General features: G+C 33.5%; 52 protein-coding genes and 2 riboswitches (2 of these 54 running past the window's edge). Of the genes, 7 read left to right on the forward strand and 45 right to left on the reverse strand.

From position 1 onward, the window contains the following. The 3 genes in view from ABD939_RS06150 to ABD939_RS06160 are tightly spaced (each overlapping or abutting the next) and all read right to left on the reverse strand, a layout consistent with a single transcriptional unit that may run on beyond the window. Positions 1 to 143, reverse strand: the beginning of a protein-coding gene (locus tag ABD939_RS06150; RefSeq protein WP_345165794.1) for a prephenate dehydrogenase. It extends 709 nt beyond the left edge of the window; only the first 143 of its 852 coding nucleotides appear in the window; its start codon is at positions 141 to 143; its stop codon lies off the left edge, out of view. Next, positions 140 to 1285, reverse strand: coding sequence for a pyridoxal phosphate-dependent aminotransferase (locus ABD939_RS06155; protein WP_345165797.1), 1146 nt, complete (start codon positions 1283 to 1285; stop codon positions 140 to 142). The genes ABD939_RS06150 and ABD939_RS06155 overlap by 4 nt, the downstream gene beginning before the upstream one ends. Beyond that, the gene (locus tag ABD939_RS06160; RefSeq protein ID WP_345165799.1) at positions 1282 to 2109 is read right to left on the reverse strand and encodes a prephenate dehydratase; all 828 of its coding nucleotides are present in this window, start codon (positions 2107 to 2109) and stop codon (positions 1282 to 1284) included. Before ABD939_RS06160 ends, ABD939_RS06155 begins: the two co-directional genes overlap by 4 nt. A 337-nt stretch (positions 2110 to 2446) precedes the next feature. Between ABD939_RS06160 and gldA the strand changes: the two genes are divergently transcribed. The 4 genes from gldA to ABD939_RS06180 all read left to right on the forward strand — a co-directional run bounded on the left by gldA (position 2447) and on the right by ABD939_RS06180 (position 7247). Further along, a complete protein-coding gene (gene gldA, locus ABD939_RS06165; RefSeq protein ID WP_345165801.1) occupies positions 2447 to 3343 on the forward strand; it encodes a gliding motility-associated ABC transporter ATP-binding subunit GldA in 897 nt (298 codons plus the stop codon). Between the two features lie 14 nt (positions 3344 to 3357). Next, entirely contained in the window at positions 3358 to 3711 is a 354-nt protein-coding gene (locus ABD939_RS06170) for a hypothetical protein (RefSeq protein WP_345165803.1), read from the forward strand. Positions 3712 to 3965: 254 nt separating this feature from the next. Further along, the gene (gene pta / locus ABD939_RS06175) at positions 3966 to 6056 is read left to right on the forward strand and encodes a phosphate acetyltransferase (RefSeq protein ID WP_345165805.1); all 2091 of its coding nucleotides are present in this window, start codon (positions 3966 to 3968) and stop codon (positions 6054 to 6056) included. A 3-nt stretch (positions 6057 to 6059) separates the two neighbouring features. Beyond that, a complete protein-coding gene (locus tag ABD939_RS06180; RefSeq protein ID WP_345165808.1) occupies positions 6060 to 7247 on the forward strand; it encodes an acetate/propionate family kinase in 1188 nt (395 codons plus the stop codon). Here ABD939_RS06180 and ABD939_RS06185 read toward each other — a convergent pair. The 24 genes from ABD939_RS06185 to ABD939_RS06300 all read right to left on the reverse strand — a co-directional run bounded on the left by ABD939_RS06185 (position 7233) and on the right by ABD939_RS06300 (position 35841). Further along, a complete protein-coding gene (locus ABD939_RS06185) occupies positions 7233 to 8015 on the reverse strand; it encodes a head GIN domain-containing protein (RefSeq protein WP_345165811.1) in 783 nt (260 codons plus the stop codon). The genes ABD939_RS06180 and ABD939_RS06185 overlap by 15 nt on opposite strands. Next, on the reverse strand, positions 7993 to 8418 hold the full coding sequence (locus ABD939_RS06190; RefSeq protein ID WP_345165813.1) for a VOC family protein: 426 nt from the start codon (positions 8416 to 8418) through the stop codon (positions 7993 to 7995). Before ABD939_RS06190 ends, ABD939_RS06185 begins: the two co-directional genes overlap by 23 nt. Before the next feature lie 15 nt (positions 8419 to 8433). Continuing rightward, entirely contained in the window at positions 8434 to 9531 is a 1098-nt protein-coding gene (locus tag ABD939_RS06195; RefSeq protein ID WP_345165816.1) for an acyloxyacyl hydrolase, read from the reverse strand. A gap of 37 nt (positions 9532 to 9568) precedes the next feature. Then, complete coding sequence (gene metF, locus ABD939_RS06200) at positions 9569 to 10522, reverse strand: methylenetetrahydrofolate reductase [NAD(P)H] (RefSeq protein ID WP_345165819.1); 954 nt, start codon at positions 10520 to 10522, stop codon at positions 9569 to 9571. Positions 10523 to 10667: 145 nt separating this feature from the next. Continuing rightward, complete coding sequence (gene metH, locus ABD939_RS06205) at positions 10668 to 13340, reverse strand: methionine synthase (RefSeq protein WP_345165822.1); 2673 nt, start codon at positions 13338 to 13340, stop codon at positions 10668 to 10670. A 107-nt stretch (positions 13341 to 13447) separates the two neighbouring features. Continuing rightward, positions 13448 to 14461, reverse strand: a complete 1014-nt coding sequence (locus ABD939_RS06210; RefSeq protein ID WP_345165825.1) for a homocysteine S-methyltransferase family protein — start codon at positions 14459 to 14461, stop codon at positions 13448 to 13450. A gap of 50 nt (positions 14462 to 14511) precedes the next feature. Next, positions 14512 to 14622, reverse strand: a riboswitch (SAM riboswitch). A 68-nt stretch (positions 14623 to 14690) separates the two neighbouring features. After that, positions 14691 to 15581 (reverse strand): cysteine synthase CysM, encoded by an 891-nt coding sequence (cysM, locus tag ABD939_RS06215; protein WP_345165828.1) that lies wholly within the window; start codon positions 15579 to 15581, stop codon positions 14691 to 14693. Further along, on the reverse strand, positions 15565 to 16308 hold the full coding sequence (gene epsC, locus ABD939_RS06220; protein WP_345165831.1) for a serine O-acetyltransferase EpsC: 744 nt from the start codon (positions 16306 to 16308) through the stop codon (positions 15565 to 15567). Before epsC ends, cysM begins: the two co-directional genes overlap by 17 nt. A 124-nt stretch (positions 16309 to 16432) precedes the next feature. Beyond that, positions 16433 to 17488, reverse strand: a complete 1056-nt coding sequence (locus tag ABD939_RS06225) for an NAD(P)/FAD-dependent oxidoreductase (protein ID WP_345165834.1) — start codon at positions 17486 to 17488, stop codon at positions 16433 to 16435. A 1-nt stretch (position 17489) separates the two neighbouring features. After that, on the reverse strand, positions 17490 to 18074 hold the full coding sequence (locus ABD939_RS06230) for a precorrin-2 dehydrogenase/sirohydrochlorin ferrochelatase family protein (protein ID WP_345165837.1): 585 nt from the start codon (positions 18072 to 18074) through the stop codon (positions 17490 to 17492). A gap of 3 nt (positions 18075 to 18077) precedes the next feature. Continuing rightward, a complete protein-coding gene (gene cobA, locus ABD939_RS06235; protein WP_345165839.1) occupies positions 18078 to 18839 on the reverse strand; it encodes a uroporphyrinogen-III C-methyltransferase in 762 nt (253 codons plus the stop codon). Positions 18840 to 18848: 9 nt separating this feature from the next. Beyond that, complete coding sequence (locus ABD939_RS06240; protein WP_345165842.1) at positions 18849 to 20954, reverse strand: HEPN domain-containing protein; 2106 nt, start codon at positions 20952 to 20954, stop codon at positions 18849 to 18851. A 13-nt stretch (positions 20955 to 20967) separates the two neighbouring features. Further along, the gene (locus tag ABD939_RS06245; protein ID WP_345165844.1) at positions 20968 to 22215 is read right to left on the reverse strand and encodes a sulfate adenylyltransferase subunit 1; all 1248 of its coding nucleotides are present in this window, start codon (positions 22213 to 22215) and stop codon (positions 20968 to 20970) included. A gap of 48 nt (positions 22216 to 22263) precedes the next feature. Then, the gene (gene cysD, locus ABD939_RS06250; protein ID WP_345165847.1) at positions 22264 to 23169 is read right to left on the reverse strand and encodes a sulfate adenylyltransferase subunit CysD; all 906 of its coding nucleotides are present in this window, start codon (positions 23167 to 23169) and stop codon (positions 22264 to 22266) included. 10 nt (positions 23170 to 23179) lie between these two features. Beyond that, positions 23180 to 23800 carry a phosphoadenosine phosphosulfate reductase domain-containing protein gene (locus ABD939_RS06255; protein WP_425550283.1) on the reverse strand — a complete coding sequence of 207 codons (621 nt, stop codon included), beginning with the start codon at positions 23798 to 23800 and terminating at the stop codon, positions 23180 to 23182. A gap of 14 nt (positions 23801 to 23814) precedes the next feature. Continuing rightward, positions 23815 to 24078, reverse strand: a complete 264-nt coding sequence (locus ABD939_RS06260) for a DUF2061 domain-containing protein (RefSeq protein ID WP_345165852.1) — start codon at positions 24076 to 24078, stop codon at positions 23815 to 23817. Between the two features lie 160 nt (positions 24079 to 24238). Continuing rightward, complete coding sequence (locus ABD939_RS06265) at positions 24239 to 24652, reverse strand: RrF2 family transcriptional regulator (protein ID WP_345165855.1); 414 nt, start codon at positions 24650 to 24652, stop codon at positions 24239 to 24241. Between the two features lie 50 nt (positions 24653 to 24702). Then, a complete protein-coding gene (locus ABD939_RS06270) occupies positions 24703 to 26004 on the reverse strand; it encodes a BamA/TamA family outer membrane protein (RefSeq protein WP_345165857.1) in 1302 nt (433 codons plus the stop codon). Positions 26005 to 26109: 105 nt separating this feature from the next. Continuing rightward, positions 26110 to 27102: a polysaccharide lyase family 7 protein gene (locus tag ABD939_RS06275; RefSeq protein ID WP_345165859.1), complete on the reverse strand. Its 993-nt coding sequence runs from the start codon at positions 27100 to 27102 to the stop codon at positions 26110 to 26112. A gap of 176 nt (positions 27103 to 27278) precedes the next feature. Beyond that, positions 27279 to 28445 (reverse strand): trans-sulfuration enzyme family protein, encoded by a 1167-nt coding sequence (locus ABD939_RS06280; RefSeq protein WP_425550279.1) that lies wholly within the window; start codon positions 28443 to 28445, stop codon positions 27279 to 27281. A 282-nt stretch (positions 28446 to 28727) separates the two neighbouring features. Then, on the reverse strand, positions 28728 to 29189 hold the full coding sequence (locus ABD939_RS06285; RefSeq protein ID WP_345165861.1) for a hypothetical protein: 462 nt from the start codon (positions 29187 to 29189) through the stop codon (positions 28728 to 28730). 8 nt (positions 29190 to 29197) lie between these two features. Further along, positions 29198 to 32596, reverse strand: coding sequence for a bifunctional aspartate kinase/homoserine dehydrogenase I (gene thrA / locus ABD939_RS06290; protein WP_345165864.1), 3399 nt, complete (start codon positions 32594 to 32596; stop codon positions 29198 to 29200). Between the two features lie 100 nt (positions 32597 to 32696). After that, positions 32697 to 33971 (reverse strand): O-acetylhomoserine aminocarboxypropyltransferase/cysteine synthase family protein, encoded by a 1275-nt coding sequence (locus ABD939_RS06295; RefSeq protein ID WP_298341932.1) that lies wholly within the window; start codon positions 33969 to 33971, stop codon positions 32697 to 32699. 119 nt (positions 33972 to 34090) lie between these two features. Further along, a riboswitch (SAM riboswitch) is annotated at positions 34091 to 34215 on the reverse strand. 75 nt (positions 34216 to 34290) lie between these two features. Further along, positions 34291 to 35841 carry a hypothetical protein gene (locus ABD939_RS06300; protein ID WP_345165867.1) on the reverse strand — a complete coding sequence of 517 codons (1551 nt, stop codon included), beginning with the start codon at positions 35839 to 35841 and terminating at the stop codon, positions 34291 to 34293. 147 nt (positions 35842 to 35988) lie between these two features. Between ABD939_RS06300 and ABD939_RS06305 the strand changes: the two genes are divergently transcribed. Both ABD939_RS06305 and leuB read left to right on the forward strand, forming a co-directional pair. Continuing rightward, positions 35989 to 37164: a 2-isopropylmalate synthase gene (locus tag ABD939_RS06305; RefSeq protein WP_345165870.1), complete on the forward strand. Its 1176-nt coding sequence runs from the start codon at positions 35989 to 35991 to the stop codon at positions 37162 to 37164. A gap of 46 nt (positions 37165 to 37210) precedes the next feature. Then, positions 37211 to 38329, forward strand: coding sequence for a 3-isopropylmalate dehydrogenase (leuB, locus tag ABD939_RS06310; protein WP_345165871.1), 1119 nt, complete (start codon positions 37211 to 37213; stop codon positions 38327 to 38329). A 17-nt stretch (positions 38330 to 38346) separates the two neighbouring features. On the opposite strand, the gene ABD939_RS06315 is transcribed toward leuB, so the two are convergent. From ABD939_RS06315 to ABD939_RS06400, 18 genes are all read right to left on the reverse strand, one after another. Further along, positions 38347 to 38883 (reverse strand): hypothetical protein, encoded by a 537-nt coding sequence (locus ABD939_RS06315; RefSeq protein ID WP_345165873.1) that lies wholly within the window; start codon positions 38881 to 38883, stop codon positions 38347 to 38349. A gap of 88 nt (positions 38884 to 38971) precedes the next feature. Further along, entirely contained in the window at positions 38972 to 40246 is a 1275-nt protein-coding gene (gene argH / locus ABD939_RS06320; protein ID WP_345165874.1) for an argininosuccinate lyase, read from the reverse strand. Positions 40247 to 40340: 94 nt separating this feature from the next. Then, positions 40341 to 41405, reverse strand: a complete 1065-nt coding sequence (locus ABD939_RS06325) for a M20 family metallo-hydrolase (protein ID WP_345165876.1) — start codon at positions 41403 to 41405, stop codon at positions 40341 to 40343. Next, positions 41402 to 42184 (reverse strand): acetylglutamate kinase, encoded by a 783-nt coding sequence (argB, locus tag ABD939_RS06330; protein ID WP_345165877.1) that lies wholly within the window; start codon positions 42182 to 42184, stop codon positions 41402 to 41404. Before argB ends, ABD939_RS06325 begins: the two co-directional genes overlap by 4 nt. Beyond that, positions 42177 to 43118, reverse strand: coding sequence for an N-acetylornithine carbamoyltransferase (locus ABD939_RS06335; RefSeq protein ID WP_345165879.1), 942 nt, complete (start codon positions 43116 to 43118; stop codon positions 42177 to 42179). Before ABD939_RS06335 ends, argB begins: the two co-directional genes overlap by 8 nt. A gap of 3 nt (positions 43119 to 43121) precedes the next feature. Further along, positions 43122 to 43883, reverse strand: a complete 762-nt coding sequence (proB, locus tag ABD939_RS06340) for a glutamate 5-kinase (protein WP_345165880.1) — start codon at positions 43881 to 43883, stop codon at positions 43122 to 43124. A 38-nt stretch (positions 43884 to 43921) separates the two neighbouring features. After that, positions 43922 to 45115 (reverse strand): glutamate-5-semialdehyde dehydrogenase, encoded by a 1194-nt coding sequence (locus ABD939_RS06345; protein ID WP_345165881.1) that lies wholly within the window; start codon positions 45113 to 45115, stop codon positions 43922 to 43924. A gap of 2 nt (positions 45116 to 45117) precedes the next feature. Next, entirely contained in the window at positions 45118 to 46242 is a 1125-nt protein-coding gene (locus ABD939_RS06350; RefSeq protein WP_345165883.1) for an aspartate aminotransferase family protein, read from the reverse strand. 2 nt (positions 46243 to 46244) lie between these two features. After that, complete coding sequence (gene proC, locus ABD939_RS06355; RefSeq protein WP_345165885.1) at positions 46245 to 47039, reverse strand: pyrroline-5-carboxylate reductase; 795 nt, start codon at positions 47037 to 47039, stop codon at positions 46245 to 46247. 11 nt (positions 47040 to 47050) lie between these two features. Continuing rightward, positions 47051 to 48028, reverse strand: coding sequence for an N-acetyl-gamma-glutamyl-phosphate reductase (gene argC / locus ABD939_RS06360; RefSeq protein ID WP_345165888.1), 978 nt, complete (start codon positions 48026 to 48028; stop codon positions 47051 to 47053). A gap of 3 nt (positions 48029 to 48031) precedes the next feature. Then, positions 48032 to 49207: an argininosuccinate synthase gene (locus ABD939_RS06365; protein ID WP_345165891.1), complete on the reverse strand. Its 1176-nt coding sequence runs from the start codon at positions 49205 to 49207 to the stop codon at positions 48032 to 48034. Further along, on the reverse strand, positions 49204 to 49836 hold the full coding sequence (locus ABD939_RS06370) for a GNAT family N-acetyltransferase (protein WP_345165894.1): 633 nt from the start codon (positions 49834 to 49836) through the stop codon (positions 49204 to 49206). The genes ABD939_RS06365 and ABD939_RS06370 overlap by 4 nt, the downstream gene beginning before the upstream one ends. A gap of 465 nt (positions 49837 to 50301) precedes the next feature. Then, entirely contained in the window at positions 50302 to 51282 is a 981-nt protein-coding gene (locus ABD939_RS06375; RefSeq protein ID WP_345165897.1) for a ThuA domain-containing protein, read from the reverse strand. A 27-nt stretch (positions 51283 to 51309) separates the two neighbouring features. Continuing rightward, positions 51310 to 52365 (reverse strand): sugar phosphate isomerase/epimerase family protein, encoded by a 1056-nt coding sequence (locus ABD939_RS06380; protein WP_345165900.1) that lies wholly within the window; start codon positions 52363 to 52365, stop codon positions 51310 to 51312. A gap of 131 nt (positions 52366 to 52496) precedes the next feature. Continuing rightward, a complete protein-coding gene (locus ABD939_RS06385) occupies positions 52497 to 53645 on the reverse strand; it encodes a Gfo/Idh/MocA family protein (RefSeq protein WP_345165902.1) in 1149 nt (382 codons plus the stop codon). A 6-nt stretch (positions 53646 to 53651) separates the two neighbouring features. Next, positions 53652 to 54824, reverse strand: coding sequence for an MFS transporter (locus ABD939_RS06390; RefSeq protein ID WP_345165904.1), 1173 nt, complete (start codon positions 54822 to 54824; stop codon positions 53652 to 53654). 28 nt (positions 54825 to 54852) lie between these two features. Then, a complete protein-coding gene (locus tag ABD939_RS06395) occupies positions 54853 to 55812 on the reverse strand; it encodes a sugar phosphate isomerase/epimerase family protein (RefSeq protein ID WP_345165907.1) in 960 nt (319 codons plus the stop codon). A gap of 91 nt (positions 55813 to 55903) precedes the next feature. Next, entirely contained in the window at positions 55904 to 56935 is a 1032-nt protein-coding gene (locus ABD939_RS06400) for a helix-turn-helix transcriptional regulator (protein WP_345165909.1), read from the reverse strand. 145 nt (positions 56936 to 57080) lie between these two features. Between ABD939_RS06400 and ABD939_RS06405 the strand changes: the two genes are divergently transcribed. Next, positions 57081 to 57671 carry the start of a GMC oxidoreductase gene (locus tag ABD939_RS06405; protein ID WP_345165911.1) on the forward strand. 1122 nt of this gene lie beyond the right edge of the window, so only the first 591 of its 1713 coding nucleotides appear in the window; its start codon is at positions 57081 to 57083; the stop codon falls past the right edge of the window.

Here is a 57671-nt window from a genome sequence, read left to right on the forward strand (position 1 = left end):
ATCAAATTCAGTGCTAAAGCTTCATCAAGGGTTGCTTCTTTTCTGCTAATACCATGAATAATCATTTCTGGATTATTCTTTTTAATATCTAAAGCAAGACTTCCGCCTATTAACCCTACTCCTATGGCGTATATATTTTTCATTTTACTCTTGCTATTGCTTCTTCCAAATCTTCAGTTTGTGCACATAAAGAAAAACGAATATAACCTTCACCTTTGCTACCAAAAATAGTACCTGGTGTTATAAATAAATGGTTTTTCTTTAATATTGAATCTATAAATTCTTCAGCTTTAATAAATGCTGGTAATTTTGCCCAAACAAAAAGCCCTGTAGCATTTTCATCATATGTGCAATGTAATGCGTCGGCTAATTTCCAAACTAAATCTCTGCGTTCTCTGTAAACATTATTAAGTGTAGCAAACCACATATTGGAACATTTTAAAGCCTCTATAGCTCCTTTTTGGATACCATAAAACATACCGGAATCCATATTACTTTTAACCTTTAATATATTATTTATATGTGCGCTATTACCAACTACCATTCCAACTCGCCATCCTGCCATATTAAATGTCTTGCTCAATGAATTTAATTCTAAACAAACATCTTTAGCTCCTTTAACCTTTAAAATACTTGTAGGGTTATCATTTAAAACAAAACTATAAGGGTTATCGTTTACTATTAAAATATCATGCTTTTTGGCAAAAGCAACTAAATCTTCAAACACATTTTCATTTGGCACTGCTCCTGTTGGCATATGCGGATAATTCACCCACATAAGCTTTACTTTACTTAAATCTGATTGCGCCAAAGTCTTTAAATCCGGCAACCAATTATTTGAAGCATCTAACTCATAAAATACAGGTTTTGCTTCTAATAATTTTGTAACCGATTGATATGTTGGGTAACCTGGGTTTGGAATTAAAACTTCGTCGCCTTTATTTAAATAAGCCATAGAAATATGCATTATCCCTTCTTTGCTCCCCATTAAAGGCAATACTTCTGTATTAGAATTCAAACTAACTCCATAATGATTTTTATAAAATCCTGCTATGGCTTGCCGCAATTCTGGTAGACCTTGATAACTCTGGTATTTGTGAGCAACTGGATTTAATAAACCTTCTGTTAGTGCATCAATTACCTTTTGCGGCGGTTGCATATCTGGGCTACCTATCCCTAAATTAATAATAGGTTTTCCATCAGCAATAAGCGAGTTAACCTCTCTTAGTTTTTTTGAGAAATAGTACTCTTCAACGCTATTTAGTCTATCTGCTACATCAATCATAACTTGGCATTTTTGTATTCTCCTAGCACCTTAAATCCTTCTCCCATAATTTCTATTATAGATTTTGCCTTATTAAAATCGGCATATGTTTCAAAAGTAATATCAACAAAAAAAGCATACTTCCACGGTGTTTCTACAATTGGCAATGACTGAATTTTTGTTAAATTCAGTTTACAATCGCTCATAACATTTAAAATAGTTGCCAAACTTCCGCGCTTATGATCGCTTTCGAATTTTATTGACGCTTTATTGATCTCATTTTCAGGATACTCTGAATTTGTTCGTTTTACAATAGCAAAACGTGTTTCATTATGCTTTATGGTTTGAATACTTTTGGCTAAAATATCTAACTCAAATATTTCTGCAGCAGTTACACTTGCAATGGCTCCAATACCTTTTAGTTGTTTATTATGTATACGTTCTGCTACCTCTGCAGTATCTTTATCTTCAACTAATTTAATATGAGGATATCCTTTAAAAAACTCCTTACATTGTAATAGTGCCATTGGGTGAGAATAAACCTCTTTAATATCTTCAATAGTTTGGTTTGGCAACGCCATTAAATTATGCTGAATATCTAAATAATGCTCGCCAACAATATGCAAACCGTATTTATCTATTAAAGCATAGTTGGGAATTATTGAACCTGCGATAGAATTCTCAAGAGCCATAATTGCGGCGTCACATTCTTTTGTCGTTAAAGAATCAACCACTTTATCAAAAGTCATACACTCAATAATATCAACAGGTTTATTAAAAAACTCCTGAGACACTATATGATGGAATGACCCTCTTACACCTTGTATGGCTACTGTTTTAATCAAAATTCAATTTTTAATTCAAATTACAATGCTTATTATTTGTTTTATCAACAGTTAAACAAAAAAAAGTCTCGATTTTCATCGAGACTTGCATTAAAATATATTGTTTTCAACTATACATATAACGTCTCGATTTCTTTGCTAAAAAAGAAATAAAAAAAGTTAAAGTATGTATAATATGCTGTTGTTCTCATAATTACATCGGCTAAAGTAATTATTATTTTAAGAAATCAAAATACTTAAAAACCTTTTTTATATTTTTTTTAAAAGTTTTAAAGAATTTACAACAAACTACGCATTACGTTAGATAATCATTATTTTTGAATAAATAATTTTAAATATGTCAATAGAGGTTATTGGAGTTTCAAAGCTTTATGGAAATCAAAAAGCTTTAAACAACATATCGTTTAAAGTAAATAAACCTGAAATAGTTGGTTTTTTAGGTCCAAATGGTGCCGGAAAATCTACTATGATGAAAATTTTAACTACCTACATTAACGCTAGTGATGGAGAGGTAAAAGTTAATGGCTTCGATATTTATAAAAACCAAAAAAGTGTGCAAAAAAGTGTTGGGTATTTACCAGAGCACAATCCACTTTATTTAGATTTATATGTAAAAGAGTATTTAAAATTTAATGCAAACATTTACAAAGTTTCAAAACAACGTATTGATGAAGTTATTGAACTAACTGGATTAACTCCAGAGTCTCATAAAAAAATTGGCCAACTTTCAAAAGGGTATCGACAACGAGTTGGTTTGGCTAATGCCATGTTACACAATCCAGATGTATTGATTTTAGATGAACCAACTACAGGCCTGGACCCAAACCAGTTAGTAGATGTTAGAAATCTTATAAAAGATATTGGCAGAACAAAAACCATTTTTCTGTCCACACATATTATGCAAGAAGTAGAAGCCATGTGCGACCGGGTTATTATTATAAACAAAGGAGAAATAGTTGCTAATAAAAAATTAAAAGATTTACGCGACGAAAAAGTACAGACCGTAATTGTAGAGTTTGATTACCGCGTTGAAGAAGCTTTTTTATTAAAACTACCCAAAGTTGAGAACGTAGTAAATACTTATGATTTTGTTTACGAAATTACTTTTAAAACATCTGAAGATATGCGCTCTTACGTTTTTGATTTTGCACATGATAACGAATTAAAAATTCTTCAGCTTAACCAAAAAAATGCAAGCTTAGAAAGTTTGTTTAGGGAGTTAACTTCAAAATAGCAAAAATTTTAACTATGAATAAAAAAACATTATTGATATTAATGTTGCTCATAATAGGAATATTTATATCCATGGTTATTAAATATCATTATTATAACAAAAATATTGAACTTTTGAAGGAAGACCAAATTGACTTAGATATTTCAAAGATTAAAAAATACAAAAATGTTTTAATCTTAAATGACTCTATTTCTATATTTAAAAGGACTTACAGAGTATATCCAAAAAAGCACGAACATTTTTACCTAAATTATTATAAGTATATTGAATCAATTGACGACCCTTTCCATTTGTCTAAAAAAGCAGATAATGACACCCTAATCATTATAAAAAATAGTGACACACTATTTTATAAATTAATTCACTAGTATCCTACAACAATTAGTAAAAATTCTTCAGCTTAACCAAAAAAATGCAAGCTTAGAAAGTTTGTTTAGAGAACTTACAAGTAATTAGTATTTTAATTTTAAAGTACGTTAACTTATAAAACAAGCATGACAAATATCATCTTTAGCACAGTTTATAGTATGTAATTTTGTACTAACAAATACTAAATAAGCATAGTATTTCTACTTCAAAAAAAGTGAAACTACTATCTTTGTAACTCTACAAAAATTCATAAATGAGTAAAGGAATTTACGTGGCTACGATTGAGCCAAACAGTGGTAAGTCAGTTGTTGTCTTGGGCTTAATGCGCATGTTATTGGGTAAAACAGCAAAAGTGGGATACTTTAGACCCATAATAGAAGATACTAAAGTTGGCGAAATGGATAATCATATAAATACTGTGATTTCTTACTTCGAGATTGATATCAACTATAAAAAAACATTTGCTTACACCAGAAATGAAGTTCTTGATTTATACAATAAAGGAAAATCTGGCGATGTAATTGACGAAATAATCAAGAAATACAAATATCTAGAAGAGCGTTTTGATTTTATTCTAGTTGAAGGCACCGATTTTTCACATGAAAATTCAAGCTTAGAATTAGATATTAACCTTTTAATTTCTAAAAACTTAGGGCTTCCTGCCATAATAGTTTCTCAAGGCGATGGCAAATCATTAACTGAAGTTGTTGATAATGTTCAGTTATCTTACGATACATTTAGAGAAGAAGTTGATGTATTGTCTATAATGACAAACAAAATTAACCCCAATGATGTTTCAAAATTAAAAACACTTTTAAAGGAACGTATAAATAGCGGAACAGATATTACGGTTATTCCTAAAATTAAAAGCTTAGCAAGTCCAACAATAAAAGAGATTGTAAAAAAATTAGATGGCAATGTACTTTTTGGAAAGGATATGATTAATAATCAATCTGAAAACTTTAGTGTTGGCGCTATGCAATTGCGCAACTATTTAACTCATTTAAAAGAAAATGCTTTAGTAATTACACCTGGCGATAGAGCAGATATTATCCTAGGAGCTCTTCAGGCTAATATCTCAAAAAACTATCCTAAAATATCTGGTATTATTTTAACAGGTGGCTTAATTCCTGAAGATTCTATTTTAAAATTAATCGAGGGACTTTCTAGCGTTGTTCCAATAATTAGTGTTAAAGAAGGTACATTTTATGTAACTAATATTATAGGAAAAATTAAATCTAGAATATACGCTGAGAACACCGAAAAAATTGAAACCTCTATAGCCACTTTTGAAAAGCATGTTTCAACTGAAAAACTTTCTGAAGATTTAGTTACTTTCAAATCTGGTATTTTCACACCAAGAATGTTTCAATATAATTTATTACAACGTGCTTTAAAAAACAAAAAACATATTGTACTTCCTGAAGGTTATGATGAACGTATTTTACGCGCTGCTGCAAGATTAATTGATGCTCACGTAGTAGAATTAACTCTTATTGGAGAAAAGGAAAAAATACAACAACGCTTAATTAAATATGATATTCCTTTGAATATTGATGATATAAATATTGTATCACCCCAAAAATCTCCTCACTTCAAAGACTATGTAGAAACGTTTTATGAACTAAGAAAACATAAAAATGTAAATTTAGATATGGCAAGAGATGCGATGTCTGATGTGTCTTATTTTGCAACGATGATGATTTACAAAGGGCATGCAGATGGTATGGTTTCAGGAGCAATTCATACTACAGCGCACACACTAAGGCCTGCATTACAATTTATAAAAACTAAACCTGGTGTAAATATTGTATCGTCAGTATTTTTCATGTGTTTAGAAGATCGAGTTTCTATTTTTGGAGATTGTGCCATTAACCCAAACCCTAATTCTGAACAACTAGCAGAAATAGCTATTTCATCCGCTAAAACTGCTCAAGATTTTGGAGTAGAACCAAAAGTTGCTATGTTATCTTATTCATCTGGTGCCTCAGGTAAAGGTGAAGACGTAGAACGTGTTAGAAAAGCCACCGAAATAGTAAAACAAAAAGCACCACATATAAAAATTGAAGGGCCAATTCAATATGACGCTGCTGTGGATATGCGCATCGGACAAAGTAAATTACCAGATTCTGAAGTAGCAGGACAAGCCAGCGTTTTAATATTTCCAGACTTAAACACAGGAAACAACACTTATAAAGCTGTACAACGTGAAACTGGCGCATTAGCTATTGGACCAATGCTACAAGGGCTTAATAAACCAGTAAACGATTTAAGTAGAGGCTGTACAGCAGATGATATTTATAGCACAGTAATAATAACAGCCATTCAAGCACAAGACCTTTAATTTATGCAAGTATTAGTTTTAAACTCTGGTAGTTCTTCTCTAAAATTTCAGTTAATTTCTATGCCAGAAAAAATGGTGCTTTGTTCTGGATTAATAGAACGTATAGGGCTAAATGATGCTATATTCAAATTCAAAACCGAAAAAGACAATATTGAAGTTTTTCAGTCAATTCCAAATCATAAAGTAGGCTTGGAATTGCTATCAAAACAATTACTAAATGCAGAAACAGGTATTATAAAATCTGTTGATGCAATAGATATTGTAGGCCATCGTGTAGTACATGGTGGTAAACATTTTACCAATACTACTGAAATTACTGAGGATGTAAAAGAAAAAATTAAAAACTTGTCCTCATTAGCGCCTTTACACAACCCTGCTAATTTAGAAGGGATAGAAGTTGCTGAGGCTATTTTCTCAAAAGCAAAACAAGTGGCAGTTTTTGATACGGCATTCCATCAATCAATTCCAGAATACGCATATAAATATGCTATCCCTAACGAATTTTTAAATGAACACCATATTCGCTTGTATGGTTTTCATGGAACAAGTCATAAATATGTTTCTGAAAAAGCTATTGAATTTTTAGAAAAAAAACACTCAAAAATAATTACTATCCACCTAGGAAATGGCTGCAGCATGACAGCTATTAAAGATGGCAAAAGCATAGACCACTCTCTTGGATTTTCGCCTGTAAATGGTTTAATAATGGGTACTCGATCTGGAGATATAGACCAGTCTATAATATTTCACTTAGCTAAAAAATTTAATTACAACCTAGACGAGATTAATACGTTACTACAAAAGAAAAGTGGCATGTTAGGCTTAACTGGTTTTAGTGATTTAAGAGATATTCAAGCTGAAGCCGAAAAGGGGAACGAAGATTGTAAACTAGCTTTACAAATGAATGCATACCGAATAAAAAAATATATTGGTAGTTATGCTGCTATTTTAAATGGTTTAGATGCCATTGTATTTACAGCGGGAATTGGAGAAAATTCTATTGAAATGAGACAACGAATTTGCGAAGATTTAGATTACTTAGGCATCACCATAGATACTAAAAAGAACAAAGTAAGACCAGATAAATTAACCGTTATAAGTGAAGATACTGCTAAAATTAAAGTATTAGTTATTCCAACAAATGAAGAGTTAGAAATTGCGAAACAAGCAGTAAATTTATTCGAAAATTAAACGACCATTATATTGCTCTTCAACATCAACAATTGGTGGCTTATTAACCGAAATTACATCACCTGTTCCAGAAATCAGACCAGTTAAAGATTGTTGCGGATTTAAAATCATATCATTAGAACTCCTATTCCAAATCGTTACATTTTCCGCTATTAAATCTCGTCCTTCAAAGCGTGATGTACCAGCAGCAAACGTAATATTTAAATTATTAGTTTCACCAGAAATAAAACAATTTGATAAGTTGTTAAAGACTAACCTAAAAGAGCTGTTATCTATCTGTAAATTAAAATTACCGCTAGTAAAAGTATCTGTTTGAAAAAAATCTTCAGATAGTATTACTAAATCTGGATATGTTAAAACACCATCCGAACTTATATCGTATTGCGTTGAACTTCTTATTTCAGTAATATTAGGTGATGTCACATATACTTTTGTAACACCGTATTCGCGCACGAAATTACAGGAATTATTATCTGTTAAAATTAATTGATTATTTAAAACGCTAATCTCAACATCATTTAATAAGTTCTTACCTGTTTCAACAATAACTCTTTGTTCTAGCCCTTGTTTTATAATTAACTCTACATCTCTATTTACAAGAATTTTATCAAAAGTTTCTAAAACAATTTCTTGTTGAACGATGCTTCCTGTTTTTTGAAAACAATCTGACGTGTTTTCACTATCACAAGCAAAAAACATACTAAACAAAACGATGTATTTTAAAACTTTCATATCAAGTAAAAACTTATTCTTCAAGAGTGTTCCCATTTTCATCCATGGGTAAAAAAGGATTAAAAGCAATTTCCCAAAGGTTGTCATCCATGTCAGCAACATAACTACTGTAACCTCCCCAAAACACCTCTTCTGGTCTTTTTACAATTTTAACACCTTTATTTTCTAGTATATCAATTAACTCATCAACCTCAGTTTTTGTTTTGGTGTTATAAGCTAAAGTAAAGGATTTAAAGCCAGAACCCTCATGACTTATAGTTGCATCTTCTGCTAATTTCTCTTTTGGGTATAAGGATAAAAGGACGCCATTTAACTGAAAAAAGACAATATTCTCATTACTTGATTTTGTTTTTTTCCAACCAAATTTATACTCATAGAAATCTGAAGCCTCTTCTAGGTTATTAACACCAAGTCCTACGATGGTTAATCTTTGTTCCATATTCAAAAGATTTTTTTATAATCTAATTCCAATTCCAAATTCTACAGCTTCAGCTTTAAACCCATGTGATTTTAACGTTAAAGCTCCAAACCATTTATTATTTATATAACGTTTTAAACCAACACGAACATAAGTGCGACCTTCAAAATCAAATGGGTAATATACATAATACCCTAACTGCGTTACTAATGATGTTTTATTAATAAATAACTCATGCCCTACAAACATACCTACCCTTTTATAATCTTCATCTCCTGTTACGTTTTCGCCAAGACCTGCGACACTTTGATAAAATATTAATTCTTTTAAAAATCTAGAGAAGAAAACATCTGTTCCAAACTGCAAAGCGCTTTTTCTATTAATTCTTTTGTCTGCATAAGCTGAAAATATGTAGAAAGGAAATTGTCCGCTATCAACAACATCACTCTCATTAAGACCAAACCTGAATGCTATGTTATATTTTATAGGTTGGGTGAATGATCTATCATCGTCATCTAAATTTTCCTCAAATTGAGAATCTTCTTCATTTAAATTATAGGTTACCCCCAAATTAAAAGCAATGGTGTTTGTACTTGCGTTTGGTGCTTTAAAATTAGCATTAGAATAATGAATTAAAGAAAAACCAGCTTGAACGCCAAATCTGTTAATAATTCGTTCCTTTTTATAATTTAACATCATAAAGGTACTACTCATTAATTTAGATCCATATGCAATATTTCTGAAGTTTTCAGCTTTATCGTAAGGATTATCAGTATAAGCTAACCCTTGTCCAACACGGAACATCAAGTTCCTATTAAAGAAATAAAAGTTATAATGAGCATACAAAGATGATACATTTCCCAGAACATCATTCTTCATGTTTTGGTAAATAAATGTGGTGCCTAATTCGGGGTAATTATAGCGCTCTTGCCACGCTTCAGAGCCATTTGTTTTTTTATTCCAACTTAAAATATAACCTTCAGGATGACCTTTAATTAAATGTAGAATATCGTTATTATGAAGTGCAATATTCCCTTTATAGTAACTTAAATCGAAATACGAATTAGCCTCATTTTCTTGTGAAAAAGATAGAAAGTAACTAATAAAAAATACACAGAAAAAAAGTAACCGCATTGGTAGATTTGCTTATTCAACAAATGTAAAAGAATTATTAAAACAATGCCGAAGCAATAGCTTTTATATTATCACTTTTACCCATTGAATAATAATGCAATACGGGAACACCAGCATCTAGTAATTCTTTAGATTGCTGAATGCACCATTCAACTCCAACCTGTCTTACCTGCTTATTATCTTTACATTTGTAAACTTCTGTAATTAAAGATTCAGGCAAATCAATTTTAAAAACTTGTGGTAACAATTGTAAATGTCTATTTACAGCAATAGGTTTAATGCCCGGAATTATAGGCACATTAATCCCTTCTTTTTTTGCAGCCTCAACAAAGTCAAAATACCTCTGATTATCAAAAAACATCTGTGTTACAACATAATCTGCACCTGCTTCAACCTTTTCTTTCAAGCGCTTTAAATCAGTTTTCATTGATGGTGCCTCTAAATGCTTCTCTGGGTAACCAGCTACACCAATACAAAAATCTGCTTTATCATCAACATCTATAACATCATGTAAATACCTTCCCGAATTTAAATTCTGTATTTGACTTACAAGTTGTGTAGCATAAGAATGCCCTCCTTTTGTAGCTTTAAAATATTGTTCACCTTTCATGGCATCACCACGTAAAGCCATAACATTATTAATGCCTAAGTAATGGCAATCTACTAACAAATACTCTGTTTCTTCTTTAGTAAAACCACCACAAAGCACGTGAGGCACAGTATCTACATTATATTTATGCTTTATTGCGGCGCAAATACCTAAAGTCCCAGGTCGCATTCTTGTTATCTTTCTATCAAATAGCCCCTCTTTTTCAATATAAACAAACTCCTCTCTAGAAGTTGTTACATCAATAAAAGGTGGCTCAAATTCCATCAAAGGATCTATATTGTTATATAATTCCTGAATATTCTTTCCTTTTTTAGGTGGAATAATCTCAAACGAAAACAATGTTTTACCGTTCGCTTGTTTTATGTGCTCTGTTACTTTCATCTATTATTATTTGTCATTATCGCTATAGCGAAACCTCTTCTATATTTATTTTTTGGGCGTTACCACAAGGGTCGGGCTTTCCGTTACAAGTCCTCGCACCTCTTTCATCGGGCTGTGGGCTTTTCTCTGCAATCCCTAACGCGGGTTATTCCGCCAAATTAGGGTGTAACCATTTTCTAGCTTTACTTTTGTCAATGCCTTTTCTCTCTGCATAATCAGTTAATTGATCATCTGTAATTTTGCCTAAACCAAAATATTTCGATTCTGGATTCGCAAAATAATAACCTGATACTGCTGCCGCTGGCCACATCGCTAAACTTTCTGTTAACGTTACACCTATTAATTTCTCAACTTCCAACAGTTGCCAAATCGTTTCCTTTTCTAAATGGTCAGGGCACGCAGGATAACCAGGTGCAGGACGAATACCTTTATAACTCTCCTTAATTAAATCTTGGTTTGTTAAATCTTCATCAGCCGCATAGCCCCAATGTTTTGTTCTTATTTGTTTATGCAAATACTCTGCAAAAGCTTCAGCAAAACGGTCTGCTATAGCCTGAGCCATAATCGCATTATAATCATCATCTTTAGTTCTGTAACTATCAGCCAATTCCTGTGCTCCAAAAATCCCCACACAAAATGCACCCATGTAATCTGTTTTACCAGACGCTTTTGGGGCAACAAAATCAGCTAAAGCATGATTTGGAATTCCTTCTCGTTTTTTTAATTGCTGACGCAATGTTCTAAAAACGGCAATTTCTTCACCTTTTTTCTGAACAGAAATATCATCTTCATTAATTGAATTTGCTTCAAATAATCCAAAAACTGCTTTTGGTTTTAAAGATTGTTTGGCTATTATTTGCTGAACCATGTCCTGAGCATCTTTAAACAAATGTGTGGCTTGATCACCAACCACCTTATCCGTTAAAATATCTGGATATTTACCATGTAAATCCCAACTTCTAAAAAACGGACTCCAATCTATAAACGGTAACAACTCTTTTAAACTCAATTGTTTCAACACTTGAACTCCTAATTCATTAGGTTTTACAATTTCAGAAGAATTCCAATCAATTTTATATTTTCTTTTTCTCGCTTCTTCTATAGAGATATACGATTTCTCTTTACCACGCTTTAAAAACTTAGTACGGAATTCATCATAATCAGCTTTCATCTTCGCCACATAAGCGTTTGATGTTTTCTTATTTAACAAATCGCCAACAACCGTTACGGCTCGTGATGCATCGTTTACATGCACTACTGCATTTTTGTATTGCGTATCAATCTTTACTGCTGTATGTGCTTTTGATGTTGTAGCACCGCCAATTAATAGTGGTACTTCTAAATTTTTATTTTGCATCTCCTTTGCTAAATACACCATTTCATCAAGTGATGGTGTAATTAACCCAGACAATCCAATAGCATCTACACGCTCTTTAATAGCAGTTTCAATAATTTTTTCAGGTGGCACCATAACACCTAAATCTACGATTTCGTAGTTATTACAAGCTAGTACAACACTTACAATGTTTTTACCAATATCGTGCACATCGCCTTTTACGGTTGCCATTAGTATTTTGCCAACAGGCTCCGACTTATCTGATTTTTCAGCCTCAATAAACGGATTTAAATACCCTACTGCCTTTTTCATCACACGGGCAGATTTTACTACTTGAGGCAAAAACATTTTGCCTGCGCCAAATAAATCGCCCACCACATTCATACCTATCATTAAGTTCCCTTCAATAACTTCAATAGGTTTCTTTGCAGCTAATCTTGCCTCCTCAATATCTTCAATAATAAAGGCATCAAGTCCTTTTACTAAAGCATGTGTAATTCTATCTTGTAATGGGTTTTCGCGCCACGATAAATCAACTGTTCGTTCTTTTGCTGAACCTTTTACTGTTTCGGCAAAATCTAATAGCCGTTCGGTTGCATCGTCACGCCTATCTAAAATGACATCCTCAACATGCTCTAATAAATCTTTTGGAATATCATCGTAAACCTCCAACATGGCAGGATTTACAATACCCATATTCATACCGTTTTGTATGGCATAATACAAAAACACAGAGTGCATAGCTTCGCGAACGGTATTGTTTCCTCTAAACGAAAAGGATACGTTGCTTACACCGCCACTAACCGAAACGTTTTCTAGGTTTTCACGAACCCATCGTGTGGCTTCAATAAAATCTATAGCGTTTCTGCGGTGTTCTTCCATTCCTGTTGCTACGGGAAAAATATTTAAATCGAATATGATATCTTCTGAAGGAAAACCAACTTTATGCACTAAAATATCATACGAGCGTTTTGCTATTTCTATGCGGCGCTCGTAATTATCGGCTTGCCCAACTTCATCAAATGCCATAACGATTACTGCTGCACCGTATCGCTTAATTTGAGTAGCTTCCCAAATAAACTTTTCTTCGCCTTCTTTAAGTGAAATAGAATTTACAACGCATTTTCCTTGCACAACTTGAAGACCTGCTTCAATGATTTCCCATTTTGAGGAATCGATCATCATAGGAACACGACAAATATCTGGCTCTGCAGCAATTAAGTTTAGAAAACGTACCATGGCTTCTTTTCCATCAATCAAACCATCATCCATATTAATGTCGACAATTTGTGCGCCACCATCTACTTGATGCCTTGCGATGTCTAATGCCTCATCAAATTTTTCTTCTTTAATCAAACGCAGAAACTTTCGAGATCCCGCAACATTAGTACGCTCTCCTACATTTATAAAATTGCTGTTTTCGTTTAGGATTAGTGGTTCTAACCCCGACAATTTCATGTATTTGGTTTGTTTTACTTTCATTATTAAAAGCCGCTAGCCCAAAGAAGGGATATATTTTCTAAAATTATTCTTTTCTATATAACTAATACCTGTTTGGATTTTTGAAACCCCACAGGTCTCATTTTTATTTAATGCGATGTTGAAACAACTTCAGCATAACGACGCGGTTTATACTTAGCCGCAATATCTGCAATTACCTTAATATGTTCGGGACTCGTACCACAACAACCTCCAATAATATTTATTAAATTTTTCTTTAAATATTCTTCAATTTGTGCACCCATTTCTTCTGGCGTTTCATCGTATTCTCCAAAAGCATTAGGTAAACCAGCGTTTGGATGTGCAGAAATAGCAAAGTCTGTTTTATTAGCAATCGCCTCTAAATGCGGTTGTAATAAATTTGCACCTAAAGCACAATTAAACCCAACAGACAACAATGGTACATGCGATACCGAAATTAAAAAAGCCTCGGCTGTTTGTCCGGATAAGGTTCTTCCAGAAGCATCTGTAATCGTACCACTTAACATGATTGGAATATCAATATTACGTTCTGCCTTCACCTCTTCAATAGCAAACAAAGCGGCTTTAGCATTTAACGTATCAAACACGGTTTCAACTAGTAATAAATCTACACCACCATCTACTAATGCTTCAATTTGCTGCTTGTATGCAATACGTAATTCATCAAAAGTTACGGCACGATATCCAGGATCGTTTACATCTGGCGACATGCTTGCTGTACGGTTTGTTGGCCCAATAGAACCTGCAACAAAACGCGGTTTGTGTGGTTCTTTAGCTGTAAATTCATCAGCTACTTCTCTAGCTATTTTAGCCGACTCGTAATTTAACTCATATACCAAATCTTCCATTTGGTAATCGGCCATAGCAATGGTAGTTCCCGAAAAGGTATTGGTTTCCACAATATCTGCGCCAACCTCAAAATACTTACCATGAATGGTTTTAATAGCTTCTGGCTGGGTGAGCGACAACAAATCGTTATTACCCTGTAGTGGTGTTGGATAATCTTTAAAGCGTTCGCCTCTAAAATCTTCCTCAGTAAATTTATACGCTTGTAGCATGGTACCCATGGCACCGTCTAAAACTAAAATTCGCTCTTGTAAAGCTTTATGTATGTTTGACATTTTTTATTTGTTATCTAAAATGTCATCAAGAAAAGTATGGAATTCACTTTTCGTTATCTTTCCAATACAAATTGTATTAGTAGAATTTAGCACCTTCTTTAAAAGATAAAGGGTTGCCAAGGTTTCATCGGGTCTAATCCCTCTACCTTTCTTGATAACTTTTAGTACGTTTATGAACTGAGGACAAAAATAACAACTATATTTTTCTTATCCTTAAAAATTTATCTTTTTATTCAAACAATGACGATGACAAATAACGATCACCTCTATCACAAATAATTGCAACGATTACACCTTCGTTAATTGATTCTGCGGTTTTTAAAGCACAATACATCGATCCGCCACTACTCATGCCTGCAAAAACACCCTCTTCTTTGGCTAATTTTATAGTAGTTGATTTCGCATCTTCTTCTGACACATCTATTACTGTATCTACTCTTGAGCGATCGAAAAACTTAGGCACATAATCTGGTGACCATTTTCTAATACCTGGAATTCTGGCTCCATCAGCAGGTTGTGCACCCACAATTTGAATATCTGGATTTTGCTCCTTTAAAAATCGAGATGTCCCCATAATAGTTCCTGTGGTACCCATTGTGGCTACAAAATGTGTAATCTTACCTTCGGTATCTCTCCAAATTTCAGGTCCCGTGGTTTTATAATGGGCTTTCCAGTTATCATCGTTTTCAAACTGATTTAAAAGTGTGTAACCTTTTTCATCTCTTAACTTAAACGCTAAATCTCTAGACCCCTCAATACCAACATCCGCAGGTGTTAAGATAACTTCAGCACCATAGGCACGCATCGTTTTTACACGCTCTTCGGTGGAATTCTCAGGCATTATAAGCACCATATTCAAACCTAAAAGCTTCGAAATAAAAGCCAAAGCAATCCCTGTATTTCCGCTAGTAGCTTCTACTAAAGTGCCTCCTTTTTTAATATCGCCGCGTTTTAGGGCTTCACTAATCATATTAAACGCAGGCCTGTCTTTTACACTTCCACCAGGGTTATTGCCTTCTAATTTTAAAAACAAACGCACGCCTTTTTTATTTAAAAGATGTGTTGCCTCAACTAATGGCGTATTTCCAATCTGGCCAATTATACTATTCTCGTATGCCATTCTTTTTCGGTCTTATTTTTATTTCTGTTTGATACGTTACTAACGAGTTTTCTGGAACAGATTCTGTAATCCAAACATTAGCTCCAATTGTACTTCCTGCACCAATTACAATATCGCCCCCTAAAATAGTTGCGTTGGCATAAATACATACATTATCTTCAATGGTTGGATGTCTTTTTGTGGATGCCATACTTTTAGATATCGAAATTCCTCCTAAAGTTACACCTTGATAAATTTTTACATTTTTTCCAATAATAGATGTCTCGCCAATTACAATTCCCGTTCCGTGGTCAATATAAAATGACTCTCCAATATTAGCTCCCGGATGAATGTCAACTCCTGTTACCCCGTGCACATATTCACTCATCATTCTAGGTAAAATATAAACACCCAATTTGTGTAGCGCATGACTTAATCTGTAAATAGAAATAGCATAAAAACCAGGATATGCCATATAAATTTCCGCTAAGGAGTGTGACGCTGGGTCGTTCCTTTCAAAAGCAATAGCATCCAAGTCCAACTTTTTTCTAATATCTGGAAGTTGTTTTTTAAAAACACTCCAAATTTCACTACCATTTTCTATATCTAATTTCGAAACTATTTTAAGAAATGTTTTCTCCAAATAATCCTCATGTACCTCTTCTTGTTCACAATCGAACAAAGAATAAAACAATCTTTTTGTGAATGTTTTAGCAGTATCTTTTAAGCAAACATTATAACTTTTCATCCTTCAAAATTTCAATTGATAAAAATAAAACTAATCCCTGAATAATCGAGTTTTACTAAATAATAAATCCCGCAGTTTTTAAAGAAACACACGGGATTGTTTAATTATTTATATAAATTAAATTTTAATTTATAGCTTGTACAACCGCTTTTGGTGCTTCTTTTCTCGTACCATCAAAACCATTAACGCCACTTACCGTTGTGTATTTTAATACAAATTTCTTACCTGGATTAATAATTTTATATGCTGCTTGACACATTATCGTTGCCTCATGAAAACCACACAATATCAATTTTAATTTTCCTGGATAGTAATTACCATCTCCAATAGCAAAAATACCAGGAATATTAGTTTGATAATCCAGAGCATTATTAACCTTAATGGCATTTTTCTCAATATCTAATCCCCAATTAGCAATAGGTCCTAATTTTGGAGACAACCCAAATAAAGGAATAAAATGATCGGTTTCAAACCTAATTGGTTCTTCATCTTTTTTGGTAATCTCTAAAGCTTCAACCTTACCATCTCCTAAAATATCAGTAACCTCAGCAGGTGTAATCAATTTAATTTTGCCCTCATTCTTTAGTTCCTGAACCTTTTCTACAGAATCTAAATGCCCTCTAAATTCGTTACGTCTGTGTATTAATGTTACACTTTTTGCTACATCAGCTAAAAAGATACTCCAATCTAAAGCAGAATCACCACCACCAGCAATAACTACGTTTTTATCACGGTACATTTCTGGTTCCTTAATCATGTATTCCACACCTTTATCCTCGTACTTAGCAAGGTTTTCAAGTTGAGGTTTTCTAGGTTCAAAACTTCCTAAACCACTTGCAATTGCCACAACTGGTGCTTGATGTTTAGTACCTTTATTTGTAGTTACAATAAAAGTACCGTCATCTTGCTTTTCAACAGTCTCAGCGCGCTCACCTAAAGTAAACCCAGGCTCAAACTGTTTTCCTTGCTCTAACAAATTATCAGTTAAATCTCCGGCTAAAATTTCTGGAAAGCCAGGAATATCATAAATAGGTTTTTTTGGATACAATTCTGAACATTGTCCACCAGGTTGTGGTAATGCGTCAATTAAATGACATTTTAATTTTAATAATCCTGCTTCGAATACAGTAAATAACCCTGTAGGCCCCGCGCCAATTATAATTATATCTGTCTTAATCATTTTAAGATTCTTTTTTTTCTATTAATCCTTTTGTGAATTCGTTTAGTGTTTCTACTTTTTCTTCAAAATCACCTTTTATTGTTTTTCTGTACTCGTTTAAATTTTTCACTAAATCGTCTACATTTTCAGGAATGACATCTTCAAAAAACTGTCGCAAACGTTTGGCCGTTGTTGGCGATTTTCCGTTCGTACTTATAGCTACTTTAACATTGCCTTTTGTAACTATACCTCCCATATAAAAATCGCAATATGGAGGGTTATCAGCTACGTTTACCAATTTAGCCTCAGCACGACAATCTTTCCAAACCTGAACATTTACTTCAGGAATATCTGTCGTAGCTACAACCATATGCTTGCCAATTAAATACTTTTTTTTGTAAACATCATCAACTAATGTTACACAGCCTTTTTGAGCAAGCTTTCTAGTACCTTCTCGAAACATAGGCGATACCATAGTTACGTGGGCATCTGGACTAGATTTTAATAAGAATGTTAGTTTTTCTTCAGCTACATTTCCACCTCCAACAATCAACACATTCAAGCTTTTAACTTTCAAAAAAATAGGATACAAATTATTTCTTTCCATAATTTATTCCTTATAAACTTTACTATAAATTGAACTTAGTATTGCTCTTTCTTTCACTACATCACCAATAATTATAATTGCTGGGTTTGCTAGTTGCTGCTCTTCTACTATCTTTTCAATTGTGTCGATGGTTCCAATGCCTACGTTTTCATTAGCTCTTGTACCATTTTGAATGATAGCTATTGCAGTATCTTGTCTATTTTCTTTTGAAAAAATAGCAACGATTTTAGAAAGCTTACCCATGCCCATTAAAATCACAACCGTAGCTGTAGATTTTGCTGCAAGAGCAACATCTCCTGATAGTTGATGCTTTTTAGTTGTACCTGTAATTACCCAAAAACTTTCGGATGCACCACGTTTTGTTAACGGAATACCTTGATATGCAGGCACTGCCATTGGCGACGAAATACCAGGAACCATATATGTTTCTAAACCAAACTGACGTACATAATCAATTTCCTCAGCACCACGACCAAAAATAAAGGGATCGCCTCCTTTTAATCGCACTACATGTCCTTTTTCTTTGGCTTTTGAAACAATTAAATCATTAATCTGTTCTTGCTGAAATGCATAACAACCCCTACGTTTCCCTACAAAAATAAGTTCTGCATCTTTGGAAGCATACTTTAATAAAGACTCGTTGATTAACGCATCGTAAAGAATAACATCAGCAGATTCAATAGCCTTAATTGCTTTTAAGGTTATTAAATCTTCGTCTCCCGGACCCGCACCTACAACCGTTAATTTAGGGATTATTAAACTCATTTATATATTTTAAACAGCTTCCTTTTCTAGTTGAGTTTCCAGAGCTCTGTAAGCTCTAACTTTACCTAAAAACTGATTTGCATTGTCAATATACTTTGTTGCAAATTCTGCTGTTGGTGCAAATTTATTAATTTGATATATCATTTCAGAGAAAGATGTCCCTAAATCTATTCTTCCACTAGTAATAAATAACTCGTCAAAGTCTTTTATAATTCCTGCATGGGTATTGGTCTTCATGTTTTCTGCTAGCAATAATGCTTTTGCAGAATTAACTAAAGATTGGTATGCTAAATAAATAGCTCCGGAATACACACCGTTTTGAAAAGATTCTTTTGCATTATCAATTTTCTCTTCACTTTCAAAAAACAACGTTGCAATTAAATCGATAACTACCCCTGCACATTCTCCAATTCCAATCTCCTTAACGTATTTTTCATCTTCGCCCCAATCGATAAAATCGGCTTGGGTTAAATTTGTAGCATCTTGTAAATCATTTAAGAAATCGTAGAAATATTTTTCGCCTTTTTCTTGGTAGTATTCAACAAACTGTTTTCCGTTAGCATTCGCTTCAAAATCATTTAAGATTCTACGTAATGCTTCTGGCCCTCTTTTACTTGGCACTTTTACTACTTTATCTGCAAACGTTGCATTTCCATCGCCTTTATTTCCTCCTCCAAGTAAAACTTGTAATGCAGGTGCAACCAACTTATCTGGTGTACGAACCGTCATGCCTTGAAAACCAATATTTGCCATATTGTGCTGTCCACAAGCATTCATACAACCACTAATCTTAATAACAAGATCTTCGTTTTTTAAATATTGTGGGTATTCCGCTTTAATAACACGCTCTAATTCCACAGCAATTCCTGTACTACTTGCAATACCTAAATTACAGGTATCTGTACCTGGACAAGCTGTAATATCAACAGCTTTATTATAACCTGCCTCAACGAAACCTAATTTTTCTAATTCTGTATAGAAAAATGGCACTAATTCTCTTTTTACAAAAGGAATTACTATGTTTTGGCGTAATGTTAAACGTACTTCTCCAGCTCCGTATTTATCAACTAAATCAGCCAATAAACGTGCTTTATCTGTATAAAAATCACCTAATAAAACCTTTATACCTATGGCTACATAACCTTCCTGTTTTTGAGGAATTAGGTTAGTCGACTTCCAAGTTTCAAAGGCTTTTTGATCTTTAATTGTTACTTCAGGAATATCAGCAATCTCAACTGGTGTAGAAGCAACGTAAGCATCCGCATCAATAGCTACACTTTTAAATTCAATCGCTTTTTGCTCTTCAGCTATCAAATCTCTAAACGCTTCTAATCCGATATCTTTTACTAAAAATTTCATGCGCGCTTTGGCACGACTTTTACGCTCGCCGTAACGGTCGAAAACACGTAAAACACCTTCCATTATTGGAATGATTTTATCTGTCTCTACAAAATCAAACAACACATCTGCATGACGTGGTTGAGAACCTAGGCCACCTCCCACCATAACTTTAAAACCACGAACACCATTCTTTACTTTAGCAATGTAACCTATGTCGTGCAAATAAGATAAACCTGTATCTTCATCAGTAGACGAAAAAGACACTTTAAATTTACGTCCCATTTCTTGACAGATAGCGTTACGTAAAAAGAATTTATATAACGCATCTGCATAAGGCGATACATCAAAAGGTTCATCAACATCAATACCTGCAGTTTCAGAAGCTGTTACATTTCTTACCACGTTTCCACAAGCTTCACGAACGGTAACATCATCTTTTTCTAACTCTGCCCAAAGCTCAGGCGTTCTGTTTAAATCCACATAGTGAATTTGAATATCTTGACGCGTAGTAATGTGTAATCGTCCTCTTGAATATTCATCAGAAACCGCAGCAATTCTACGTAATTGGTTGCTCTTCAACTTACCGTAAGGCACTTTTATACGAATCATTTGTACGCCTTCCTGACGCTGACCGTAAACACCACGTGCTAAACGCAAACTTCTAAATTTTTCCTCGTCGATTTTACCATTATGAAACAACTCAATTTTTTGAGCTAATTCTATAATGTCTTTTTGGACTATCGGATTTTCTATTTCTGTTTCGAAACTTCTCATCTTCTTTTTCTTTTTATTGGATAAATCCGGCTCCAACCGTATTATTTGACTGTGCATCAATTAAAATAAAAGACCCATTAGTTCTATGATTTTTAAACTGATCGTAAAAAATAGGCTTGTTCAATTTAAATGTTACTGAAGCAATATCATTAATACCTAAACCAGTAACATCCTTTTCAATACCTGAATAATCTGGATTAATTTTATGATTGATTCGATCTACTTTGGCCAATACTTTATTAATTCCATGTTGAACAATATACTTTCCTCCAGGGTTTAACTCATCTGAATCCATCCAACATACATTGGCTGTAAATTGTTTATCAATCGTTGGTAAATCGTTTTCTTTAACAATCATGTCGCCACGACTTACATTAATATCATTTTCTAAAGTGATGGTTACCGATGATCGTCTTGATGCCGTTTCATACTTTTCATCATAGAAATAAATATCTTTAATTTTTGAACGCGTTTTAGATGGTAGCACAATAATATCATCACCAACAGTTAAATCGCCACCATATACTTTTCCAGCATATCCTCTGTAATCATGAAAATCTTCCGTTTTTGGACGAATTACATATTGCACAGGGAAACGTGGTGTACCAGCATTGAAAATATCTGCTTTGTCTAATTGCTCTAAATGTTCCAATAATGCTTCACCTTCATACCAAGGCATTGATTCAGATTTATTTACAACATTATCTCCCTTTAAAGCACTTACAGGAATGAATGTGATTTTTTGATCTTGATAATCTCTTTTACTCATCAATTCAGAAAAATCAGCTTTAATCTTATTGTAAACTTCTTCAGAGTAATCTACCAAATCCATTTTATTAATGGCAACTACTATATCTTTTACTCTTAATAAGTTATTGATGAAAAAGTGTCGATTGGTTTGCTCAATAACACCTTTTCTCGCATCAATTAAGATGATTGATGCTTGAGATGTTGATGCTCCTGTAACCATGTTTCTGGTATACTCGACATGGCCAGGTGTATCTGCAATGATGTAACTTTTCTTTTTCGTTGAAAAATAAATATGTGCAACATCAATAGTAATACCTTGTTCTCTTTCGGCAACTAAACCATCCGTGGCTAAAGAAAAATCTAAGTAATCGTATCCTCTTTGTTTACTCGTTTTTTCAATGGCTTCTAACTTATCTGTAGTTAAGGATTTTGTATCATAAAGAATACGCCCTATTAACGTACTTTTTCCATCATCTACACTTCCTGCTGTTGCTATTTTTAATACTTCCATTTTATATGATAACCTTCTAAAGAAGGATTGTTTTTTGTTGATTTGTTTTTAGAAATAACCTTGTTGTTTACGTTTTTCCATTGCGGCTTCAGAGCGTTTGTCATCAATACGAGCACCGCGTTCTGATATTGAAGAATCTCTAATTTCTTCAACGACTTTATTTATGGATACAGCGTCAGATAATACAGCAGCTGTACAACTCATATCGCCAACAGTTCTAAAACGCACCATTTCTTCAATTACTTCTTCATTTTCATCTCTATAAACAATACCATCTTCAGCAGACCAAATCATACCGTCTCTTAAAAACACTTTGCGTTTGTGTGCAAAATAAATAGACGGAATTTCAATATTTTCTCTTTCTATGTAAGACCAAACGTCTAACTCTGTCCAGTTTGAAATTGGAAATACACGTACATTTTGGCCATGATCTATTTCTCCATTCAACATATCAAACAATTCCGGTCTTTGGTTTTTCTCATCCCATTGTCCGAAATCATCACGTACAGAAAAAATACGCTCTTTTGCTCTTGCCTTCTCTTCGTCTCGTCTTGCTCCCCCTATAGCTGCATCAAATTTAAATTCTTCTAAAGCATCTAATAATGTTGTAGTTTGCAACATATTTCTACTTGCGTAACGTCCAGATTCTTCTTTTACTTTACCTTGATCGATAGAATCTTGCACATTTCTTACAATAAGCTCTAAACCTAATTCTTTACATAAACGATCTCTGAATTCTATAGTTTCAGGGAAGTTATGCCCAGTATCAATATGCATTAAAGGAAAAGGTACTTTTGCAGGATAGAAAGCTTTCACAGCTAATCTTACCAAAGTAATTGAATCTTTCCCTCCAGAGAATAACAATACAGGTTTTTCAAACTGTGCTGCAACTTCTCTCATGATATAAATCGCTTCGTTTTCGAGCGAATTGATATGTGATGTATCTTTTTTCATAATATCTTATTTAAGCGTGTAAACCACACTCTCTATTTTCTAATGCTTTTGTTGGATCAAAGTATTTAAATTCGTTTGATAGGTTGTTTTCTTCTAAATAGATATCTAATTTTTCATCAGACCAATAGTAAAACGGACTTACTTTTAAAACACCATCTTTACTTAAACTAAAAATACCAATACTATTTCTAAATGCTGTTTGCCCTTGACGCAAATTTGTAAACCATACGTTTGGCTTATGCTCTTTCATTGCTCTTTTAAAAGGCTCAAGCTTTACTTGCTCTGTAAACAAAGCATGCTCTGGAGCATCAATACTAGGAATCCCCATAACCACATCTCTGTGTGCAGATGTTTGTTTTGGCACATATAAAGACACATTTAAGTTTAAATCTTTAATGACTTGTTCTGCGTGTTTATAGGTTTGTGGTGTATTATAACCTGTATCACACCAAACCACAGGAATATTAGCTTCTATTATACTAACAGCATGTAGTATAGCCGCTTCGTAAGGTCTAAAATTAGTTGTTACAACTGCTTTTTCATTAAGCTCAAAGGCCTTCTGAATAATTTCAGCCGGCGTTGCTTTCTTAAAGCTTTTATTTAATTCCTCTATTTGATTGTTTGTAAACATGGTCTCTTGTCTAATTATTTTCCCCATTTGATAGTATTCCAAGCACGTTCGTGAAAGAAATACAAAATCATTTTAGATACAAACTCTACAGAAGCAATTGCTACTGCTGTTGATGCTTCTCCAGTAATTAACCAAGATAAAGCCAAGGTATCTAAAGTTCCAATAATTCTCCAACTAATAGTTTTAGCTAGACTACGCTTGATTTTTTCAGATTTTCCTTTTTTAGCTGAAACTTTTTCAACTTTAGCATTTCTATTTAAAACTGTATCTATAATCATCTTAAATAATTTAAATATATTATTCCTATCAATTTACTAGGGATTACAAATGTAATATATTATACAACACAAAAAAGAGATTTAACAACTTTTTAGAATAATGAAATAAAATTTAGTTTAATTCGAAAAGAATAGAAGAAAAAAAGCTGAATAATGAGAATTATTCATTGGATAAATCCTCTAAAGTAGTATTTCTAAATACGCTAAGGGTATTATCTCGAACTTGTATCATGAGTTTGTGAACGCTACACAAGTTTTCATCAGGGCAATCATCACATTTTTCATAATAATTTAAGCTTACGCAAGGTACCATGGCAATAGGACCTTCAAGAACACGCATCACATCAGTCATTTTAATTTCAGAAGGTTCATTTCTTAAATAATAGCCTCCGTGTTTTCCTTTTTTTGAACCTAAAATTCCTGCTTTACGAAGTGTGAGTAAAATACTTTCTAAAAACTTTTGAGGTATTTGTTCGCTTTTGGCAATAACGCTTACACGAACTGGCATATCGTCCTTGCTTCTTGCGATATAAGTTAGTGCTTTTAGTCCGTATTTGGTTTTTTTAGATAGCATTATGCTAATATAGATAATTTAGTTTTTGCACACTAAAACTAAAGAAACATTTAAAAATACTGTCCTATTCCAAATACAAATCCATTACCTCCATTTCCTGTTAAATTAATCCCATAATCAAAACGTAAAACAGCATTAAAGATATATTTATGAATAAAGCGTACTCCTAAACCAGAATAGATTCGGGTTGTATTTTTAGAAAAGGTATCATTAAAATTAGCATCTGCTCGTTGTACACCACTTACATCCAAAAAACTATTGCCTTGTAAAACGAACCAACCTTTTTCTAAAAGCGTGTGTCTATATTCACTATTTAAACTAACAATAGCAGAACCTCTATCAACAATATTTCCAACACCTCGTGTGTTTAATTGGTTATCTATTATTAATGGGGCGAAAGCACTATTTTCTATTGGGTTACTAAATTGTAATTGTAGTTGGCTTGCAAAATTACCCTTAATGCCAATTCTTTTAAAATATTGAGTTGTATTATTTATAATGAAATCTGTTTGCAGTAGTGCATTACTTTTATTGAATACAGTTGCTTCAAAAAGATTTCTAAATCCTGAAACATTTTGGTATTGAATATCTAAATCTACATATTCGTGAGAACCTCTAAATGCTGTTCTTTTAATATTTGGTTGCGCTATATTACTTTCACCCGCATCTTGTTCTCCTAATAAAATATAATCTTCTTCAGATGTTCTAACACCAAACTCAAACCTATTATTAAAATTCAACTCATAAAATAATATCGTTTCAAAGCCTTTATTACTAAAAATAAAATCTGTGGTATTATCACTATTATTTGGGTCGAAAAAAATAGGTTGTTGCGAACTATCGTCCATATAATTAATTCCTAAACCTAACTTGTTTGTAAACAAATATGGGTGTTCTAGAAACACACCAAAAGCATTAAAAACTTCCTTTTTAAAAAAGCCTCCAAAAATTATATTTCTTCCTAAACCGTTAAATTCAAATGCTGAAAATCTATACGAAAAACTATCATCCGCTGCTTGCCCTACTCTAACACCAGGAATAATACTAAAATTCTCTTCAACTATATATGTAATTTTATAACCTGCATCACCAACAAATTCAACTTTGTAATCAGCAAACGCTATACCATCTAAACGTTTGAAACGTTCTATGTCTGTTACTACAATAACACTATCGATTTCTTGACCTGCTTTTACTTTGGAAATTCGTGTTAAGAAACTTGCTTTGGTTTTTTTTAGGCCTTCAAAATTTAAACTTTCTACCTTGAATTTGGTTTGAGCAAAACTTTGAAGACTAGAGCAAACTAATAGAAGAATTATAAAAATACTTTTATATCTCGATATCACAATCATTTTTTTTAATTGTAAGTCGAGATAGTTAAAAAGAAATTACTTGATGAAGAATTATTATTTCAAATTAGAAAAAATTGTTTCATAAATAATCTGTTTAAGAGAAAGTTAAGATGTAGTATGCGATTTATCTAAAGCATAAAACGTAGCTTGAACAAAATCGTCTGCATCGCCTGAATTATTTTGGTTATAAACTCCTGCCTTAAAATACATGTATTGCCCTCCAACATTAAACCCACTATTCACCATATTAATCGTTTTGACAACATTATCTTTTCCTTCTCTGAAAATAATAACCGTTAGTACGTCTCCAACTGTTTTTATTCTGTAGCTAAATTTTTCATTAAGTGCAATGCCGTCTGAGGGATTTGAGGCACTACTGCTTCTCGAACCAATCATTTCATGCCATTGTTCATCACCTCTACCTGGTGTAGGTTCGTGTGCAAAGTAGATTGATCCAAGTGCGTTGTTTGGTAACTTTCTGTAGTATAAACGTATGGGTTCATCATCATTGGCATGTATTTGCCCAATAATTACTCTACCAACCTGATTACTATTTCCTGTTGTAGTTACATAATTTACAGCTAGTGTAGCATTCATTTCACCATCGTAACCAAATGCTGCATTTTTATCAGTCTGAGGAGCTGTACCAAACACCCAATTATTTTTAGTTACACCCTGAGCTTTTATACCAGTATTAGTACCTCTTAACATTTCGCGAAATTCTACACGTGTGTAGCTTGTATTTGTGGATGTTTTAAAACCATCAACAGGACATTTAAATACCATACCACCATCATCTGAAGTATAGAAATATTTATTGTTTTCGTATTTGTTATTAAGTTCCGCAACGGCAATATTTAGTGATGTACCATCTCCTTCATTTTCTGGGATGCTTAAATTCCATGTTGACAAATCAAAGTTTTCAGAAGGGGTTTTGTTCGGATCTAAGGCTTGAGGATTTGTTGTTGTATCTGGATTTTCTGTTTCTCCTATTTCTTCTTGTTCAACCTCCTTATCATCTGTTGGCTCAGAACTACTGCAGCATATTAAAAAAGTAGACACCACTAAAAGGGAAAAAATATATACTATTTTCTTCATAACATGTTTTTTTACAAAAATAGGAACTTAAAATCAAAATTGGTTAACCAATTTAAAAAAATCCTTATAAATCACTGAAAACATGAATTTCAACCATAAAAATCTATCCAATTTTCATCCAAATAGAAAACTAGTAAACTAAAAATCCAGTATTGATTTAAATGAATTAATAAAGCTTACCCCAAAGCCTGCTCCAAATCAGTAATAATATCATCAACATGTTCCAATCCAACGGAAACACGCACCATACCATTCGTAATACCAGCAGCAGCTTTCACTTCAGGTTCAACTTTTGCGTGCGTAGTACTTGCAGGATGTGTTACAATAGTTCTCGTATCTCCTAAGTTAGCCGAAAGTGAACACATTTTAATAGCATTCAAAAACGTTCTACCACCATCTAAACCACCTTCCACTTCAAAAGCTACAATATTACCACCAAGCTTCATCTGTTTTTTAGCGATATCATATTTTGGGTGCGACTTCAAAAACGGATATTTCACCCATTTAACTTTAGGGTGCGCTTGCAAATATTCTGCTAATTTTAAAGCATTTTCACAATGCTTTTCAACACGAATCGCCAAAGTTTCCAAAGATTTTGACAACACCCAAGCATTAAACGGACTCATAGCTGGCCCTGTTAATCTAGAAAACAAATAAATCTCGCGAATCAAGTCCGCTCTACCAACCGTAACACCACCTAAAACACGCCCTTGGCCGTCCATTAATTTCGTAGCCGAATGAATTACCAAATCTGCCCCAAACTTTATCGGGTTTTGTAAATACGGTGTTGCAAAACAATTATCAATTACCAACAGCAAATCGTGCTTTTTACAAATAGCACTCAGCGCTTCCATATCTAAAACATCAACCCCAGGATTTGTTGGCGTTTCTGCATAAATAAACTTGGTATTGGGTTGAATTAAATCCTCAATTGCTTCAACATCATTAATACTAAAATACGAACATTCAATATTCCACTTTGGGAAGTATTTAGTAAACAACCCATGAGTTGCACCAAATACCGAGCTACAAGACACCACATGGTCGCCAGCATCCAGCAAGGTCGCAAATGTAGAAAACACCGCAGCCATACCACTCGCAAACGCAAAACCCGCCTCTGCGCCTTCCATCGCGCACACTTTATCTACAAATTCGTTTACATTCGGGTTGCTGTATCGGCTGTATAAATCGCGCTGTTTTTCCTCCGCGAAAGAAGCTCTCATGTCCTCCGCATCGTCAAATACAAACCCCGACGTTAAGTACAGGGGTACAGAATGTTCCGAAAATTGAGATCTTTCACTCTGCGTTCTTATCGCGTCGGTTTCAAATTTTTTATGGCTCACTTTAATTCTTTTTTTTTAATTTTTAATTATTTGGGCATTCCCCTTTCGGGTCGGGCTTTCCGTTCCAAGTCCTCGCACCTCCTTCGTCGGGCTGTGGGCTTTCCTCTGCAATCCCTAATGCACTTGTTTGCTGGGGTTTAGTTTTAAACCTAAGCTTATTTTTTGTAAGCTTTAGTTCTATTAACCCACCCCTAACCCCTCCAAGGAGGGGCACTCATACGCTTTAATTTATTTAAAACGCGAGATTTCAATAAGACCTGTCAGGTCTATTTAATCTTTTGATTATTTTACGCTAACATATAAATTTGTTGGAACCTGTATTTCTTCATTTTCTTTGTTATTAATTTTAAAAACAGCTACCAACTTAATATTGTACTTTCCTACTTTTTCTGGAATAAAATTATATATGAATTCATTATCTGTGAGGCTTTCGTAAATCAGCTTATCAAGTTTACCATCCCTAGTAGTTGTATAAACATCATAATTCGGCAACTTTTCAAGATAGTTAAAACAGAATTTCACTTCACTTTCTTCGTGTATAATAAACTCAGACTTAGCAGTCAGCCCGATAATATTCGAATTTAAAACTTTATTATACGCCGATTTAGAAATCGAATCAACGAGTTTTTTATTTTGAATTTCAAGCTCAGCGATTCGAGTATTTAGTTCCAAAATTTTCTCTTTATTACAAGAAGAAAACAAAGTGAGAAATATTAAAATTAATCCAAAGGTTGCTTTTTTCATATTTTTACCTAATTAATATGCTTACTCAACCGCAAAATATCACCAAAAACTCCGCGTGCGGTAACCTCAGCACCAGCGCCCGCTCCTTGAATTACTATAGGTTGTTCGCCATAACTTTCGGTAAATATTTCAAAAATAGCATCAGAGCCTTTTACATGGCCCAACGTGCTGTCCTCTGGAATAGATACTAATTTCACTTCCAAATTCCCTTTGTCTTGCGATAAATCTCCAGATAAATCACCAACATAACGCAATACATGACCTTCTTCTTGATTATCTTTCAATATTTGATACTGCTCATCTAAAACCTCTAACTGACTCAAAAACTCCTCTACCGAAATATCTCTATAGGCTTCAGGAATCAAATTCAAGACTTCCACATCTTCAAACTCATTTTGTAAATCTAATTCTCTTGCTAAAATCAATAGTTTTCTAGCCACATCGTTTCCAGAGAAATCTTCACGCGGGTCGGGTTCTGTAAACCCTTTATCAACCGTTTCTTGAATAATGGCACTAAACGGCTTGTCTTCCACAGAAAAATTATTAAACAAATAACTCAACGTCCCCGAAAACACGCCACGAATTCTCGTGATATTTTCTCCAGATTCGTGCAATAACTTAATCGTGTCAATTAACGGTAAACCCGCACCAACCGTTGTTTCGTATAAATACTGTTTATTGTTTTTGGCTAATTGTACTCGTAATTCAGTATAAAACTCGTGCGAAATGGTATTCGCTATTTTGTTGGACGATACCAAATCGAATCCCGCTTCAACTAACGGAATATAATTGGTATAAAACTCCGAACTCGCCGTATTATCTACCGCTATCAAATTCTCTAAATGATGATTTTTTGCATAAGTAATAACATCGGCAATAGAACTCTTGTAAGTGCTCGAAGCTATAGCATTCTCCCAATTGGCATTCGCACCATTTTTATCCAATATCAATTTTCTAGAATTCGCAATCGCAAAAACATTTAAATTAATGCCTTTGCGTTTTTCAATATCATCTTTCGATTTTAATATCTGATTAATCAATGCGCCACCAACGCCACCATGACCAAAAATGGCAATATTTATCTTTTTAGAAATCCCGAAAACCTCACCATGAACTACGTTTACTGCTTTGTGTAATTGCGATTTCTTCACCACCAAACTCACATTCTTGCCCGTAACCGTATTATTAAACAATAAGGGTGTAATCTGGTTTTTAATTAAAGCATTAAACGGTTTATGAAACGAACTTAACTCAATTCCAATAATCGAAATAACCGCAACATCATCAATAACATCAATTTTATTGACATCTTGCGAATAGAAATCGCTTTCAAACTCTCGCTCTAAAGCAATAACTGCTTGGGTAGCTTGGTCTGCATCAATAATCAATCCGATGCCTCTTTCTGAAGAACCCTGAGACACAATGCTCACGCTAATACCGTATTTGCTTAACGCTCCAAAAATTCGGGCATCTACACCAATTTTTCCTAATAAGCCACGCCCTTCTAAATTCAACAAGGCCACATTATCTAAAATAGATAACGACGTCACTTCTTTAGTGCTTGGTCTTGCAGTAATTAGCGTCCCCTCGTCATCAGCATTAAAGGTATTTAAAATACGTAAGTTGATGTTTTTTTCAACTAAAGGAATAATGGTTTTAGCATGTAACACAGACGTTCCAAAATTGGCTAGTTCATTAGCTTCACTAAAAGATAATTCTCTAATTTGTTTTGCATCAGGAACCAACCCAGGGTCTGCGGTATAAATTCCACTAACATGTGTATAATTTTGTAATTCTTCTGCATCTAAAAAATTTGCGATTAAAGCAGCAGTATAATTACTACCGTTACGTCCTAAAGTGGTGGTTTCATTCTTTAAATTTGACGCAATAAAACCAGCCACTACATTAACCACACCTTTATTGGCATTAAAATAGGCCTGTGTATTTTCTTTTGAAATTTTTGATAATGGTTGTGCATTGCCAAAAGATTCATCCGTTTTTATAAGTTCTCGCGCGTCAGTTGCTTGAGCTTTTACTCCATGCGCATTCAATAAATTTGCAATCAGTTTTATAGATAACAATTCGCCTTGCGCCAATATATTATCCTTGGTTTTTTTACTGTAATCTCGTAACAGGCTAACTCCTTCAAACAACTTATCTAAAACTGAAAATTCTTCAGAAAAATCTATGGTTTTTAAAGGCTCAATTTGATATGCTTTAAACGCTTCTAAATCCTCTTGATACGACGCTCCTTTTAGCGCTTTATTCAAAATAGCATCTAAATCATCTGTTGCTGAACCTCTTGCAGAAACCACAACAGAAATTCTATCACCAGCTTCCACTTTATTTTTTATAATTGAAAGTACTGTTTCTAAGCCTTTTCCGTTGGCTAAAGATTTACCTCCAAATTTTAATACCTTCATTGGTTTTCTTTTAGAATGTGGCACAAAAATGCCTTCTACAATTTTTTCAAGTTGATCGTATTCCATTAAAAATGCATCGTGCCCGTGCACCGAATGTATTTCGTTATACGTCACATTAGGATGTGTTAAGGCCAACTGTTTATGGGTTTCACGGTTTTCTTCAGCAGTAAAAAATAAATCAGAATCTACACCTACAATATGGATTTTGGCTTCTATATTTTCAAGCACATTAAAGTTACTAGAACGACCTTTAGTCACATCAATAGACTTTAATAACTGATTCATCAATTTATAAGCTGATAACTGAAACCGTTCCTGCAATTTTTTTCCATGATGCAACAACCAACTTTCGACATTAAAAATTTCTAAATCATCATTTTTAGAACGCTTAAAACGTTCTTTAAACGACTCTGGCGTGCGGTAACACAACATAGCATGCATACGCGCATCGTGTACAGGATGCTTAGAGTTTAATAAGAATTGTTCTTGTATTTGGCAGTTGGCAATCAACCAATCGGTAGATTTCCAATCGGTAGCCACAACTACCAAATGCTCTGTGAAATCAGGTTGTAACACCGCCATTTCCCAAGCAATACCACCGCCTAAAGAGCCGCCAATTGTGGCGAATAATTTGCCAGTACCTAGCACTTTTAAGCCTTGTAAAAATAACTTTGCCACATCGCGTGCCACAAAATCTTTATAATTATCAATCACAAAACCATCAAAACCGTTCCCTGGAATATTAAACGCCAACACCGAATACAATTTGGTATCAATAACCTTATCATCACCAATTAAATCTTTCCACCATCCGTTGGCACCAGCCACCTCACTATTTCCTGTCAATGCATGATTAACCAACACAATGGGCGCACTTCCCAAAGCCTTACCAAAAACTTGGTAGCTTAATTTAATTTCAGGGTTACGCGCACCACTTTCAGTAATGTAATTGGCAATGGTAATATGTTGTAATTCGTGTTTCATAAACAGCCTCACCTAACCTCCCCGAAAGAGAGGAATACTAACTCGTGTTATTTTTAAACCTGTCAGGTTTTAAAAACCTGACAGGTCTTGTTTCAATCAATTATATCTTAGCAAATGCTTGTTTTAAATCGGCTTTTAAATCTTCAATATCTTCAATACCAACAGACAATCTTATCAAATCTGTAGACACACCTGCCGAAGCTTGTTCTGCTTCATCCAATTGTTGGTGTGTAGTACTTGACGGGTGAATAATCAATGATTTAGTATCTCCAATATTGGCTAGTAAAGAGAAAATTTGTGTTTCGTCTGCAATGGTTTTTGCAGCATCAAATCCACCTTTATGTCCAAAGGTTACAATACCACTTTGTCCGTTTGGTAAATATTTCTTAGCCAAAGCATTGTATTTACTGCTCTCTAACCCAGGATAATTTACCCAAGCCACTTCGTCTTGTGCTTCTAACCATTTTGCCAATTCTAAAGCGTTTTCACTGTGTTGCTTAATTCTAACTGGTAATGTTTCTAAACCTTGAATGATGTTGAATGCATTTGTTGGACTCATAGCGCCACCAAAATCTCTTAAACCTTCTAAAATTAATTTGAATGTGTAAGATGCTGCACCTAAAACTTCATGGTATTTTAAACCGTGGTAACCCGCAGATGGCTCAGTAAATTCTGGGAATTTCCCGTTTGCCCAATTGAAAGTACCAGCGTCAATAATGGCACCGCCTAAAGATGTGCCTTGTCCGCCAATATATTTAGTTAATGAGTGTATAACAATGTTTGCCCCGTGTTTAATTGGATTTAATAATGCTGGTGTTGCCACCGTATTATCAACAATAAAAGGTACTTCTGCCGCTTTAGAATGTGCAGCAATAGCTTCTAAATCTAAAACATCAAGTTTTGGATTCCCTAAAGACTCCACAAAAAATGCTCTAGTATTATCTTGCACAGCATCTTTGAAATTATCAGGGTTTGAAGCATCCACAAATGTTGTTGTAATACCCAATCTTGGGAGCGTAACACTTAATAAATTATACGTACCACCGTATAAACTACTTGACGCCACAACATGGTCACCTGCCTTTAATAATGTTAATAACCCTGTGGCAATAGCTGCTGTTCCTGAAGCAAAAACTACGGCACCGATACCACCTTCTACAGCTGCTAAACGCTCTTGTAAAATTTGATTGGTTGGGTTGTTTAAACGTGTGTAAATAAATCCTAATTCTTGTAAAGAAAAGAGGTTTGCTGCGTGGTCTGAATTGTTAAATACATACGATGTAGTTTGGTAAATAGGAACTGCTCTTGCTCCTCCGTTTGCTGTTACATCATGACCTGCATGTAATGCGTTTGTTGCTAATTTTTGATCGCTCATTTTTCTAATGTTTTTGAATTAATAAATTAAACCAAAAGTCAAAATATGCTACTTGAATAGCGTACTTAATAGAAAAATGTTATAAAGAATTATTAAAATTACAAAAAGTAATTTCTTTGGGGTTATCTATCCAAACGCCGATAAATGAATCGGTGTTTAAGTAGAATTTAGCACCTTCTTTAATAAGTTTAAAGGGTTGCTAAGGCTTCACGGGGTCTAATCCCTCCACCTTTCTTGATAACATTTCAATAAGTGTTTGAACTTTGTGATTGCAAATATCGTATAGAAAAGTTAATCTGCAAATTATTTTAGAGAAATTTTACTTCTCATGTCTCATTTCGTGAAATTTATTCCTGATAACCAAACCTATAGGACGATTTTGAATTTTGGATTCTAACCATGAAATTATGTCTAAATACAAAAAAGCTCTACTCTCAAATGGGTCTTCTTCAAACTCCTTTAATTTTTTGTGAAGTTTAATAAATTCATGTCTAACTTCATTTGGATAAATATCTCCTAATCTTCTTAAAAATTTAATAAATTCTTTCTGCACTTCATGCAAATCTTCCATTTTAATTAAAAACTTATAAGTACTTCTAATTAAAATATCTAAGTTATAATCTAACCCTGCTTCATAGTGTGCTACTAAATTTAGAATACGAGCAAAACAAAGTAAATCTTCACGCATTTGTAGCGACTTATTACTTATTATTTTATCTAAATACTGAATACACTTTTTGTTCTCTCCAGCACCAAAATACATACTAGCAATTTTATAATAAAACACCATAATATGATGTTCATCAATGCGGTCTTTATAGTTTTTTAAACGCTCTAAAACCTCCTCAATTAATGGAATTCCTTCTTCAAAACTACCTTCCATAAAATGAAGGTTAAATTTGTTGTTGTAAATGTAAAGAAAAGCTAAACCGTCAACATTATCATCCATTTGAAACCACTTCTCTTTGGTAATTCCCTCTAATTGAAATAAAGTTTCTTTAAATTTATTGTACTGTCTTAAATAGAAAAGAGCTTCTAGTAAATAATGATTCCCTTTTAAAAAAAACACAGGATTTAAAACAATCATGTCTTTATTTTTATAAAATAAATCCACCCATTTCGAAGCATATTTATAAGAAGATAAAAAATCTACAGTTAAAAAACTATACCACAAATATGATTTATACAACCACAATTTCTCTCTAAAACCTAGGTTATTAATATCGTATTTTGGTAGTCTATCATTAAAATATTTAGTTATAATTTGGTGTTCATCATCGTTTTTAACATAACCAGTTTTTAAAAACAACCCATACAATTGTAGCGATAAATTTGAAAGCTTACTAGTTAGTACGTTATGTTGACTTAACTCTTTAGCCTGTATAGTTAACTCGTCAGCTCTATTGTTTAAACTACGTGTTATGTATTGAGATTCAATCACCTTTTCAAGTTCAACGATTTCGTATGCTATATTTTTCTCCTCATTAGCAATCGCCAAACCTTTAGCCTTATCTAATATTTTTAAGCTCTGCTTATAAAGCCCTTTGTGATATAGAATAGTTGCAAAATCTAACTGCTCTCTTATCTGAATACGGATATTTTGATGCGATGGATTTAAGCGGAGGCTTATTAAAATTTGTTTGTATAAGTGCGCTTTTAAGTTTGATAACTGCTGCTTTTTTACAATCCCTTTTTTTAGAATTGTTGCTTCATCATAAACAGAAAGTTTATCTAGAATATTAAAAAGCATTAAAAATTTAGAGTCTTCATTAACCCCTAATCTTCCAACATAAAGTTTAAATTGTCTTTTCTCAGATTTAGACAACGACTTTATTAACACAAACAAATTATCTTTTTGCCCTCTTGTCATAGTACAAAAATACCCTTAAAATACTGATTTACAGTTTTTTAAATTACATATTACTAATTTAAACATCGTAAAAAACACACGATGAATTCTCTTTTTATCAAACCAAAATATACATTCGTAATACAATAAGAAAATATATTTTAATAAATGTCTGATAATAAAGTTCAAATTTTCGATACTACTCTAAGAGATGGTGAGCAAGTCCCTGGCTGTAAGTTAAATACAGATCAAAAATTAATTATTGCTGAACAGCTTGATAATTTAGGCGTAGATATTATTGAGGCAGGCTTTCCTGTATCTAGTCCTGGTGATTTTAAATCAGTCGAAGCCATTTCTAAAATTGTAAAACACGCAACAGTTTGTGGTTTAACACGATCTGTTGAAAATGATATTAAAGTAGCTGGTGAAGCATTGAAATATGCAAAAACACCAAGAATTCATACAGGAATTGGAACTTCAGAATCTCATATAAAATTTAAATTTAATTCTACCCAAGAAGACATTATTGAGCGTGCTGTTAAAGCCGTAAGTTATGCAAAATCTTTTGTTGAAGATGTAGAGTTTTATGCAGAAGACGCAGGTAGAACAGATAACGAATATTTAGCTCGTGTTTGTGAGGCTGTAATTAAAGCTGGAGCCACGGTTTTAAATATTCCTGATACAACAGGTTATTGTTTACCTCATGAATATGGTGCGAAAATAAAATATCTAAAAGAAAACGTAAAAGGTATAGATAAAGCTATTTTATCTTGCCATTGCCATAACGATTTAGGTTTAGCGACAGCTAATTCAATTGAAGGAGTTATTAATGGCGCAAGGCAAATTGAATGTACAATAAATGGTATTGGAGAGCGTGCAGGAAATACAGCTCTTGAAGAAGTTGTGATGATTTTAAAGCAACATCCTTACTTAAATCTTGATACAAGAATTCAAACTGAAATGCTATATGGCGTTAGCCAATTAGTTTCAGATAGCATGGGGATTTACACACAACCAAACAAAGCTATTGTAGGAGCAAATGCTTTTGCACATAGTTCAGGAATTCATCAAGATGGTGTCATTAAAAACCGTGAAACTTACGAAATTATTGATCCTAAAGATGTTGGTGTAACAGAATCTGCTATCGTTTTAACTGCAAGAAGCGGACGAGCAGCTTTAGCTTACAGAGCAAAAAATATTGGATACGAATTAACAAAACTTCAATTAGATGAAATCTATACAAATTTCTTAGATTTTGCTGATCAGAAAAAAGAAGTTAATGATAATGACATCCACCAAATTATAGAAAACAGTAAGGTATACAACGAAATTACTTCAGCTTAATTAAAATAGATTTCCGTTTTTACGGAAATGATAAAAAAGTTAATTGATGAAATTAAATATTGCCGTTTTACCTGGCGATGGAATAGGTCCAGAAGTTATAGCTCAAGCTGTAAAGGCTTTGAAAGTTATTGCTATGGAGTTTGACCATATTTTCACTTTTGATTACGGATTAGTTGGAGCTAGCGCTATTATTAAAACAGGAAATCCGCTTCCACAAGAAACCATAAACCTTTGTAAAAAAGCTGACGCTGTTCTGTTTGGAGCTATTGGCGATACAAAATTTGATGAAGATCCTGATGCTAAAATTCGACCAGAACAAGGTCTTTTAGGCATCCGTAAAGAATTAGGGTTATTTACAAACATTAGACCTATTATTGCTTATGAAGATTTACTAAATAAGTCATCATTGAAAGTAAAGCAAATAAAGGATACCAATATTTTAATTTACCGCGAATTAACAAGTGGTATTTATTTTGGAGCAAGATATATTAGTGAAGATGGAAACACCGCTTCAGATGTATGTAAATACGAACGTTTCGAAATTGAGCGTATAGCACACCAAGCCTTTAAAGCAGCTCTTTCTAGAAAAAGAAAATTAACTCTTGTTGACAAAGCCAATGTATTAGAAAGTTCGCGTCTTTGGCGACGTATTGTAAAGGAAATTGCAAATCAATACCCAAATGTAAAGGTTAACTACATGTATATTGATAATGCTGCTATGGAACTTATAATAAATCCAAGACAGTTTGATGTTATTTTAACTGAAAACATGTTTGGCGATATATTATCTGAAGAAGCTAGTGTAATTGTTGGTTCGATTGGCTTACTCGCATCAGCTTCTATAGGCAACAAATATGCTATGTTTGAGCCCATACATGGTGCGTATACAAAAGCAGCCAATAAAGGTATTGCAAACCCAATTGCTTCTATTCTTTCTGCAGCAATGTTATTAGATCATTTTGGACTTTATGAAGAAGCTGCATTGGTTAGAGAAGGTGTAGATAAATCATTGAAATTACATATTACCACACCCGATTTAAATACTAAATACGATAATATAAGCACCACTAAAGTTGGGGATTTTATTGAAGATTTTATTCAAAATCCAGATGAAACCAACTTAAACTTTACCAACATTCATTTAGGGCAATCAACAATTATTTAATTGTATATAATATAACGTTAATTAAAATACTTTTCAAAAGCATCTTTGTTCTCTGATTTAACCTTTTTATTCAACAAGTAAATACCATAATCATCAAACCCTTTATATTCTTTAGCGTAAACACTACTTACTTTGAATGAATCATCCAAATGCACCCATAACATAGGATACATCCATGGAGAAACACGTTTAGTGTAGACTAAAGTTGAACTCTTCTTATTTTTTAAATTGTTTTTATATGCCTCACAACAAAAATCTGTTTCAGAAAACTTTTCATTAACGATGTCCCTGATATTAGAATTTGAAGATAAATCTTGCTTCAAACTTTTTTTTGGTTTTTCACAAGTCATTTTATGAATTCCTATACCTGAAGTAACTTCAAAAGGCTGCCCTAAAATATTTTGAACTTCTTCTAAAGTCATTCCAACTTTTACTTTCCTTATATCATTTGATGTAAAATCTCCTGATATTTCTTTTTTAGGTATATAAAAGTAAACTACAAAAAAAGATATAATTAATACAACTGAAGTAAGCAGTACTTTTTTTATTTTCATGTAATTGAAATTTTCAGAAATAACACTTTTAAATTGTTAGTTTAACTGCTAACGTAGAAGTTGTGATAATATTTCTTTCAAACCTTTTTTACTTAGGAAATTTGCTTCTAATTTTATCCAAACACAAATTATGAATACTGCCCACGTGGGTATGCTTTTTAGAAGTATCTGGCACATAGGTACCATCTTGTACTTGTCCGCCAATTTTTTGGTAAGCCTCTCTAAAACTTTGCCCTTCCACAACCAAAGTATTAATATTATCTACGGTAAATAAGTATTTGTATTTATCATCATTAATATCAATATCTTTAATAATAATTTGCTGAATGGAATAGTTAAAAATATCAAGAATATCTTTCAACTCTTCAAAAGCAGCAATCATGTTTTCTTTTAGTAATTGAAAATCTCTGTGATAGCCACTCGGCAGATTGTTAGTTATTAAAATCATTTCTGATTGTAATGATTGAATTTTGTTACATTTCCCTCGTATTAATTCAAAAACATCAGGATTTTTCTTGTGTGGCATAATACTACTTCCAGTTGTCAACTCATCTGGAAACGAAATAAACCCAAAATTCTGACTCATATATAAACAAACATCCATTGCAAATCGAGCCAAAGTATTACTTAAACCTCCCAAAGCAGCAGCAATTGTGCGTTCATTTTTACCTCTTCCCATTTGTGCTGCAACTACATTATACTTTAGAGTTGCAAAATTCATCTCTTTTGTGGTTAGTTCTCTATCTATTGGAAAAGAACTTCCGTAACCTGCCGCAGACCCCAGAGGGTTTTGATCTACCGTTTTTATGGCTGCATTTAATAAATAAACATCATCTACCATAAGTTCTGCATAAGCTGAAAACCATAAACCAAATGATGATGGCATGGCTACTTGTAAATGTGTATATCCAGGAAGAACTTTTTCTTTATAATTATCGGCTAGGTTTAAAAGAGTGCCAAATAGTATTTCAGTTTTCTCTTTTACAAAACTTAACTGCTTTTTATAATATAAGTTTAGAGCAACTAAAACTTGGTCATTTCTAGAACGCGCAGTGTGGATCTTTTTTCCAACATCGCCAAGAGATTTTGTTAATTCAAATTCTATTTTAGAATGTACATCCTCAAATTGTTCATCAATTACAAAAGTACCATCTTCAATTTGTTTTTCTAAAACTTGTAAACCGCTTAACAATTCAACTAATTCTTCTACGGTAATAATGCCAATTTTTTGAAGCATTTTAGCATGAGCTTTAGAGGCTATAACATCATATTTAGCAATATGAATGTCAATTTCCCTGTCGTTTCCCACAGTAAATTGTTCAATTTTTTTATCTATTGATATGCCTTTGTCCCAGAGTTTCATACTTTATAATTTTTTCATATCCGCAAGGCGGAAATCTATTTAATCTTTATTAATTCAATAATAACTTCCTGCATTAATAGGAATAATAAAATAGTTAAACGATTACTCGATTTAACAATTCAACATATATTTTTATACCTTCTTCAATTTCATTTATATAAATAAATTCATCTGCAGAATGTGAACGTGTACTATCTCCAGGTCCTAATTTTAAACTAGGGCAAGACAAAACGGCTTGGTCAGATAATGTTGGTGAACCATAGGTTGATCTACCAATTGCTATACCTGCTTTTACCAAATCATGATCTGTTGGAATTGATGATGAATTTAAGCGCAGACTTCTTGGTATAATACTTGAAACAGGAGATTCTTTTTCCAAAATTTCAGCAATTTCAGAATTACTATATGCGTCATTCACTCTGACATCAATAACTAATTCTAAATCTGCGGGTACAGCATTATGTTGCTTTCCAGCCTTAATTTGACTTACCGTAAGTTTCACATCTCCTAAGGCTTCAGAACCTTTTTCAAACTTAAAATCTTTAAACCATTGCAATACATCAATAGCCTTGTAAATAACGTTGTCGTTATTAGGATGTGCTGCATGACTTGGTGTACCTGTTAGTACCGCATCAAAAACCACTAAACCTTTTTCGGCCACTGCTAAATTCATCAAAGTAGGCTCTCCTACAATAGCTACATCTATTTTTGGAATAATAGATAACATACTATTTAAACCGTTTGGCCCACTACTTTCTTCTTCCGCTGATGCGACAATAACTAAGTTATATTTTAAATTTTCATGATTATAGAAATACGTAAATGTTGCCATTAAAGACACCAAACAACCTCCTGCATCGTTACTTCCTAAGCCATATAATTTACCATCTTCAACAATCGCCTTAAAAGGATCTTTTGTATAAGCTGAATTGGGTTTAACCGTATCGTGATGTGAATTTAAAAGTAAGCTTGGTTTGGCTTCATCAAAATACTTATTAACCGCCCACACATTATTCTTTGTTCTAGTATAATCTATTTCATGACGCTGAAACCAATCTTCAATTTCTGCTGCTGTAATATCTTCTTCTGAAGAAAAAGATTGTGTTTCAATTAACGTTTTTAGTAGCGAAATAGCTTCCTGTGTAAGTTGCTCTATCATAAATACAAGGTAGTAAACTTTTGATTTTTATTACTTATTACTGTTGGATTTCCAATAAAAACTCTTGAAACTCCAGACTCTAAAGCATAGTAAGAGTTTTCTAATTTAGGCAACATGCCGTCATGAAATACACCATCATGTTTTAAAGATTCGTAAGTTCCTGTATCCATATAATCGATTACAGAATTATCATCATCAACTGACATTAATACACCGTTTTTCTCAAAACAATAATACAACTCTACATGATATAACTTAGAAAGTCCTATGGCTAACTCTGAAGCAATCGTATCTGCGTTGGTGTTAAATAATTGTCCGTTTTTATCATGTGTTATTGCACAAAAAACTGGCGTAAAATCAGCTTCAATTAATCTATTTATCGACTTATAATTTACTTTCTTTACATCGCCAACAAAACCATAATCAATCTCTTTTACAGGACGTTTTTCAGAATAGATGCTATTAATATCTGCTCCTGTTAAACCAATCGCATCAGTATTTAAGCCTTGAAGTTTAGCAACAATATTTTTGTTAACTAAGCCACCGTAAACCATAGTAATAACATCTAAAGTATTTGCGTCGGTGATACGACGTCCGTTAACCATATTTGATGTAATGCCTAATTTTGAAGCTATATGTGTGGCTCGTTTTCCACCTCCATGTACCAAAATTTTTTTACCTTTTAATTTAGAAAAACCTTCTAAAAACTGGCTTAAAGCTTCAGTATCTTCAATTACATTACCTCCTATTTTAACAATTGATAAATTTTCTTTAGACATAATTTTCTAATATCTTTTTTAATACTAATTGCGCAGCATAAGTTCTATTATTAGCTTGTTTTATTACTAGGGAACTATCACTATCTAGAACAGCATCTTCAACGACTACATTTCTTCTAACCGGTAAACAATGCATAAATTTCGCATTTCCAAGCTTCTCTTTTGTAATCATCCAATCGGCATTAATATTCAATATCTTACCATATTGTGAGTAGCTACTCCAATTTTTTGTGTAAACAAAATCAGCATCTTTAAAAGCCTCTTCTTGATCATGATAAATTGGTGTATCTCCGGTAATTTGCGGATTTAAATCATACCCTTCAGGATTTGCTATCACAAAATTTACATCCATTTTTTGCATTGCTTGTACAAAACTATTCCCTACTGCATGTGGCAATGCTTTTATGTGTGGTGCCCAACTTAAAACTACTTTTGGTTTTGAAATTTTAGCATGTTCAGATATTGTAATTGCATCTGTTAAACCTTGTAAAGGATGACCGGTAGCACTTTCCATATTAACAATTGGTACGCTTGCATATTTTGTAAAAGACCTTAATACTTCCTCACTTTCATCCTTCTCTTTATCTGTTAAAGTTGGAAAAGCACGAACAGCAATAATATCGCAGTATTGAGACACAACCGCCGCAGCTTCTTTTATATGTTCAGCTGTTTTTCCATTCATGGCTGTACCATCAGCAAACTCAATACCCCAAGCATCACCAGATACATTCATAACAATAGGATTCATTCCTAAATTTAATGCAGCTTTTTGTGTGCTTAATCGGGTTCTTAAACTGGAATTAAAAAACAATAATCCTAACGTTTTATTTTTTCCTAACTCGTTATATTTAAGCGGATTTGATTTTAATTCCTTCGCCTCTTCAATCCAAGTATTTATATTATCAATATTTTGAATAGATGTATAATTCTTCATTTTTTACTTTATTTTTGTAAACGGAACTTTATTTTCAAAAGCATTAACAATAAAGTTATCTTCTAAACCATTTACTATCCATGTTTCAATTTTTGCCTTTTTTGTAACCAAAGCAGCCTCAATTTTAGATTGCATGCCTCCACTGCCGTGTGATGATTTAGAATCAACTACTTGATCATTTAATTCATCAAAATTTAAGACTTCTGCAATAGTTTTAGGTGCTCCATTTTCAATAGACTCTTTTGTATAAATACCATTCGTATTGGTAGCAATTATAAATAAATCAACATCTAACAATGATGCTGTTAAGGCACCCAATTTATCGTTATCACCAAACTTAATTTCGTCTGTAGCAACTGTATCATTTTCATTTATAATTGGAATATAATTATTGTTAACCAATACATTAATAGTATTAGTAATATTGGATCTGCTTTGCTTCTTTTCAAAATCTGAGTACGACAGTAAACACTGCGAACTTAATAACCCATATTCTCTGAAAATTTCCTGATAAATACGAATTAGATGCGGCTGACCAATGGATGCTAAAGCTTGTTTTACAAAAATTTCTTTTCGTTTACTTTCCAGTTTTACAAACTGCTTTGCAACGGCAATGGCTCCAGAACTTACAATAATAAACTCGCAAGTATCTTGTAACTGAGAAATTTGATTTGCAATATCCTCAATTTTTCCTCTTGAAATATTATCGGTTTCCTTCGTTAGAGTATTAGAACCAATTTTTAATAATATGCGTTTTTTCTTCATACAAGCACTTGCTCATTTCTTAAATGCCCATTATGGGCCTATCTTATTTGTCCGTTTCCATGAACGTACCATTTATTTGTTACCAAATGCTGCAAACCTATTGGGCCTCTTTGGTGTAATTTATCTGTACTAATAGCCAATTCGCCACCTAAGCCTAATTGCCCACCATCTGTAAATCTAGTAGAAGCGTTATGATATACAGCAGCTGTATCAACATTTTCCATAAATAATTTAGCTTCACCTTCATTGGCAGTTATAATTGAAGAAGAATGTCCTCCAGAATACTTATTAATCATGGCAATAGTATCTTGATTCGACCCTATTTCTCCTATTAAAATCTTGTAATCTAAAAACTCTTCGTACCATATATTATCTGAAGCAATGGCTTCTAATCCGTTTTCTTTTGAAATAACTGCATCACCTAAAACTTCAATTTTAGATTCTTTTAATTTTGAAATCAAAGTGTTTACAAACTTGTTTTTATTTGGAAGATTTTTATCTATTAGAACTTTATCTACCGCATTACAAGCTGATATTTTCGATTTTCCGTTCATAATCACATCAGTAGCAATATCTAAATCAGCATCTTTATGAACATATACAAAGTTATTTCCGCGACCACTTATAATTACAGGGCAAGTAGCATGTTGTTTTACAAAAGCAATTAATCTTTCTCCTCCGCGCGGCACGATTAAATCTACTTTTTGAGTTGGAGCTTCTAAAAAGTTTTGTGTTTCCGTTCTATTGAATTGTAAATATTCAACCCAATTAGTAGATGCTCCAAATTCTTTTAAAGCCTGATGCCATAATTCAACAATCTTTAAATTAGAATTTAAAGACTCTTTACCTCCTTTTAGCAATATTTTGTTTCCAGATTTAAAAGCAATTCCTGCAGCTTCAACGGTTACATCTGGACGCGATTCATAAATAATTAACACCGTTCCAAACGACGCTGTCTTATTATAAACCTGCATACCATTTTCATGTTTAAAACTGAAACGTTCTACTCCTACAGGGTCATCTTGAGAAGCCAAATGCTTTGCTGCTTTAATCATTTCATCAACTTTGTTATTATCAACTTTTAAACGGTCGTACATTGAAATGTCGTCGCCTTTATAAGCATCAAGATCACCTTTATTAATGGTAATAATGGATTCTCTTTCTTCCTCCAATAGTTCTGCCATTTTAAGTAAAACAGCATTTCTTTTTTCTATAGATAGTAAGGTATTCATATTTATAATACTTTCTTTAAGGCCTCAAAAAACTGATCGATGTGTTCTTTTTTAACATTGAGTGGTGGCAAAATTCTAAGCAGTTTTTTGTTTGATGCACCACCAGTAAATATCTTGTGGTTGTATATTAATTCTTTTCGTAATTCACCTACTTCAAAATCAAACTCCAAACCTAGCATTAACCCTCTTCCTTTTATTTTTTTTATCTGCGAAATTGTTTTGGCTATAGCAATAAAATACTCTGATAAAGAATTTACATTTTCAACCAAATTTTCTTCCTCTATCGTATTTAAAACTGCTAACCCCGCTGCACATGCTAAATGATTTCCTCCAAATGTAGTTCCTAACATACCATATTTCGACTCAATATTTGGATGAATTAAAATCCCCCCTATTGGGAAACCATTTCCCATTCCTTTTGCTATAGGAATAATATCTGGAGTGACATTGTAATGTTGAAACGCAAAGAATTTACCTGAACGCCCATAACCAGATTGCACCTCATCTGCAATAAACATTGTATTGTTAGCTTTACACAACTTATCAATAGCTTCAAAAAATTCAGAAGAACCTTGATCTAAGCCTCCAACACCTTGAATAAACTCCACTATAACAGCACAAACATCTCCTTTTTCCAGTTCGGTCTTTACGCCTTCAATATCATTTAAAGGTAAAATAGTAACTGCTTGTTGCGCATTAATTGGCGCAATAATATTCTTATTATCAGTTGCCGCTACAGCTGCCGATGTACGACCATGAAATCCATTGCTAAATGCAACTACACGAGACTTTCCTGTTTTAAACGATGCAAGTTTTAATGCATTTTCATTAGCCTCAGCGCCAGAATTGCATAAAAATAATTCGTAATCTTTACAACCAGAAAGCGATTCAATTTTATCTGCTAATTGTTTTTGTAATGGGTTTTGTATAGCGTTAGAATAAAAACCAAGTTTTGAAACCTGACTTTTCAAAGCCTCTACATAATTTGGATGTGCATGCCCAATAGAAATTACAGCATGCCCTCCATATAAATCTAAATATTCTGTTCCATTATCATCATAAACATGAACTCCTTTTGCAGAAACTGGTGTTACATTATATAATGGATAAACGTCAAATAAAGGCATTTTTAACTCTTTTTTAGTTGATTTATTTTTTCAAATGATGCTACTATACCTTGTATTAAAGCAGAACTTAACCCTTGATGTTCCATAGCATTTAATCCTTCAATGGTACAACCACTTGGTGTTGTAACACGGTCTATTTCTTGCTCAGGATGTCTTCCAGATTCAGTTAACAGGCTAGCAGAACCAAAACATGTTTGAACCGCCAATTGATGGGCTTCATGAGCTTCAAACCCCAACTGAATGGCGCCCTGTGTTGTGGCACGAACTAAACGCATCCAAAAAGCAATTCCGCTAGCACATATTACTGTAGCAGCTTGAATTTGTTCTTCTGGTATTACCATAGTAGCTCCCAATTGGTTAAAGATTTTTTTTGCTAAATCCATTTTTTCCTGTCCCTTAACATTTGCAGAAAGGCAGGTCATAGATTTCCCAATTGAAATTGCTGTATTGGGCATTACCCGAATTATATTTTTGTCATCACCAATTATACTTTCAATTCTAGAAATCTCGAAACCTGCAGCTACAGACATAACTACATGATCATTAGTTATACTTTCAGACACACTTTCTAAAACTTTATCTATGTGGCGAGGTTGCAGCGCAAAAATTAATACTTCTGATTCCTTTACCGCTAATTCGTTGTCACTTGTAATTGTAACATAATCTTCATCACTAAAAGCACTAACTGCTGCCGTATTTTTATCACTTAAGTATAATGATGTAAACGACTTATTTTTAATAAGTCCTTTTGCAATCGAACTTCCTAAATTTCCTGTTCCTATAATAGCTATTTTCATAATACGTTCTTTTAAAAATATGTTGCTTTTAACTGCAATCCTGTTTTTTCTTCTAAACCAAACATTAAATTCATATTTTGAATGGCTTGCCCCGAGGCACCTTTCAATAAATTATCAATAATACTTGTTACCAATAATTTACCGTTATGTTTATGTAAATGAATTAAGCATTTGTTAGTATTAACTACTTGTTTTAAATGCAAGTTTTCATCAGAAATAAAAGTAAATTCCGCGTCTTTATAAAACGACTTATAAATGGCTTTAACCTCTTCTATTGAACCTTCAAAATCTGTGTATATAGTTGCAAAAATACCTCTAGAAAAATTCCCTCTATTTGGCATAAAAAGAATATCTGAAGAAAAACTGTTTTGCAATTGATTAACTGATTGATTTATTTCTCCTAAATGTTGATGCGTAAACGGTTTGTAATATGAAAAATTATTATCGCGCCACGTATAATGTGTTGTTGCAGATAACGAAGTTCCTGCTCCTGTAGCTCCCGTTACAGCATTAATATGAACATCTTTGTTAATTAAACCAGTATCTGCTAATGGCAATAAACCTAATTGAATTGCGGTTGCAAAACAACCTGGGTTCGCAATATAATTAGCCTTTAAAATTTCCTTTTTATTTAATTCTGGCAACCCGTAAACAAAAGTTTTACCTTCAAATACTTTATCTGCTTCTAATCTAAAATCGTTTCCTAAATCAATAATTTTTGTAGAATCTGAAAACGTATTTGCAGACAAAAACTTAACGGAATTACCATGCCCTAAACATAAAAACAAAACATCGACATTTGGATTTACAGTACTTGTAAATTCTAAATCTAAACTACCAACTAAATCTTGGTGTACTTTGCTAATTTTGTTACCAGCGTTACTAGTGCTAAACACAAAATTAATTTCAGTTTCAGGATGATTAATCAACAATCTAATTAACTCTCCTGCGGTATAACCTGCTCCACCAACTATTCCAACTTGTATCATGCTTTAAGAATTTACTTGTTGATATATTTTATTTTGATTCCCTAAAATTTTGATAAAACCTTTGGCATCATCAGCGGTCCAAGCTTTATTTTCCTCTCCATAAGTGCTAAACTTACTAGACATTAAATCATGATCTGAGACAATACCATCTAAAGAAAAATGATATGGTTTTAAAGACACAACTACATCTCCAGAAACCATGTTTTGCGAGCTTTGTAAAAACGCTTCAATATTTCTCATTACAGGATCTAAATATTGGCCCTCGTGTAAATGCATGCCGTAAAAACTAGATAAATATTCTTTGTGTTGTAATTGCCATTTAGTAAGTGTGTGTTTTTCTAATAAATGATGTGCTTTTACTGTTATTAAAGCAGCAGCAGCTTCAAAACCAACTCTTCCTTTTGTACCTACAATGGTATCTCCCACATGAATATCTCTACCAATAGCGTAAGCCGAAGCTATATCGTTTAACTTTTCAATATTTACTTCAGGTGCATTTTCTTCACCATTTAACGCAACAAATTCGCCATTGCTAAACGATATAGTTACTTTTTCTTCTCCTTCTTTTTCTAATTGAGAAGGATACGCTTCACCGGGTAATGGCTTTTCAGACTCTAAGGTTTCAACACCACCAACACTAGTTCCCCAAAGCCCTTTATTAACCGAGTATTTAGATTTTTCCCAAGGCATATCAATACCTTCAGACTTTAAATAATCTATCTCTTCTTGTCGTGTTAATTTTTGGTCTCTGATTGGTGTGATGATTTTAATATTTGGAGCTAATGTTTGAAAAATCATATCGAAACGCACTTGATCATTTCCAGCTCCAGTGCTACCATGCGCAATATATTCTGCATCAATACTTTTTGCATACTCTATAATTTCTATGGCTTGAATAATACGTTCGGCACTAACCGAAAGCGGATATGTACTATTCTTTAAAACATTACCAAAAATTAAATACTTCACTACTTTTTGATAAAAAGTAGCTACAGCATCAATATTCTTGTACGTTGAAACACCCATTTTATAAGCATTACTTTCAATGTGTTTAATTTCATCTTCAGTAAAACCACCTGTATTTACACTTACTGCATGAACATCATATTCTTTTGATAAACTTACTGCACAATACGAGGTATCTAATCCGCCACTATACGCTATCACTAATTTTTTCATTTTTTACTTTTATTTTTTCTTAAAAACAATGCTTGTTTTATTCTTTTTAATCTTTTAAACACTTTCTCTTTAACCTCTTTAGTCTCAACTTCTTCATCCTTTCCAACTTTTTTTGGGTCGTATAACATACCTGTGCATAAGCACATTTTTCTGTTTGTTCGAGTTAAAACATCATAATTCTGACAGGTTTGACAACCATCCCAAAACGTTTGGTCGTCAGTTAATTCAGAAAAAGTAACTGGTTTATAGCCTAAATCACTATTTAATTTCATTACAGGTAATCCTGTAGTAATACTAAACACTTTAGCATCTGGAAATTTATTTCTAGAATGCTCGAACACTTTATGTTTTATTTTTTTAGCTAAACCTTTACCTCTGTAATCTGGATGTACAATTAAACCTGAATTAGCAACAAATTTACCATGACCCCATTTTTCTATATAACAGAATCCAGCAAAAGTATCACCATCTAATGCAATAACAGCATTACCGTTCTCCATCTTAGAAGCAACGTATTCTGGAGTACGTTTAGCAATTCCTGTTCCTCTAACCTGAGCAGAAACCTCGATGGTCTCGCAAATTATATCTGCGTATTTAATATGTGATTTATCGGCTATTAAAACCTTCATTTCCTTACTTTTATTAATGTCTACTATTTTATTTTCTGAACGCTGAATTGGACTCACCTAATTCAATAAATTAATACATACCCTTACGGGCGACGAGGATAGCGACGACGCATAATAGAAGTTTTGTTAATTTTTAAATTAACTTGATTTTGAAATGCTATGAAAATTAAATTGGACACTATGAAAAAATTAAAATTACGTTTTGGTTTTGCTATTAAATAAGATTAAAAGCGGCGGCGAAAGCGCACGGGAGAACCGGGAACTGAACAACGTATTTTATTTTTAGGATTTTTCATACTGTAAATCTATAATTTTATTTTATAACCATCTTAACAATAGTATCTTTTTTACAAAAAATTATAGATATCTTGTTTTTTCTGGGGTTTTAGTTTAAAAAAAACACTTATTTACGGATTTTTTTAAAAGTTACAAATAACGTTTTTAGCTATTCTACTTTATATTCAGCTACTTTTTGAGCACAAAGTCTCTAGTTGATACTTTATCCTCGGATGGAAAATCTGTTGGTATTTTATTTTGAGTTACTTTGCCTGTTGCTGCCCATTCTGTACCTCTAACTAAAAGTGTTATCAATCCAACGCTCTCAAACGATTCAGAATCATGACCTAATGTAGTGTGGAATATTCGTCCTTTTTCATAATTTATAACCATTGCCATAGGCTCTTTTTGCTCAAGTTTTGGGTCTTTTTTAGTAGAGACAGCAGTAGCCAAAATAGTGACATTCTCAGCAGGCCCTCTTAAAAACGCATAACACTCATCAGTAGCGTGCATCCAAGTTCTTGGCATCCCTTTGGTTATTGGATGTTCTGTATTGAAAGTAGTTATAAGAAACGCTTCCCTTTTACCATGAGCACCAGCTTTTCCTGGAGAATAATCTTTTTTTGGTTTATTATTTTTATCCACATACAGGTATGGTCCATCCTTTTCTGTTCTTCCGCCCCAACCGCCAATGGCTATCATTTCATTATATGCCTTCCATTCCGGAAAACTATTATCAGCGGCATGGATACTTACAAAGCCTCCTCCGTTTTTTATATAATTTTCAAATTCATTTTTTGTGTTTTCTGGCCAAGGTGCAGCTTGCCAGCCAAAATTAGAAATTACAACATCGTATTTTGAGAAATTTGGATTAAAACCAGGATCGGTTTTAGACTTCCCTTCAATACCATCGGGAATATTTTTAGCTAAAGGTAACCAATCTTTAAATTTCTCGCTTTTATTTAAATATTTAGTTCTAGCTATATCTACTTTAAAAAAACCTGTTTCTTCTAAATATTGCTTCATCATTATTGTTGACTTAGGCCAAACTACATGATTATTCTGTCCGTCAACAATAAGTACTTTAATCTTTTTTTTACCCTCATTTTTACAAGTAACACTTGTTAGAAAACAAAAGCTTATGAGCAAAAAAATTATGCGTTTATTCATGTTGTATTCGTTAATTATTTATGCATTTTAACTTAAACCTAATATGTTCTTTAACTGTTCTTTATCGGTTTCTCCACCAGCAAAATCATCAAAACTTCGTTCTGCTGCTTCAATAATATACTTTTGAATAAATGGTGCGCCCTCTCTTGCACCTTGGTCTGAAGATTTAATACAACATTCCCATTCCATGACCGCCCATAAATCAAGTCCATACTTAGTAAGTTTTGAAAATATACCGCTAAAATCTACTTGACCGTCACCCAAAGACCTAAATCGTCCTGCACGGTCTGCCCAATTAGAGTACCCACCATAAACCCCTTGTTTACCAGTAGGATTAAACTCTGCATCTTTCACATGAAATGCCTTAATACGTTCATGATAAAAATCTATAAACGCCAAATAATCCAATTGTTGTAGCACAAAATGGCTAGGGTCGTAAAGTATATTCGCGCGTTTATGATTGTTTGTAGCTTCTAAAAATCGTTCGAATGAAACACCATCATGTAAATCTTCTCCAGGATGTAATTCGTAACAAACATCTACTCCATGCTCATCAAAATGATTTAAAATAGGCAACCATCGTTTTGCCAATTCTTCAAAACCCATGTCTACCAAACCATTTGGACGTTGGGGCCAAGGATACACCGTATGCCAAAGTAAAGCACCTGAAAATGATGCATGAGATTTTAATCCCAATCGTCCACTTGCTGTTCCAGATTTTTTTACAAAATCTATTGCCCATTCGCTTCTCGCTTTAGGGTTACCTCTAACTTCAAGAGGTGCAAAACCATCAAACATAGTATCGTAAGCTGGATTCACAGCTACTAGTTGCCCTTGCAAGTGGGTTGACAACTCTGTAATTTCCAAACCAAATGAATTCACTTTCCCTTTTAACTCATCGCAATACGTTTGGCTACCAGCAGCGGTTTCAATGTCAATTAACCCTGATTCCCAAGTTGGTATTTGTATGCCTTTATACCCTAAATCTGAAGCCCATTTACACATGCCATCCAAACTGTTAAATGGCGCTTCACTTCCTGCAAATTGTGCCAAAAATACCGCTGGTCCTTTTATTGTTTTCATAATCAAATATTATTTTCATGGCGTTACCACAAGGGTCGGGCTTTCACTACTCAATCCCTCCTACCTCGGGGATTTCAAACATGCCGTTCAATCCCTAACGCGGGTGTATCCCCCAATTTTAGTTTTAAAATCTAGTTTATTTTCGTCCAAGCCGCATTGTTATTATCACTCTCAACAGCCGCATAAATAAATTTCATACCTCTAACACCATCGGCAACCGTTGGGTAATCCGGTTTCTTAATTTTTTTTCCTTCGTTAACCGCATTCAAATGTGTGGCGAAGTTTTTATAAATAGTAGCAAACGCTTCTAAATACCCTTCAGGATGTCCCGCAGGAATACGCGATACTTCCAAGGCTTCATCATGCAAACCATTTCCATTTGGGGTATATATTTTTTTAGGTTCGTCCAACCAACGTGTTATCAATTCATTTGGGTTTTCTTGATACCATTCCAAGCTACCTTTTGTACCATACACTTTAATGGCTAAATTGTTTTCTTCACCTAAAGCAATTTGCGAAATAGACATTGTTCCCTTTGCACCATTTTCCATTCGTATCAGCATATTACCATCATCATCTAAAACTCTGCCTTCACCAAATCGACCTAAATCTGCGGCAATTTCCTTTATTTTTAGTCCGGTAATGTATTCAATTAGATTTTCAGCATGCGTACCAATATCTCCCAAAGCTCCACCAATACCAGAACGCTTTGGGTCTACTCTCCAGGCTGCTTGTTTTTGCTCGGTTTTCTCCAAAGACGTCGATAACCACCCTTGTAAATATTGCGCTTGAATTTTTCTAATAGTACCTAGTTCGCCTTTAGCCACCATAGCCTTGGCTTGTTTTACCATAGAATTACCAGTGTAGTTGTGAGTTAAAGCAAATAATTTTCCGCTTTTTGCTACAATATCTTGAAGTATTTCTGCTTCTTCTAAAGTAAGCGTTACAGGTTTATCCGAAACCACATGAAAACCATATTCTAAAGCCATTTTAGCTGGCGGAAAGTGCATATGATTTGGCGTTACAATAGCTACAAAATCCATCCTAATCTCTTCGGGTAAAGTAGCTTCCTTTTTAATCATCTCTTCAAAAGTACCATAACACCTATTTTCATCTAAATGCAATGCCAAACCAGAAGCAATTGATTTTTCAGCAGTACTACTAAATGCACCACATACCAATTCAATCATCCCATCTATAGCTGCTGCTTTTCTATGCACATCTCCTATAAAGGAGCCAGCACCACCACCAACCATTCCCATTCTTAATTTTTTGCTCATATTTATTTAAGCTGTTACTTTAGTATTTCGTTTTTTCATATAAATGTGCAATCCTAAAAAAGCCATAATTAAAATCGCTGGTAATATTGACATCGTTCTTAGCGCTTCAGAGGCACTTGCATTATCCATTAAATTTCCCATTACAGGTAATACGATTGATACCGAAAACATACCTGCGCCTCCCATTATAGAAAGTCCCAAAGCACCAGTTTCTGGTAAATACTCTGCTACAAAACCGAGCATTGTTGGCCAAAAAAAAGTAACGCCTACCGCAAAAACTGCCGCTGCTACAAACGTCATTCCGTCGCTAGATATGGTTAGCAACCACAGTCCAACAAAAGTAAATATTGCGGAATACAGCAACATTCCCGAAGGACTTAATTTATGTACCACCTGTCCTGCAAATAAACGCCCCAAAGCCATAATACCATTAATAAATGCTAATACTAACAAAGGTTTAGCTACCGATGCTTTTAACAAAGATTCTATACGCTGTGTAGTCCCCAACTCTGACGCTGCAGTTAAAAACATACAGGCTACCATGAATAAAAACAAAGGCTTTAAAATACTTGAAAACATTTTTTTATTGCTAATACCCAACTGCACACGCTCTGTTACCGGAATAGTTTGCCCTAAAAACAAAAATCCATAAATTATTAAAGGCACAAACAAAGTGCCTACCATAACTTGCCAACTTAATCCTAAAATATCCATAACAAGCCAACCTACTAACGCACCAATTACGATACCTCCAGGAAACCACACATGAAAGCGATTTAGCATTTTAGTTTTTTCCTCAGGATACATTGATGCTACCATGGGGTTTAGGGCAGCTTCCACAAAGCCATTACCAATTCCTATAAAAAGTGTTGCAATAAATAGAGAAGTCATAGAATCTGCTAACAGCGTTAACAAAATGCCAATAGCATGCGTTATAAACGCCATCCATGTTATTTTTTTAATACCTAATAAATCTACTAACGGTCCGCCAATAATCATGGCTATTGTAAATCCAAAAAAAGCAGGAGCAAAAGCATAGCCAATTTGCTCTAAAGTAAGTCCTACACCTTCTGGTCCAAAAACGGTTTCTAATCTCGCACGAATTGCAAAGGTCATTGCTGTGGTAATAAGGGCTAAACAACTAGCTAAAAAAAGTCTATTCTTATTTATTTTTTCCATAATTCATTTAGGTTGGTTGGTTTTATTTTTAAGACAGTTGTTTGCCTACTTTAAGCAATAAATCTCTGGTTGCTTTTATACCATCATCTTCAGATAAGCGTTTGCCTTCATATTCAACGCCTACAAATCCAGTATAATTAATATCCTTTACCATTTTCATCACTTTCATAAAATCTATAGTTGTTTCGTTACCGTTAGCATCAAAATCATAAGACTTTGCACTTACCGCTTTAGCAAAAGGGAGTAATTCTTCCATACCTTTATACCTATCATAAGCCTCTAAACAATTACGCTCTTTATCTTTGGTAATGCAGAAATTTCCAAAATCTGGTAATGTTCCGCAGTTTTCATTTTCTATTTGAGAAAACACATTATTCATCCATTCACCATTTGATGAGAAACCTCCGTGGTTTTCAACTAAAATATTAATATTTGAACCTTTGGCAAACTCAGAAAGTTTGGAAAGCGAATCAACGCTTGCCTTTACAGCTTCTTGCTTATCGATACCTCCAGCTAAATTAACACGGATAGCACGACAGCCTAAAAAATTTGCTGCTTCTACCCATTTGTAATGGTTTTCAGTAGCAGTTATTCTCTCATTATTATCTGGATTTGCAAGAGCACCTTCACCGTCAATCATAATTAAAACATTTTCTTGACCTTCACCATTCGCTCTTGATTTCATTTCTTTCAAATAGCCCATGTTTTTTGCTTTATCTTTAAAAAATGCATTAACATATTCCAAACCTTCGAAACCAAAACTTCTAGACCTCGCCGCAAAATCTAAATGATCCATTTTCCCATCAAACAAAGCTCGATGCAATGACCATTGCGCCAAAGAGATTTTGAAAAACAAATTAACATCTTCATTAAAAATTTCATCACTAGCTACAGACTTTTTAACATCATTTTTACACCCTTGAATACCTAAAAATGCCAAACCCATGGAGGCTTTAGTGGTTCTTGATATAAATTGCCTTCGTTTCATAATTCGTTAAATATTATTAATGTTCTCGTGAAAATAAATAATAGATTTTAAAATAATGTGTGTTTTTATTCAGTGAAATATTTTAAACAATTTAAGTAAACTGAAAATTATCTATGGTATATTTTAACCTGTAAGTGTTTGGAGAACACTTTTCGTACTTCTTAAATACTGTTGCAAAATATTGACTTGTTGCAAAACCACACATATATGCAATCTCTGCTATGCTTAATTTATTATTTTCTTCAAGTAATTTTTTAGATAAACCCAAACGCTTCATGGTTAAATAGCGCATTGGTGTTACATTTGTTAATCTTTTACAATGATATGTAAACCTGGTAACACCAACCCCAGCTGATTCAGCCATAAGCTCTATAGTCCAATTTTCAGAAAGGTTTTTATCTAATTCGTTTAAAAATAATTTCACACTTCTTAAGCTATCTGTTAAAGATTCATTCAATACAATGTCTCCAGTATTCATTAAGTCCAATAACAGAATCAACAGGTAATTAATTAATAATCTTATTTTTGAAGCGTTACTCCCTTTCTTGTCAGTATCTATAGCTTTGCCAATACGCAGAAAACAGTCGCGAACACGCTGGTCTGTTTTCCAAATTGATTTTTCATTTTGTCTTAAAATAGTTGTAAGCCTTGTTAAATCTGATGGCGTCAAAGATATCCAATTTGGCCAAGTCCAATCTTGATGAGGCCTTCGAACTCCTAAGTCAATAATAACCCAATAGAATTTCCCCATCCCAACACAAGGGTCGCCTACTTTATGCGCTTCCCAAGGTCTAGTAATGGTTAAGTGATTAGGAGTTAACACAACCTCTTTGTTTTCTTGAGCATAAGGCATTGTTCCTGTTTCTAAGAAATGAAACTCAATACCTTCATTTCTGTGCCAATCTAAACCCCAATCTTGAGGCTCATTAGCATCCCAATAGCCTATACTATTTAACCCCAAAGTATTTTCATCTAAACGATCGCCCGGATAAGTATGTCTCGCAAGCGCTTTAAATTTTATTTTTTTACGTTTAGCTGCATCAACTAAAGGCAAACACGTATCCGCATGATAAACAACTCCATCAGCCTCATAAGGTTGAATTTCTTGTATATTTATTTTCATTGAAATAATTTGAACATTTATACAGTGCAAATTAGTTAATTTTCGAATAATTAAGAATTTAATTATTAATTTCTCTTATTTTATTGAATGTTAATATCAAATTTGCACAAAAACATCTATTTTTAATTTATCAAAAAAGCAATAAATGGCTGAAGAAGCAATAACTGAGTACCCAACTGTTTATGATGCCATTGTTATAGGCACTGGAATTAGCGGAGGTTGGGCTGCTAAAGAATTATGTGAAAACGGATTAAAAACATTGGTTTTAGATCGAGGGCGATTAGTTAAACATATTGAACACTACCCAACTATGCATTTAGATCCTTGGGATTTAAAACATAGAGGCGCCAAAAACCCTGAGGATGTAGCTCTGCAGCCAAAACAAAATAAGTCATACATATTAAGCCCGTATAGCCAACACTGGTTTGTTAACGATTTTAAACATCCTTATAATGAAGTAAAACCTTTTGATTGGATTAGAGGTTACCATGTTGGTGGACGATCGCTTATGTGGGCAAGACAATCTTACAGATTAAGTGATTTGGATTTTGAAGCCAATAAAAAAGATGGACATGGCGTAGATTGGCCTATTCGCTATAAAGATATTTCGCCTTGGTATGATAAAGTAGAAACATTTATTGGTGTGTCAGGTCAAAATCTTGGGCTTTCGCAATTACCCGATGGGAAATTATCCAAACCCATGGAATTAAATTGTGTTGAGCTTGAACTACAAAAG

The sequence above is a fragment of the Algibacter aquimarinus genome (assembly GCF_039543265.1).
In the GTDB taxonomy this organism is placed as follows: Bacteria; Bacteroidota; Bacteroidia; order Flavobacteriales; family Flavobacteriaceae; genus Algibacter_B; species Algibacter_B aquimarinus.

Bases quoted from the DNA above. Each gene is read 5' to 3' on its own strand.
- ABD939_RS06350 (WP_345165883.1), bottom strand. From the start codon at position 46,242: ATGCCTTTATTTGACGTTTATCCATTATATAATGTAACACCAGTTTCT.
- ABD939_RS06365 (WP_345165891.1), bottom strand. From the start codon at position 49,207: ATGAAAAAATTAGTGATAGCGTATAGTGGCGGATTAGATACCTCGTAT.
- ABD939_RS06300 (WP_345165867.1), bottom strand. From the start codon at position 35,841: ATGACAAGAGGGCAAAAAGATAATTTGTTTGTGTTAATAAAGTCGTTG.
- ABD939_RS06345 (WP_345165881.1), bottom strand. From the start codon at position 45,115: ATGAATACCTTACTATCTATAGAAAAAAGAAATGCTGTTTTACTTAAA.
- ABD939_RS06155 (WP_345165797.1), bottom strand. From the start codon at position 1,285: ATGATTGATGTAGCAGATAGACTAAATAGCGTTGAAGAGTACTATTTC.
- ABD939_RS06230 (WP_345165837.1), bottom strand. From the start codon at position 18,074: ATGGAAAGAAATAATTTGTATCCTATTTTTTTGAAAGTTAAAAGCTTG.
- cysD (WP_345165847.1), bottom strand. From the start codon at position 23,169: ATGAAAAAAGATACATCACATATCAATTCGCTCGAAAACGAAGCGATT.
- ABD939_RS06390 (WP_345165904.1), bottom strand. From the start codon at position 54,824: ATGGAAAAAATAAATAAGAATAGACTTTTTTTAGCTAGTTGTTTAGCC.
- epsC (WP_345165831.1), bottom strand. From the start codon at position 16,308: ATGAAAAGTTATAATGTTTGCTTAAAAGATACTGCTAAAACATTCACA.
- gldA (WP_345165801.1), top strand. From the start codon at position 2,447: ATGTCAATAGAGGTTATTGGAGTTTCAAAGCTTTATGGAAATCAAAAA.
- argC (WP_345165888.1), bottom strand. From the start codon at position 48,028: ATGATACAAGTTGGAATAGTTGGTGGAGCAGGTTATACCGCAGGAGAG.
- argB (WP_345165877.1), bottom strand. From the start codon at position 42,184: ATGTCTAAAGAAAATTTATCAATTGTTAAAATAGGAGGTAATGTAATT.
- leuB (WP_345165871.1), top strand. From the start codon at position 37,211: ATGAAATTAAATATTGCCGTTTTACCTGGCGATGGAATAGGTCCAGAA.
- ABD939_RS06225 (WP_345165834.1), bottom strand. From the start codon at position 17,488: ATGATTAAGACAGATATAATTATAATTGGCGCGGGGCCTACAGGGTTA.
- ABD939_RS06295 (WP_298341932.1), bottom strand. From the start codon at position 33,971: ATGAGCGATCAAAAATTAGCAACAAACGCATTACATGCAGGTCATGAT.
- pta (WP_345165805.1), top strand. From the start codon at position 3,966: ATGAGTAAAGGAATTTACGTGGCTACGATTGAGCCAAACAGTGGTAAG.
- argH (WP_345165874.1), bottom strand. From the start codon at position 40,246: ATGAAACTCTGGGACAAAGGCATATCAATAGATAAAAAAATTGAACAA.
- ABD939_RS06255 (WP_425550283.1), bottom strand. From the start codon at position 23,800: ATGTTTACAAACAATCAAATAGAGGAATTAAATAAAAGCTTTAAGAAA.
- ABD939_RS06275 (WP_345165859.1), bottom strand. From the start codon at position 27,102: ATGAAGAAAATAGTATATATTTTTTCCCTTTTAGTGGTGTCTACTTTT.
- ABD939_RS06185 (WP_345165811.1), bottom strand. From the start codon at position 8,015: ATGGGAACACTCTTGAAGAATAAGTTTTTACTTGATATGAAAGTTTTA.
- ABD939_RS06190 (WP_345165813.1), bottom strand. From the start codon at position 8,418: ATGGAACAAAGATTAACCATCGTAGGACTTGGTGTTAATAACCTAGAA.
- ABD939_RS06195 (WP_345165816.1), bottom strand. From the start codon at position 9,531: ATGCGGTTACTTTTTTTCTGTGTATTTTTTATTAGTTACTTTCTATCT.
- ABD939_RS06325 (WP_345165876.1), bottom strand. From the start codon at position 41,405: ATGATAGAGCAACTTACACAGGAAGCTATTTCGCTACTAAAAACGTTA.
- ABD939_RS06265 (WP_345165855.1), bottom strand. From the start codon at position 24,652: ATGCTATCTAAAAAAACCAAATACGGACTAAAAGCACTAACTTATATC.
- proB (WP_345165880.1), bottom strand. From the start codon at position 43,883: ATGAAGAAAAAACGCATATTATTAAAAATTGGTTCTAATACTCTAACG.
- ABD939_RS06170 (WP_345165803.1), top strand. From the start codon at position 3,358: ATGAATAAAAAAACATTATTGATATTAATGTTGCTCATAATAGGAATA.
- ABD939_RS06260 (WP_345165852.1), bottom strand. From the start codon at position 24,078: ATGATTATAGATACAGTTTTAAATAGAAATGCTAAAGTTGAAAAAGTT.
- ABD939_RS06285 (WP_345165861.1), bottom strand. From the start codon at position 29,189: ATGAAAAAAGCAACCTTTGGATTAATTTTAATATTTCTCACTTTGTTT.
- ABD939_RS06375 (WP_345165897.1), bottom strand. From the start codon at position 51,282: ATGAATAAACGCATAATTTTTTTGCTCATAAGCTTTTGTTTTCTAACA.
- thrA (WP_345165864.1), bottom strand. From the start codon at position 32,596: ATGAAACACGAATTACAACATATTACCATTGCCAATTACATTACTGAA.
- metH (WP_345165822.1), bottom strand. From the start codon at position 13,340: ATGAAAGTAAAACAAACCAAATACATGAAATTGTCGGGGTTAGAACCA.
- ABD939_RS06385 (WP_345165902.1), bottom strand. From the start codon at position 53,645: ATGAGCAAAAAATTAAGAATGGGAATGGTTGGTGGTGGTGCTGGCTCC.
- ABD939_RS06305 (WP_345165870.1), top strand. From the start codon at position 35,989: ATGTCTGATAATAAAGTTCAAATTTTCGATACTACTCTAAGAGATGGT.
- metF (WP_345165819.1), bottom strand. From the start codon at position 10,522: ATGAAAGTAACAGAGCACATAAAACAAGCGAACGGTAAAACATTGTTT.
- ABD939_RS06370 (WP_345165894.1), bottom strand. From the start codon at position 49,836: ATGAAGGTTTTAATAGCCGATAAATCACATATTAAATACGCAGATATA.
- cysM (WP_345165828.1), bottom strand. From the start codon at position 15,581: ATGGCATACGAGAATAGTATAATTGGCCAGATTGGAAATACGCCATTA.
- ABD939_RS06270 (WP_345165857.1), bottom strand. From the start codon at position 26,004: ATGATTGTGATATCGAGATATAAAAGTATTTTTATAATTCTTCTATTA.
- ABD939_RS06315 (WP_345165873.1), bottom strand. From the start codon at position 38,883: ATGAAAATAAAAAAAGTACTGCTTACTTCAGTTGTATTAATTATATCT.
- proC (WP_345165885.1), bottom strand. From the start codon at position 47,039: ATGAAAATAGCTATTATAGGAACAGGAAATTTAGGAAGTTCGATTGCA.
- ABD939_RS06180 (WP_345165808.1), top strand. From the start codon at position 6,060: ATGCAAGTATTAGTTTTAAACTCTGGTAGTTCTTCTCTAAAATTTCAG.
- ABD939_RS06335 (WP_345165879.1), bottom strand. From the start codon at position 43,118: ATGAAGAATTATACATCTATTCAAAATATTGATAATATAAATACTTGG.
- ABD939_RS06395 (WP_345165907.1), bottom strand. From the start codon at position 55,812: ATGAAACGAAGGCAATTTATATCAAGAACCACTAAAGCCTCCATGGGT.
- ABD939_RS06245 (WP_345165844.1), bottom strand. From the start codon at position 22,215: ATGGAAGTATTAAAAATAGCAACAGCAGGAAGTGTAGATGATGGAAAA.
- ABD939_RS06400 (WP_345165909.1), bottom strand. From the start codon at position 56,935: ATGAAAATAAATATACAAGAAATTCAACCTTATGAGGCTGATGGAGTT.
- cobA (WP_345165839.1), bottom strand. From the start codon at position 18,839: ATGAGTTTAATAATCCCTAAATTAACGGTTGTAGGTGCGGGTCCGGGA.
- ABD939_RS06380 (WP_345165900.1), bottom strand. From the start codon at position 52,365: ATGAAAACAATAAAAGGACCAGCGGTATTTTTGGCACAATTTGCAGGA.
- ABD939_RS06210 (WP_345165825.1), bottom strand. From the start codon at position 14,461: ATGTCAAACATACATAAAGCTTTACAAGAGCGAATTTTAGTTTTAGAC.
- ABD939_RS06240 (WP_345165842.1), bottom strand. From the start codon at position 20,954: ATGAGAAGTTTCGAAACAGAAATAGAAAATCCGATAGTCCAAAAAGAC.